Source organism: Sphingomonas sp. Sph1(2015), from assembly GCF_001970915.1.
Lineage (GTDB): Bacteria > Pseudomonadota > Alphaproteobacteria > Sphingomonadales > Sphingomonadaceae > Sphingomonas > Sphingomonas parapaucimobilis.
On sequence record NZ_MQUI01000001.1, the window covers coordinates 1 to 56,444 of the forward strand.

Annotated in this window: 54 protein-coding genes and 1 pseudogene (1 of these 55 running past the window's edge); 21 read left to right on the top strand and 34 right to left on the bottom strand. The window is 66.9% G+C overall.

The features are described from left to right. Window positions 1-238 (top strand): annotated as a pseudogene (locus tag BSZ14_RS19525) (hypothetical protein); the annotation flags it as partial. 363 nt (window positions 239-601) lie between these two features. Here the strand turns inward: BSZ14_RS19525 and BSZ14_RS00010 are convergent. The 3 genes from BSZ14_RS00010 to BSZ14_RS00020 all read right to left on the bottom strand — a co-directional run bounded on the left by BSZ14_RS00010 (window position 602) and on the right by BSZ14_RS00020 (window position 4,274). Further along, a complete protein-coding gene (locus tag BSZ14_RS00010) occupies window positions 602-2,476 on the bottom strand; it encodes a M2 family metallopeptidase (protein WP_076709053.1) in 1,875 nt (624 codons plus the stop codon). A gap of 76 nt (window positions 2,477-2,552) precedes the next feature. After that, entirely contained in the window at window positions 2,553-3,314 is a 762-nt protein-coding gene (locus tag BSZ14_RS00015; protein WP_076709055.1) for an alpha/beta fold hydrolase, read from the bottom strand. Between the two features lie 180 nt (window positions 3,315-3,494). Further along, a complete protein-coding gene (locus BSZ14_RS00020; RefSeq protein WP_076709057.1) occupies window positions 3,495-4,274 on the bottom strand; it encodes a helix-turn-helix domain-containing protein in 780 nt (259 codons plus the stop codon). Between the two features lie 198 nt (window positions 4,275-4,472). Here BSZ14_RS00020 and BSZ14_RS00025 point away from each other — a divergent pair, with 198 nt between their 5' ends. Both BSZ14_RS00025 and BSZ14_RS00030 read left to right on the top strand, forming a co-directional pair. Beyond that, the gene (locus tag BSZ14_RS00025; protein WP_158069146.1) at window positions 4,473-5,006 is read left to right on the top strand and encodes a hypothetical protein; all 534 of its coding nucleotides are present in this window, start codon (window positions 4,473-4,475) and stop codon (window positions 5,004-5,006) included. 105 nt (window positions 5,007-5,111) lie between these two features. Further along, window positions 5,112-5,756, top strand: a complete 645-nt coding sequence (locus BSZ14_RS00030) for a YitT family protein (protein WP_042482970.1) — start codon at window positions 5,112-5,114, stop codon at window positions 5,754-5,756. A 135-nt stretch (window positions 5,757-5,891) separates the two neighbouring features. Here BSZ14_RS00030 and BSZ14_RS00035 read toward each other — a convergent pair whose 3' ends face one another. From BSZ14_RS00035 to BSZ14_RS00065, 8 genes are all read right to left on the bottom strand, one after another. Continuing rightward, a complete protein-coding gene (locus BSZ14_RS00035; protein ID WP_042482973.1) occupies window positions 5,892-6,920 on the bottom strand; it encodes an aspartate-semialdehyde dehydrogenase in 1,029 nt (342 codons plus the stop codon). Window positions 6,921-7,052: 132 nt separating this feature from the next. After that, a complete protein-coding gene (gene lysA / locus BSZ14_RS00040) occupies window positions 7,053-8,339 on the bottom strand; it encodes a diaminopimelate decarboxylase (protein WP_076709059.1) in 1,287 nt (428 codons plus the stop codon). After that, on the bottom strand, window positions 8,336-8,584 hold the full coding sequence (locus BSZ14_RS00045; protein WP_042482980.1) for a hypothetical protein: 249 nt from the start codon (window positions 8,582-8,584) through the stop codon (window positions 8,336-8,338). Before BSZ14_RS00045 ends, lysA begins: the two co-directional genes overlap by 4 nt. Further along, on the bottom strand, window positions 8,581-8,991 hold the full coding sequence (locus BSZ14_RS00050) for a hypothetical protein (protein ID WP_052811364.1): 411 nt from the start codon (window positions 8,989-8,991) through the stop codon (window positions 8,581-8,583). The genes BSZ14_RS00045 and BSZ14_RS00050 overlap by 4 nt, the downstream gene beginning before the upstream one ends. Before the next feature lie 14 nt (window positions 8,992-9,005). Beyond that, on the bottom strand, window positions 9,006-9,269 hold the full coding sequence (locus BSZ14_RS00055; protein ID WP_076709062.1) for a hypothetical protein: 264 nt from the start codon (window positions 9,267-9,269) through the stop codon (window positions 9,006-9,008). A 118-nt stretch (window positions 9,270-9,387) separates the two neighbouring features. After that, a complete protein-coding gene (locus BSZ14_RS19170) occupies window positions 9,388-9,639 on the bottom strand; it encodes a hypothetical protein (RefSeq protein WP_139330236.1) in 252 nt (83 codons plus the stop codon). Window positions 9,640-9,826: 187 nt separating this feature from the next. Next, window positions 9,827-10,543, bottom strand: coding sequence for an MgtC/SapB family protein (locus BSZ14_RS00060; protein ID WP_076709313.1), 717 nt, complete (start codon window positions 10,541-10,543; stop codon window positions 9,827-9,829). Window positions 10,544-10,690: 147 nt separating this feature from the next. After that, window positions 10,691-12,946 (bottom strand): S9 family peptidase, encoded by a 2,256-nt coding sequence (locus BSZ14_RS00065; protein ID WP_076709064.1) that lies wholly within the window; start codon window positions 12,944-12,946, stop codon window positions 10,691-10,693. A 237-nt stretch (window positions 12,947-13,183) separates the two neighbouring features. On the opposite strand from BSZ14_RS00065, the gene BSZ14_RS00070 reads away from it, so the two are divergent. From BSZ14_RS00070 to BSZ14_RS00080, 3 genes are all read left to right on the top strand, one after another. Next, complete coding sequence (locus tag BSZ14_RS00070; protein ID WP_076709067.1) at window positions 13,184-13,834, top strand: DUF6975 family protein; 651 nt, start codon at window positions 13,184-13,186, stop codon at window positions 13,832-13,834. Between the two features lie 123 nt (window positions 13,835-13,957). After that, entirely contained in the window at window positions 13,958-14,494 is a 537-nt protein-coding gene (locus tag BSZ14_RS00075) for a CHAP domain-containing protein (RefSeq protein WP_241823584.1), read from the top strand. A 55-nt stretch (window positions 14,495-14,549) separates the two neighbouring features. Then, the gene (locus tag BSZ14_RS00080; protein ID WP_076709069.1) at window positions 14,550-14,795 is read left to right on the top strand and encodes a hypothetical protein; all 246 of its coding nucleotides are present in this window, start codon (window positions 14,550-14,552) and stop codon (window positions 14,793-14,795) included. 125 nt (window positions 14,796-14,920) lie between these two features. Here BSZ14_RS00080 and BSZ14_RS00085 read toward each other — a convergent pair whose 3' ends face one another. Then, a complete protein-coding gene (locus BSZ14_RS00085; RefSeq protein WP_076709072.1) occupies window positions 14,921-16,015 on the bottom strand; it encodes an anhydro-N-acetylmuramic acid kinase in 1,095 nt (364 codons plus the stop codon). A gap of 118 nt (window positions 16,016-16,133) precedes the next feature. Between BSZ14_RS00085 and rimO the strand changes: the two genes are divergently transcribed. Next, on the top strand, window positions 16,134-17,474 hold the full coding sequence (gene rimO / locus BSZ14_RS00090) for a 30S ribosomal protein S12 methylthiotransferase RimO (RefSeq protein WP_076709075.1): 1,341 nt from the start codon (window positions 16,134-16,136) through the stop codon (window positions 17,472-17,474). Here rimO and BSZ14_RS00095 read toward each other — a convergent pair. Continuing rightward, window positions 17,458-17,847, bottom strand: coding sequence for an MAPEG family protein (locus BSZ14_RS00095; RefSeq protein WP_076709077.1), 390 nt, complete (start codon window positions 17,845-17,847; stop codon window positions 17,458-17,460). The two genes, rimO and BSZ14_RS00095, sit on opposite strands and share 17 nt — an antisense overlap. A gap of 370 nt (window positions 17,848-18,217) precedes the next feature. Here BSZ14_RS00095 and BSZ14_RS00100 point away from each other — a divergent pair, with 370 nt between their 5' ends. Both BSZ14_RS00100 and BSZ14_RS00105 read left to right on the top strand, forming a co-directional pair. After that, complete coding sequence (locus BSZ14_RS00100) at window positions 18,218-19,618, top strand: serine hydrolase domain-containing protein (protein WP_076709080.1); 1,401 nt, start codon at window positions 18,218-18,220, stop codon at window positions 19,616-19,618. Next, complete coding sequence (locus tag BSZ14_RS00105) at window positions 19,615-20,994, top strand: leucyl aminopeptidase family protein (protein ID WP_076709082.1); 1,380 nt, start codon at window positions 19,615-19,617, stop codon at window positions 20,992-20,994. Before BSZ14_RS00100 ends, BSZ14_RS00105 begins: the two co-directional genes overlap by 4 nt. 111 nt (window positions 20,995-21,105) lie before the next feature. Here the strand turns inward: BSZ14_RS00105 and tpiA are convergent, their stop codons facing one another. After that, window positions 21,106-21,852: a triose-phosphate isomerase gene (gene tpiA / locus BSZ14_RS00110; RefSeq protein WP_076709085.1), complete on the bottom strand. Its 747-nt coding sequence runs from the start codon at window positions 21,850-21,852 to the stop codon at window positions 21,106-21,108. 135 nt (window positions 21,853-21,987) lie between these two features. Here tpiA and BSZ14_RS00115 point away from each other — a divergent pair, with 135 nt between their 5' ends. Next, entirely contained in the window at window positions 21,988-23,934 is a 1,947-nt protein-coding gene (locus BSZ14_RS00115; RefSeq protein ID WP_076709086.1) for a peptidylprolyl isomerase, read from the top strand. Continuing rightward, window positions 23,921-25,426, top strand: coding sequence for an anthranilate synthase component I (trpE, locus tag BSZ14_RS00120; RefSeq protein WP_076709089.1), 1,506 nt, complete (start codon window positions 23,921-23,923; stop codon window positions 25,424-25,426). The genes BSZ14_RS00115 and trpE overlap by 14 nt, the downstream gene beginning before the upstream one ends. A 340-nt stretch (window positions 25,427-25,766) precedes the next feature. Here trpE and BSZ14_RS00125 read toward each other — a convergent pair whose 3' ends face one another. Further along, on the bottom strand, window positions 25,767-26,207 hold the full coding sequence (locus BSZ14_RS00125) for a hypothetical protein (RefSeq protein WP_076709091.1): 441 nt from the start codon (window positions 26,205-26,207) through the stop codon (window positions 25,767-25,769). A gap of 209 nt (window positions 26,208-26,416) precedes the next feature. On the opposite strand from BSZ14_RS00125, the gene BSZ14_RS00130 reads away from it, so the two are divergent. From BSZ14_RS00130 to lexA, 6 genes are all read left to right on the top strand, one after another. After that, entirely contained in the window at window positions 26,417-27,031 is a 615-nt protein-coding gene (locus BSZ14_RS00130; protein ID WP_042483123.1) for an anthranilate synthase component II, read from the top strand. Next, on the top strand, window positions 27,028-28,023 hold the full coding sequence (gene trpD, locus BSZ14_RS00135) for an anthranilate phosphoribosyltransferase (RefSeq protein WP_076709094.1): 996 nt from the start codon (window positions 27,028-27,030) through the stop codon (window positions 28,021-28,023). Before BSZ14_RS00130 ends, trpD begins: the two co-directional genes overlap by 4 nt. Next, on the top strand, window positions 28,020-28,796 hold the full coding sequence (gene trpC / locus BSZ14_RS00140) for an indole-3-glycerol phosphate synthase TrpC (protein ID WP_076709096.1): 777 nt from the start codon (window positions 28,020-28,022) through the stop codon (window positions 28,794-28,796). Before trpD ends, trpC begins: the two co-directional genes overlap by 4 nt. Then, a complete protein-coding gene (moaC, locus tag BSZ14_RS00145) occupies window positions 28,793-29,260 on the top strand; it encodes a cyclic pyranopterin monophosphate synthase MoaC (RefSeq protein ID WP_076709099.1) in 468 nt (155 codons plus the stop codon). The genes trpC and moaC overlap by 4 nt, the downstream gene beginning before the upstream one ends. A gap of 63 nt (window positions 29,261-29,323) precedes the next feature. Then, window positions 29,324-30,499, top strand: coding sequence for a molybdopterin molybdotransferase MoeA (locus BSZ14_RS00150; protein ID WP_445190527.1), 1,176 nt, complete (start codon window positions 29,324-29,326; stop codon window positions 30,497-30,499). Window positions 30,500-30,554: 55 nt separating this feature from the next. Next, a complete protein-coding gene (gene lexA / locus BSZ14_RS00155; protein ID WP_042483139.1) occupies window positions 30,555-31,235 on the top strand; it encodes a transcriptional repressor LexA in 681 nt (226 codons plus the stop codon). Window positions 31,236-31,387: 152 nt separating this feature from the next. Here the strand turns inward: lexA and BSZ14_RS00160 are convergent, their stop codons facing one another. After that, complete coding sequence (locus tag BSZ14_RS00160; protein ID WP_198930418.1) at window positions 31,388-33,472, bottom strand: ComEC/Rec2 family competence protein; 2,085 nt, start codon at window positions 33,470-33,472, stop codon at window positions 31,388-31,390. 114 nt (window positions 33,473-33,586) lie between these two features. Between BSZ14_RS00160 and gltX the strand changes: the two genes are divergently transcribed. The 3 genes from gltX to BSZ14_RS00175 are packed head-to-tail and all read left to right on the top strand — an operon-like array spanning window position 33,587 to window position 36,486. Beyond that, entirely contained in the window at window positions 33,587-34,987 is a 1,401-nt protein-coding gene (gltX, locus tag BSZ14_RS00165; RefSeq protein WP_076709104.1) for a glutamate--tRNA ligase, read from the top strand. Window positions 34,988-34,989: 2 nt separating this feature from the next. Next, the gene (locus BSZ14_RS00170; RefSeq protein WP_076709107.1) at window positions 34,990-36,273 is read left to right on the top strand and encodes a citrate synthase; all 1,284 of its coding nucleotides are present in this window, start codon (window positions 34,990-34,992) and stop codon (window positions 36,271-36,273) included. A gap of 3 nt (window positions 36,274-36,276) precedes the next feature. Continuing rightward, complete coding sequence (locus BSZ14_RS00175) at window positions 36,277-36,486, top strand: hypothetical protein (RefSeq protein WP_042483146.1); 210 nt, start codon at window positions 36,277-36,279, stop codon at window positions 36,484-36,486. Window positions 36,487-36,602: 116 nt separating this feature from the next. Here BSZ14_RS00175 and BSZ14_RS00180 read toward each other — a convergent pair whose 3' ends face one another. Genes BSZ14_RS00180 through BSZ14_RS00195 form a run of 4 tightly spaced genes read right to left on the bottom strand, consistent with a single transcriptional unit; the run spans window position 36,603 to window position 40,572 of the window. Further along, window positions 36,603-37,955: a sensor histidine kinase gene (locus BSZ14_RS00180; protein ID WP_338012059.1), complete on the bottom strand. Its 1,353-nt coding sequence runs from the start codon at window positions 37,953-37,955 to the stop codon at window positions 36,603-36,605. Beyond that, window positions 37,952-39,004 (bottom strand): hypothetical protein, encoded by a 1,053-nt coding sequence (locus BSZ14_RS00185; protein WP_076709110.1) that lies wholly within the window; start codon window positions 39,002-39,004, stop codon window positions 37,952-37,954. The genes BSZ14_RS00180 and BSZ14_RS00185 overlap by 4 nt, the downstream gene beginning before the upstream one ends. Before the next feature lie 35 nt (window positions 39,005-39,039). Further along, complete coding sequence (locus BSZ14_RS00190; RefSeq protein ID WP_076709112.1) at window positions 39,040-40,224, bottom strand: hypothetical protein; 1,185 nt, start codon at window positions 40,222-40,224, stop codon at window positions 39,040-39,042. A gap of 54 nt (window positions 40,225-40,278) precedes the next feature. After that, window positions 40,279-40,572, bottom strand: a complete 294-nt coding sequence (locus BSZ14_RS00195) for an Hpt domain-containing protein (protein WP_076709115.1) — start codon at window positions 40,570-40,572, stop codon at window positions 40,279-40,281. A gap of 102 nt (window positions 40,573-40,674) precedes the next feature. On the opposite strand from BSZ14_RS00195, the gene BSZ14_RS00200 reads away from it, so the two are divergent. Further along, complete coding sequence (locus BSZ14_RS00200; protein WP_241823571.1) at window positions 40,675-42,999, top strand: hypothetical protein; 2,325 nt, start codon at window positions 40,675-40,677, stop codon at window positions 42,997-42,999. A 116-nt stretch (window positions 43,000-43,115) separates the two neighbouring features. Here BSZ14_RS00200 and BSZ14_RS00205 read toward each other — a convergent pair whose 3' ends face one another. From BSZ14_RS00205 to nuoG, 14 genes are all read right to left on the bottom strand, one after another. Then, window positions 43,116-43,484: a VOC family protein gene (locus BSZ14_RS00205; protein ID WP_076709117.1), complete on the bottom strand. Its 369-nt coding sequence runs from the start codon at window positions 43,482-43,484 to the stop codon at window positions 43,116-43,118. 32 nt (window positions 43,485-43,516) lie between these two features. Continuing rightward, on the bottom strand, window positions 43,517-44,242 hold the full coding sequence (locus BSZ14_RS00210) for a helix-turn-helix transcriptional regulator (protein ID WP_076709120.1): 726 nt from the start codon (window positions 44,240-44,242) through the stop codon (window positions 43,517-43,519). 1 nt (window position 44,243) lies between these two features. Beyond that, the gene (locus BSZ14_RS00215; protein ID WP_042483165.1) at window positions 44,244-44,519 is read right to left on the bottom strand and encodes a DUF1467 family protein; all 276 of its coding nucleotides are present in this window, start codon (window positions 44,517-44,519) and stop codon (window positions 44,244-44,246) included. 4 nt (window positions 44,520-44,523) lie between these two features. Beyond that, window positions 44,524-46,158 carry a ribonuclease J gene (locus BSZ14_RS00220; RefSeq protein ID WP_076709122.1) on the bottom strand — a complete coding sequence of 545 codons (1,635 nt, stop codon included), beginning with the start codon at window positions 46,156-46,158 and terminating at the stop codon, window positions 44,524-44,526. A 136-nt stretch (window positions 46,159-46,294) separates the two neighbouring features. Continuing rightward, window positions 46,295-47,074, bottom strand: coding sequence for a type III pantothenate kinase (locus tag BSZ14_RS00225; protein ID WP_042483169.1), 780 nt, complete (start codon window positions 47,072-47,074; stop codon window positions 46,295-46,297). A 9-nt stretch (window positions 47,075-47,083) separates the two neighbouring features. Continuing rightward, on the bottom strand, window positions 47,084-47,800 hold the full coding sequence (locus BSZ14_RS00230; RefSeq protein WP_076709125.1) for a biotin--[acetyl-CoA-carboxylase] ligase: 717 nt from the start codon (window positions 47,798-47,800) through the stop codon (window positions 47,084-47,086). Window positions 47,801-47,805: 5 nt separating this feature from the next. After that, window positions 47,806-49,269, bottom strand: coding sequence for an NADH-quinone oxidoreductase subunit NuoN (nuoN, locus tag BSZ14_RS00235; protein WP_076709128.1), 1,464 nt, complete (start codon window positions 49,267-49,269; stop codon window positions 47,806-47,808). Beyond that, on the bottom strand, window positions 49,269-50,819 hold the full coding sequence (locus BSZ14_RS00240; RefSeq protein ID WP_076709130.1) for an NADH-quinone oxidoreductase subunit M: 1,551 nt from the start codon (window positions 50,817-50,819) through the stop codon (window positions 49,269-49,271). Before BSZ14_RS00240 ends, nuoN begins: the two co-directional genes overlap by 1 nt. A 7-nt stretch (window positions 50,820-50,826) precedes the next feature. Continuing rightward, window positions 50,827-52,941: an NADH-quinone oxidoreductase subunit L gene (gene nuoL, locus BSZ14_RS00245; protein WP_089413543.1), complete on the bottom strand. Its 2,115-nt coding sequence runs from the start codon at window positions 52,939-52,941 to the stop codon at window positions 50,827-50,829. After that, window positions 52,941-53,249: an NADH-quinone oxidoreductase subunit NuoK gene (nuoK, locus tag BSZ14_RS00250; protein ID WP_007404079.1), complete on the bottom strand. Its 309-nt coding sequence runs from the start codon at window positions 53,247-53,249 to the stop codon at window positions 52,941-52,943. Before nuoK ends, nuoL begins: the two co-directional genes overlap by 1 nt. Further along, window positions 53,246-53,857, bottom strand: a complete 612-nt coding sequence (locus tag BSZ14_RS00255; RefSeq protein ID WP_007404217.1) for an NADH-quinone oxidoreductase subunit J — start codon at window positions 53,855-53,857, stop codon at window positions 53,246-53,248. The genes nuoK and BSZ14_RS00255 overlap by 4 nt, the downstream gene beginning before the upstream one ends. A 49-nt stretch (window positions 53,858-53,906) precedes the next feature. Then, window positions 53,907-54,392, bottom strand: a complete 486-nt coding sequence (gene nuoI / locus BSZ14_RS00260; RefSeq protein ID WP_042483186.1) for an NADH-quinone oxidoreductase subunit NuoI — start codon at window positions 54,390-54,392, stop codon at window positions 53,907-53,909. Next, window positions 54,389-55,444, bottom strand: coding sequence for an NADH-quinone oxidoreductase subunit NuoH (gene nuoH / locus BSZ14_RS00265; protein ID WP_076709136.1), 1,056 nt, complete (start codon window positions 55,442-55,444; stop codon window positions 54,389-54,391). Before nuoH ends, nuoI begins: the two co-directional genes overlap by 4 nt. Next, window positions 55,441-56,444, bottom strand: partial view of an NADH-quinone oxidoreductase subunit NuoG gene (gene nuoG / locus BSZ14_RS00270; RefSeq protein WP_076709138.1) — the final stretch only. 1,015 nt of this gene lie beyond the right edge of the window; 1,004 of the gene's 2,019 nt are visible here — the last part of the coding sequence; the start codon falls outside the window, past its right edge; its stop codon occupies window positions 55,441-55,443. Before nuoG ends, nuoH begins: the two co-directional genes overlap by 4 nt.

The window sequence follows — 56,444 nt, forward strand, 5'->3', positions numbered from 1 at the left end:
CAAGCCCCGCTCTACCAAGCGCACCGCGCCCCGCAAGGCGCCCCCGCGCAAACCCGCCGCTATCAAGCCTGCCCCCGCGCCTGCCCTGGGCAAGCACGGGTTGGACCGGGTCGGCGGCAAATGGGGCGTGGCCTCGATCCTCGGGAGCCTTGCGGCGGCGGCAGGGCTGACCGCGGCACTGCTGTCGCTCAAGGGGAGCAGCGCAAAGCGGGACGGCGACGAGGACGACCGGGACTGATCCCCGGCTCCGTTCAGCCTGAGCGAAGTCGAAGGCTAAGGGAAAACCTGTCCCCTTGGCCTATGTCCGGGCATGGGCTTCGACTTCGCTCAGCCTGAACGGCGGTTGGGATTTTGGTCCGGCGGGAGAAAGTCCCGAATTCCTCCCCTGCAAGGAGAGGTGGCGGCCCGAAGGGCTGACGGAGGGGTGTCACCGCTGGCGACCCCTGCCCCTCCACCACCGCTGCGCGGCGGTCCCCCTCCCCAAGCAAGCTTGGGGAGGATTTACGAAGGCCCGCCCCATTCCTGCCCATCTCTGATGGGGACGGGGACCGCGCGCGTCAGCGCGTGGTGGAGGGGCAGACAACGTCGGTGCGGAAAACCATCACCAACCCTGCGGCTTGCCCGTGTTCTGCTGGTCCAGCCAGGTCTTCAACGGCGCGAAATACTCGACCAGCGCCTTGCCCGACATCTCGCGGCTGCCGGTGAACACCTGAAGCGCATCAGGCCACGGCTTGGACTGGCCCATCGCCAGCATCGCGTTCAGCTTCTTGCCGACCTCCTTGTTGCCATAGAAGGAACAGCGATGCAGCGGCCCCTTCCATCCGGCCTGCTGGCACGCCGCCTTGTAGAACTGGAACTGCAACACCCGCGCCAGGAAGTAACGCGCATAGGGCACGCCCGCCGGGATGTGGTACTTGGCGCCCGGATCGAACTTCGTCTCGTCGCGCGCGACCGGCGGCACCACGCCCTGATATTTCAGGCGCAGCGCGTCCCATCCCGCCTGATACTGACTGGCCGGGATCTGGCCCGAGAACACGCCCCAGCGCCACTTGTCGATCAGCAGGCCGAAGGGCAGGAACGCCACCTTGTCCATCGCCTGGCGCAGCAACAGGCCGATATCCTTGTCCGCACTCGGCACCTTGGCCGGATCGAGCAGCCCGATCTTCACCAAATAATCGGGCGTGATCGACAGGGCGACAGTGTCGCCGATCGCCTCGTGGAAACCGTCATTCGCGCCGTTCTTGTAGAGAAAGGGCTGCCCCTTGTACGCGCGCTGGTAATAGTTGTGGCCGAGTTCGTGGTGGATCGTCACGAAGTCGTCGGCATTCACCTTCGTGCACATCTTGATCCGGATATCGTCCAGATTGTCGATGTCCCAGGCCGAGGCGTGGCAGATGACCTCGCGGTCGGCGGGCTTCACGATCTGCGAACGCTGCCAGAAACTCTGCGGCAGGGGCGCGAAGCCCAGCGAGGAATAGAAGCCCTCGCCCGCCTTGACCATCTTGATCGGGTCATAGCCCTTGGCCTTGAGCAGATCGCCGGTGTCGAAGCCGACATCGCCGGCACCCTTGGGCGCGACCAGGTCGTAGATATTGCCCCATTCCTGCGCCCACATATTGCCAAGCAGGTCGGCGCGGATCGGGCCGGTCCTGGCCTGCACCGCATCGCCGTATTTTTCGTTCAGCTTCCAACGGACATAGGTGTGCAGCGCCTTGTAGAGCGGCTCCAGCTCGCCCCAGATCTTGTCGGTCAGTTGCGCGAACTGCTCCGGCGACATGTCATAGCCCGAGCGCCACAGCGCGCCCGCATCGGCATAGCCCAGTTCCCTGGCCCCCTGGTTGGCGAGCCCGGTCATCTGCGCATAGTCGGCGCGCATCGGGGCGCCGACATTGTCGTGCCAGCTGACCCACATCTCCTTCAGCTTCGCGGGATCGCGCTCGCTGCCCATAGCGGCCTCGATGTCCGATCCGTTGATCGGCTGGCCGTTCAGCAGCCCCTTGCCCTTGCCATAGGAGGAGGACATGCGCGTCGTCAGCATCGACAGCTGCGCCGAGGCCCCCGGTGTGGTCGGCGCGGGCAAGGTGATCCCGCCGCGCAGCAGGTCCAGCTTGCGCTTGGTGTCATAGGACAGGCCCGGCAGCGCCTGATAGCGCGCCGCGCCCAGGCCGTAGCGGACGGCGAGATCGGTCATCTCCGCGCCCGACGCGGCGGCGAGCGCATCGGTGTCGTCGGTGATATAGGTCGCATTGACCCAGGCGACCTGCTGCGCACCGACCGACTTTTCGGCCAGCGTCTTCTCCGCCTCGGCGACAAAGGCATCCGCCCCGGCGACGGTCGCGGGCGGCTGGGTCGCTGGCGTGGCAGGCGCGGCAGGCGCGGCAGGCGCGGCAGGCGCGGCAGGCGCGGAAGTTTGGGCCTGTGCGGCACCGGCGAACAGGAAGGCGAGTACGGTGCCGGAAACGGCGGAACGGATCATGCTATCCCCCTAACATTCTGAAACGCCCTCGAAACGGGGCGGATGGCGCGCAGTTGCGCGGCTTTGGCCGCCGCCGTCAAGCGGTGAGGAACTGCGCGATCGCCGCGCCCAGCTCGGGCTTTGTCACCGAGGCCATGTGGTTGCCCGGAATCTCGACATAGCGCCCGCGCGGCAAGGCCTCGGCCAGCTCGACCGCTGCGCCGTTGTCGAAATCGTCGACGCCCGCCACGACCAGGGTCGGCAGGTCGAAGACCTCGATTGCCGAGAGAGGCGTGTCGGCAAAGGTCTGGAGGATATGAAGCAGCGCCACCGGATCGCCACCGGTGGTCTTCAGGAACGCCTCGGCCATCCATTCGGGGGTGCCGCGCCGATGCTCGCCCAGCCGGGTCAGGATATTGGTGAAGTGCGCGACCCGGCGGTCGGTGTGGAGCAGCCCCTCCAGCCCCATGCCCGCAAAGATCGCCTTGCCCGGCTCCGCGCCGGTCGCCAGCATCCGGCTGACCGTCCGGGCACCCAGCGAATAGCCGCCCAGATCATAATCGGTCAGCCCCAGATGCTCGACCAGCGCATGGCCGTCGCGGGTCAGCGCGTCCTTGGGATAGGCGGCGGGGTCGTGCGGCTTCCCGCTTTCGCCGTGCGCACGCAGGTCGGGCATGATCACCCGGAAGCCCTTGGCGGCAATGGCGGCGGCATGGCCGTAGCGGATCCAATTGGTATAGGCGTCGGAGAAATAGCCATGGATCAGCACCACGGGCCGCCCCTCCCCCATCTCGCGCCATGCGATCGGGGTGCCGTCGAAGCTGTCGAAGAAGCGGGTTTCGGGGGCGGTGTCGGCCAAGGGTTCGGTCTCCGGCGATGAAGCTGTACGAGGACCTACTAATCTGGTCGGCCGAAATGTGCACGTGGTCATCCAGACGACCGCTCGCACTGAGCGAAGTCGAAGTGCATGTATCGACTTTTTCTCACGCGATCATCGCGTGGCCTTCGACTTCGCTCAGGCTGAACGGTCGATGGAACGTCAGCCGACATAAATCCCGGCGACCCGCCACTCGCCATTCTCCCGCTCCAGCGTCACCGTCTCGACGATCGCCGCCGATGTCCCGAACCGCGTGTTGAACCGCACCATCCGATAACCGGCGGGCGGCGCGGGGATGTCGTCCTGGCTCAGGAAGGTTCGCGACGCCATTTTCCCCAGGGGTGCCCGTGCCTTCTCCGACGTAGTTGCCCAGACCTGTTCGGTATTGAGCGTGCGGAAGCTGGCTGTGGTCAGGCGATAGCTGTCGGCCCAGCGGCCCTGGTCGATCATTTGCACGAAACGCTGCGCCACCTCGACCGCCCCCGGATCGGTCGCAGCGTTCGAAGTTGGGGCCGCCTGGGGCGGGGCGGAGGCCATGTGGGTCAGGCCGCCAAGGGCCAGCAGGCTGAAGGCAAGGGTCATGAGCGTCGCTCCGATGATGATCCGGGCACGGCGGCTGCCGGCCTCCACGCCGACGATCGGCGCCGGTTCGTCATCGGCCACCGAGGCCACAGAATCTTCCCCGATCCTCATGTCCCCCACATATTCGGGGGTGGGCAGCGATGTGTCGCCCTCGACCTCCAGCAGCTTCCGCGCCGCCTCACGGCTGCTCGACACGGCCAGCTTGCGGCGGGCGTCGCGCAGGCGTTCGTTGATGGTGTGGACCGACAGGTTCAGCTCGCGCGCGATCGACTTGGCGTCATGCCCCCGGACGATCAGCCGCAGCGTCTGCTTTTCCCGGTCGGTCAGCGCGCCGATACCCGCTTTGGCCTGCATGGTCATGGCGTCGACTATGCCGGAGCCGGGCCTGCCGACCACCCTCAAAAAATTGTACCTTGACCCTGTCCGTGCGGGCCGAGCGAGCGGCTTGAGTCCCATTCCAAGCGGCCCGTCACAAAATGGCGGGAATCCGCGCTTTTTTATGATTCGCAGCGAGTCGCACTCATGGACAAAAGGGGTACAAGCCGTTAGCCGCCGCCCATGGCAGCATCCCTATTCCTTCTCCTCGCGGTGATCCTGGCGTTCGCCGGTGGAGGAGGCCCGTGGATGCTGATCGCATGCGTAGCGACAGCGACGGCGGCGGGGACGCGGCTGCCCGATCTCGATACCCCGCTCCAGCTCCAGCATCGCAGCGCGCTGGTACACAGCGTCCTGCCCTTCTATGTCGCGACGCTCGACCTGCGGACATGGCCGGTCGCAGCGGGGCTGGGGTTCGGCGTGGGCTTTCACCTGGCGGCGGATCTGTTTCCCGGCACGATGCGCGGCTTTGCGACGATCAAGATCCCGCTGATCGGGTCGATCGGGGCTTTCCCATCCTATTTATGGATCGCGGTCAACGCGGCGGCGAACATGGTCGGCGCGTTCGTCATCCTGGAATGGATCGCCGCCGACCGGGTGGCCGCCTGCGCGCTTGCCGCGACGGGGGTATTGGGGGCCAGCTATCTGCTGCGGACCAAGGGCGGCTTCTATGCACTGGTGGTGATGATCGCGCTGGGCTGGCTGATCCTGGGCTGAGCCAGGCAATTGGCGTTTCGCCGCGATTGCAGTATGGGACGGCTCTCTGCCGCCAAGAAGCAGGCCAATCGGGAGCGGATGCCGGACCCTTGATCCGGACCCTCGATGACCGCAGCGACCGCCTCTTCTGCCGAAACCCTGCCGCCCAGCCCGATCGGGCGGCCGCACAGCCTGCTCGAAGACGCCTATGCGATCTTCATCGGCGTGACGCTGCTCGTCGTCGGGCTGATGTTCCTGAAGGCGGCGGGGCTGGTGACGGGCGGGATCGCGGGCGTCGCGCTGCTGCTGTCCTATCTGCTGCCGCTGCCGGCGGGCGTGCTGTTCACGCTGGTCAACATCCCCTTCTTCCTGTTCGCCCACAAGGTGATGGGCGCGCGGTTCGCGGTGAAGACGGTGCTGGTCAATCTCGGCATCGGCGTCGCCTCGGCGATCACGCGGGTGTCGGTCCATGTCGACGGGGTACATCCGGCCTTTGCCGCGCTGGTCGGCGGCACGGTGATCGGCATGGGCATATTGTCGCTCGCCCGGCATCAGGCCGGGGTCGGCGGAACCGGGGTCATTACCATCTGGCTCTATCGCAAGCGCGGGTGGAACATGGGGCTGACCCAGGTCGCGCTCGACGTTTTCATCCTGGCGATGGCGATCCCGGTGGTCTCGGGGGTGCAGATGATCTGGTCGGCGATCAGCGCGGCCGCGATCAGCCTGATCCTGTTCGCCTGGCACCGTCCGGGATTGTATATGGGGCGGTAACCCCTTTTCCTCCCCTTGCAGGGGAGGTGGCAGGCCGTCAGGCCTGACGGAGGGGTGTCGCCCTCTCGATAGCGGGACACCCCTCCACCAGCTTCGCTGGTCCTCCTCCCCTTGCAGGGGAGGAATTAGATGGGCTCAGTCGCCCTTCTTCAGGTGGCGACGGCCGAGCAGCTCGGCGATCTGCACGGCGTTCAGCGCCGCACCTTTCCGCAGATTGTCCGACACGCACCACAGCGACAGGCCGTTATCGACCGTCGAGTCCTCACGCACGCGGCTGATGAAGGTCGCATAGTCGCCGACGCACTCGACCGGGGTGACGTATCCACCGTCCTCACGCTTGTCGATCAGCATGACGCCGGGGGCCTCGCGCAGGATATCCTGGGCTTCCTGGGCCGAGATCTCGTTCTCGAACTCGATATTCAGCGCCTCGGAATGGCCGACGAACACCGGCACGCGCACACAGGTCGCCGTCACCTTGATCTTGGGATCGAGGATCTTCTTGGTCTCGGCGACCATCTTCCACTCTTCCTTGGTCGAACCGTCGTCCAGGAAGCTGTCGATGTGCGGGATCACGTTGAAGGCGATCTGCTTGGTGAACTTCTTGGGCTCGGCGGGGTCGCCGACGAAGATATTGCGGCTCTGTTCGAACAGCTCGTCCATGCCCGCCTTGCCCGCGCCCGACACCGACTGATAGGTCGCGACGACGACACGCTTGATCGTCGCCTTGTCATGCAGGGGCTTCAGCGCAACGACCATCTGCGCGGTCGAGCAATTGGGGTTGGCGATGATGTTCTTCGCCTTGTAGCCGTCGATCGCGTCGGGGTTCACCTCCGGCACGATCAGCGGAACGTCCGGGTCCATGCGATAGAGCGACGAATTGTCGATCACGACGCAACCGGCGGCCGCGAATTTGGGCGCGTATACCTTGGTCGCGTCCGATCCGATGGCGAACAACGCCATGTCCCAGCCGGTCGGATCGAAATGCTCGATATTCTTGATGGTGAGCATCTTGCCCGTCTCACCATATTCGATCTGGTCGCCCTGGCTGCGCGACGAGGCGACGACCGCCAGCTCGTCGATCGGGAATTCCCGCTCCGCCAGAATGTTGATCATTTCCCGGCCGACATTGCCCGTCGCCCCGGCGACCACCACGCGATAACCCATTATATCCTCCACTCGGAAGCGTGAGCCGGTAGCGTCATTGCGCGGACACGTCCACCAACTTTGCGAAAAGTGCGCGTTTCGCCGGGACAAGCGGGAGTTTAACGCACCCCCGGCCGCCCCTCGGGTCGCCCCTCAGGCCGCATGGCCAAGCCTACGGGCTTCCAGCCAGTCGGGCATGCTCTGAGGACGGATGGCCGCCGCATCGATCCTCGGCGCGATGACGGCAAAGCGATCGCCCTCGACCATGACCTCGGCCGCCAGTGCCCGGCTGTTGTAGCAGGAGGCCATGGAGGCGCCATAGGCTCCGGCGTCGCGCAGGACGGCCAGGTCGCCTTCCCTCACCCGGTCGATCAACCGGCCCTTGGCGAAGCGGTCGCTGCTCTCGCAGACGGGGCCGACGACATGCGCGCGCATCGTCGCGCCGTTCGGGGCGACCGCCGCGAATTCATGCCACGCGTCGTAGAGCGCGGGCCGGGCCAGATCGTTCATGCCCGCATCGATGACGACGAACGGGCATTCCTCGCCCGGCTTGACCCAGAGCACGCGGGTCAGCAGCACCCCGGCATGGGCCGCGATATAGCGCCCCGGCTCGAACATCAGGGTCACGTCCCAATCATGCGTGACCCGCGCGACCATCTCCCCATAAGCGGCGACGTCGCCGTCCGGACCGTCATGATAATCGACGCCCAGGCCACCGCCCAGATCGACATGGGTGATGACATGCCCCCGCGCCCGCAGCGCCGCGACCAGCTCGCCGATCCGACGACAGGCCGTCTCCAGCGGCTTCAGGTCCATGATCTGGCTGCCGATATGGACCGCCACGCCGTGCAGCGTCAGGCCGGGACGCCTGGCCAGTCGGTCGAAGATGCCGATCGCATCCTTGAAGGCGACGCCGAACTTGCTGTCGCCGGTGCCCGTCGTGATCTTGGCATGGGTCCCCCCATCGACATCGGGATTGACCCGCAGCATCGCGGTTGCCTCGACGCCCATCCGAACGGCGGTCGCCGCCAGCACGTCTCCTTCGCGCTCGCTCTCCAGATTGACGTGCCCGACCCCGGCATGCAGCGCCTGGGCGAGTTCCTCCGGGGTCTTGCCCACGCCCGAATAGACGATATCCCCCGCCGCCATGCCCGCCGCCAGCGCGGCGGTCAGCTCGCCCCCCGATACGATATCGGCGCCGAACCCCTCGCCGCGCAGGACCGACAGCACGGCCAGCGACGGATTGGCCTTCACAGCAAAGGCGAGCGACTTGCGCGGGATCGGAGCCAGCGCTTCGCGGAACCGCCGGGCGGCGGCGCGCAAGGCACCCGCCGAATAGACATAGGTCGGCGTGCCCACCGTCTGCGCGATGCGGCCGAGCGCTACGCCCTCGGCATGGAGCGCGCCGCCCCGCAGCACAAAGCCCGTATCCCGGCTCATGACCGCCGCCCCCGACGGATACGCGCGGCATGAATGGCCTCGGCGGTGTAATAATGCCCGCGTCGTTCGGCCCGGAGCGCCTGGATCATATGCTTGCCGTTCAGCATCAGTACCACGCCGCCCAGCGCCACGAAGAACCAGAACAGCGCCAGCAGCGATTCCGATGGTCCGCTCAACGTCGCCGCGACCGCGCCCAGCGTCATCAGACCGCCCAGCGACCGCCATGCCATGTCCCGCCCGCTCATGCCGCCATCTCCCCTACCGGATCGCCGATCACGCAGGCTGCAGCGGCGCGCATCTGCGTGCCGCACCGATGACAGACCAGGATGTCCGCAGGAAAGTCACGCTCCTCGGCCAGCGCGTCGGCCGCATCGCCGGCTTCGAACACCAGCCCCATCGCGGCGTGGCGATGACGCTTCGCCGCCGCCCGCGCGCGTCCGACCATCGCGGGCGAGCCACCAAGGCCGCGTCCTTCGATCGCGGTGAAGCCCATCGTCCGCGCCTGTTCGGCGACCGCGATCAGGAAGCCGCCCGCGCCGCAATCGGCGTCTACGATCCGAACTGCGCAGCGATGCCGCTCGCGCAGGGAACCCAGCGCCGCCTCGATAGCGGGCCAGCGGGGGTCGTGCCGATATTTGCTGTCGATCTGCATGGTCACCCCCTCCCTTACGCCGCACGCGACAGCATGGGGGCGTCGGCCGCCACCGGGTCGAACGACACCAGCGGGGTCAGCGCGGCTTGCGCGACCGCGACGCTGGCATGGTAGATTTCGGCTTCCTCGACCGCATAGCGCATGGCCGCGCCACGCGAGATGAAGCGCCCCTCCAGCTGGCCTGCGCTATCCTGGACCAGCCAGTGACCCGCATGGTCCTGGCCGACATAGATCAGCCGCGCCTGGCGGTCGGGTTCGATAGGGAAATCGGTACACATGGATACTGGAAACCTCTGCCGATCGGGCGTTCGATCGCCCGCCCGGATCAGCTACGCCTCGCCCCATAGGGTTTCGAGGCTGAATTGCCGCTATCGCATAGCGCGCGCATAGTGTCGGTCATATCCGCCGCCAGCGGGCGCTGACCTGCACCTCGTCGAACAGATGCTCGCCCATGATCGCCAGCGCGCTCCCCAGGCTGGCGAAGAGGAACCCAGCGGTCGCCAGCGCATAGCCCGCCAGCCCGGCATGGCCGCCATGCCCCGCCATGGCCATCAGATACACGATCATTCGCCAGGCAAGGACGCAAAGTCCGACGCCCAGCAATCGCAGCGCCAATCCCTGCCGCCAAGTCATGGTCCGACCCGCCATACCGCCTCCTCGATAGGTTCAGCGGCTATTACCGGCGGCCATAGCAATGCGAGAGCGATTCCCCGGTTTCGCATAGTGTCGGCATAGGGGCTGCGATGCGATGGTCCCGGCTGATCGACGTCCGGGACCGCGCGCTTATTCCCAACCGTGGATCGAGAAAGCCCGGATTGGAAAGATCAAGCACGCGTCAGTCGTGCGTGCTGGCGGCCCAGGTGGCATGCGCGATGCCGTGGACGGACTGGAAATGGTCGGTGATCCGGTCGAGCTCGCCCGCCTCGACGATGGTGCTGGTCAGGGTGGCGGCGACGGTCACCTGATCCTCGCCCAATTCCTCGGTATCGAGTTCGGCCACCGGCAGCCCGGCACGCTCCAGATGCTCGACCAGCATGTCGCCGACCGGCCCGGCCTGCGCGGCGCTGGTGGTCAGGCTGACCGAATAGGTCGCCTCGACATGGCGTCCCTCGACCGGAATACGGTTGATCGCGTCGACCAGCGGGCGCAGCGCGGTGTTGGCGAGCAGCACCACGCCGGTCAGCAGCACCGCCTCGGCCACCATGTCGCTGCCCGCGATCGAGCCGACCGCCGCCGAGCACCAGAGGGTCGCCGCGGTGTTCAGCCCGCGGACGTTCATCCCCTCCTTCATGATGACGCCCGCGCCCAGGAAGCCGATGCCGGAGACGACATAGGCGATGATGCGGATCGACTCGACATCGCCGCCCAGCCGCTGACCGAGATCGACGAACGCGGCCGCGCCGATCGCGACCAGGGCGTTGGTGCGCAGTCCCGCCGTGCGCTGGCGATATTGCCGCTCCGCCCCGATCACGGTGCCGAGGACGAAGGCGGTCAGATAGCTGACCAGCGTGTCGAGGAACGGCCAGAGGTGGAAAGTCTTCAGGAATGCCATGTGCATGTCCATAGATCCTCCCCGTTACGGGGAGGTGGCAGCGCGTAAGCGCTGACGGAGGGGGCGTGCCGCGCAGGTCCACCTTTGTGGCACGCCCCCTCCACCATGCTCCGCATGGTCCCCCTCCCCGTGCCGGGGAGGATTGGGTTACTTCGCCTTCTTGTCCTTCACCGTGCGATCCAGGAAGTTCAGGATCGTATGCCACAGATGCTCGGACACGCCCGGCCCGCCGACGCGGTGGGTCTGGCCCGGATAGAGCATCATCTCGAACGGCGTATCGGTCTTCTGCATCTCGGCGGCGAAGGCCGTCGCATTGTCGAGGAAGACGTTGTCGTCCGCCATGCCGTGGATCAGCATCAGCGGATCGCGGATCTTCGCCGCATCGGTGATCGCCTGCGACGTCGCATAGCTTTGCGGATCGGTACGCGGATCGCCCAGGTAGCGCTCGGTGTAATGCGTATCATAGAGCTGCCAGTCGGTGACCGGCGCACCTGATACGGCCGCCGCATAGACGCCCGGCGTCTTCTCGAGCATCTTGATCGACATATAGCCGCCATAAGACCAGCCATAGGTCGCGATCCGGCCTGCATCGACGAAGGGCAGTGTCTTCAGATAATTCGCCCCCGCCAGCTGATCGGCGACCTCGACCGTGCCCATCGCGTGGTAGATGGCGTCCTCGAACGCCTTGCCGCGATTATATGAGCCGCGATTGTCGATCTGGAAGAAGATCCAGCCCTGATCGACCAGATATTGCGGCAGCGCCCCCTGCCAGCCGCGCGTGACCTGCTGGCCGGTGCCGGGGCCGCCATAATGCTGGAAGAAGACGGGGTAGCGCTTGCCCGGCTCCAGCTTGGGGGTGATCATCTCCCAATAGAGCGTCGTGCCGTCATCGGCCTTGATCGTGCCGAACTTGGTCTCGCGATGGCTGGCGAGATAGGGCGCGTAAGGGTGCCCCGCGACGATCGCATTCTCGTTGATCCAGCTCAGCCGCTTGCCGGTCGTGTCGGCCAGATAGACCTGGGTCGGCTGGCTCGGGCTGGAGCGCGAGACGATGAAGCGGCTGGCCGATGAGTCCATCGTCGCGCTGTTGGTATAGCCGCGTTCGGTCAGGCGGGTGATGACGTTCGGATGGGCGATGTCGACGGCATAGAGATGCTGCTCGAGCACATCGTCCTTCAGGCCGGTGAAGTACAACCGTCCCTTCGCTTCGTCGACGCCGACCAGATTGGTGACGACCCACGGCCCCTTGGTCAGTTGCGTCCACTGGCCGTTGGCAAAGCGATAGAGATGGCCATAGCCGTCGCGCTCCGACCGCCAGATCAGGCTGCCGTCCTTCATCGGGCGATAGGCGTCGGACAGGTTCAGCCAGCTGCGATCACCCGAACGCTCGGTGAAGAGGACCGTCGACTTTCCCGTCCGGGGATCGACACGCAGCATGTCGAGCGTCTTCTGGTCGCGGCTCTCGCGCTGGACCAGCATCGCCGAGCCGTCCGGGGTCCAGTCGACCCGCGCGAGATAGATGTCCGGGTTGCTGCCCAGGTCCACCTTTACCCGGCCCGATCCGTCGGCCTTCATGACATACAGGTCGACCAACGCATTGGGCGTGCCCGCCGCCGGATAGCGCTGTTCATAGACCTTGGTGCCCGCCGCGCCGATGGCGGCACGAACCGCGACCTTGACCGGCGCGTCGTCGAACCGCTCGACCGCGATATAGCGTTCGTCGGGGCTCCACCAATAGCCGGTGAAGCGGTGCATTTCCTCCTGCGCGACGAATTCCGCCTCGCCGAAATGGACGGTGCCGCCGCCCTCCGTGGTCAAGGCGCGCGCCTCGCCGCCACCCAGGGGCATGGCCCACAAATTCTGGTCTCGCACGAAGCTGACATACCCCCCCTTGGGGCTGACGATCGGGTTCAGCTCGCCGCCCGGCGTGTTGGTCAGGCGACGGACCGTGCCGTCCAGCCCCGCAAGATACAGGTCGCCGTCCAGCGGCACCAGGATCGACTTGCCGTCGGGTGCCCAGTCATAGGCGACGATCCCCTTCGACCCGCCGATCCGCGCCCGCTCGCGCTGCATCTTCTCGGCCTCGGACAGTTCGGCGCCCGAGCCGACCTTCTTGGAATCGACCAGCATCCGCTCTTCGCCGGTGCGGGTGTCGCGCGCCCAGAGGTCGAGCCGCTCCCGCTCGTCGGCGCGCGGGCGCAGCGAGGTCAGCAGCGTGCCGTCGGGCGACAGGCGCAGCCCGCGCGGCTGCGATCCCGACAGGTCCGGGCTGCCGAAGACGCGGTCGAGAGTCAGTTCGCCCTGCTTGGCGGGCACGTCAGCGGCCATCGCCGGCGCCCCCGACCCCATGGCGATCGACGCCCCTACCGACGCCAGCGCCAGACCCAGCACCCATTTGCGCATTCATACCACTCCACACCTTGTCGTTGCCGGGTCCCGGCCCGGCCATGGCGGGCGTTATCGCGAGGGCGCCGCCATCCCGCAAGCGCGATCCCGCGAACGGCGACTCCCGAACCTTTTTCCGTAACCAAACCAACGACTAAACCCGTAACGCAGGCTTTGCGGATTTCGTAAACCCGGCATTAACGAAATCTGGTTAGGGCAAGTCGCTTGGGCGCCCGGCCCTGTATCGGAACGGACATGGCGACGAGTACCGCTTTGGAATTTCAGAATGATCGTCGCGGCGACATCCGCGCGATCCTGGCGCAATCGGGCAGCGCCGGGCATCCGCACGTCCAGGCATTGCTGATGCCGCAGGTCCTGCTGCACGACCTGACCGATGCGGTTCATGCGGTCTGTGCGGTCCATGGCAACCATCCCTGCATGATCGATTATGCCATGGCGCGCGGGATCCAGCTCGAAACGCTCCCCTGGCTGATCCGGTCGTCCGACGCCTTTGCCTTTGAGCGCGCCTTTCTCGCCAACCTGACCTCGGCGGCGGGTCCACTGCCCTCCACCCCCGGCCAGGCGCAGACCGATGCCGCGCTGACCCAGCTTCGCCACACGCTGGAAATGCTCGCCAATTCGGACCGGCGGGGCTGTGCGACCGGCGCGGTGTCCGCGCTGATCCTCGACTGGCGCTCGATCCGGCAGGTGCTGGACCACGCGGCGCGGCGCTTCGGCCTGTTGCCCGCCCCCGGCCAGATGCCCGAACCGCTATGTGACGTGGAAGATGACGAAGCGAGCATCGGCCTGGCCCGTGCGCGCGGATTCGGGGCGACCCAGCTGCTCGTCCAGCATCGCGGCCTGTGGGACCTGCTGGAGGCGCGGGCGAGCGCGCGGCGCGGCTGATGCGCTCCCCGGGGTCTTCGACTGGTCGCGCGCCCGCCTCCGTCGATCTCCCTAGCGACATGTTAACCATCTTGAACAGTTGGGTATTCACGCAAATCCGATAGCTTGATCGGCATGAGAGGCATGGTGTCCAAAGCTATAGCATCGCTCTGCGCCCTGACGGTGATCCCGGCGGCCGATGCGCATTCGCTGCTCGACTATGTCGGGCAATGCGTTCCCTTCGCACGCCAAGCCTCCGGCATCGCGATCTATGGCGACGCCTGGACCTGGTGGTCCAAGGCCGAGGGCAAATATCCGCGCGGACGCACCCCGCGCGTCGGCGCGGTCGTCGTGTTCGAGAAGACCAGCCGCCTGCCGCTCGGCCATGTCGCGGTGGTCAGCCGCGTGGTCGAGGACCGGGTACTGATGCTGACCCACGCCAACTGGTCGCTCCAGAACGGCCAGCGTGGCCATGCCGAACAGGACGTGACCCTGTTCGACGTATCGCCGGGCAATGACTGGAGCCAGGTCAAGGTCTGGTTCCGCGACTCGGACGGCCTGGGCAGCTCGACCTATCCCATTTACGGCTTCATCTATGGCAAGGGCCATGCCGCGCCCGAGCTGACCAGCGACAAGCCGGATTATGTCGGCGCGCTGATCGACGCCTATGTCGCGCGCTGATGGACAGATGCCGCACCGCTGACATAGACTGATCGCCTGTCACGGGAGACGATCGATGATGTTGCTCGCGCTGTTGATGCTGTCCGCCGATCCGGCTACGCCGCCTTCGACCATGCCCGGCATCGGACAGGCCCAAGAACACTGTGTGCAGAAGGAAACGCGGGTGAGCCAGTCCGAGGCCTTCGCCGGTCCCCGCAAGCTGAACGAAATGCCGAACGCCGAGGCGCAGTTCGCCGTGGTTCGCCAGATGGACGGCTGCCCGGTCGCCGCCGTGGTGCCAACGAAAGCTAAGCGGCACTGATGTATTCCTCCCCTGCAAGGGGAGGTGGCGGTCCGAAAGGACTGACGGAGGGGTGTCACGGCCAGCGGTGACACCCCTCCACCATGCTTCGCATGGTCCCCCTCCCCTTGCAGGAGAGGAAAGTATCAGCCCGCCGAAGGCCGATGAACCACGCCGCCGGTCATCGCCTCCGGTACGCCGGTCGTGCCCGGAAAGCTGATCGCCCGCTCGCCCAAGCGCCGTACCGCCATATAGGCGAAGCCCTGCGCCTCCAGCGCGTCACCGTCCCAGCCCAGCGCATCGCTCGGCTCCGGCGTCAGCCCTGTCGTGGCCGCGATCATCGCCAGCATCGTGGCATTGTGCCGCCCACCGCCCGCGACCAGCAATCGCCGGGGCCGCTCGGGCAGGTGACCGAACGCCCGCGCCACGGTCTGCGCGGTAAAGGCGGTCAGCGTGGCCGCCCCATCCGCCGCCGACAGGCCCCGCGCGGGCTGAATGGTGAAGTCGTTGCGGTCGAGCGACTTGGGCGGCGCGAGGTCGAACCAGCCATTGTCCATCATCGTGTCGAGCACGGTCGGCTCGACCCGCCCGCTCGCCGCCATCTGGCCATTCGCATCATAGCGCTGGCCGGCTTCGGCCTCCATCCAGCTGTCGATCAGGCCGTTGGCGGGTCCGGTATCGAACGCGACCAGCGCGCCGTCACGGCCGATCCAGGTGATATTGGCGACACCGCCCAGATTGAGAAGCGCGACCGGTTTCTCCAGATCGGCGGCAAGTGCGGCGTGATAGATGGGGATCAGCGGCGCCCCCTGCCCGCCCGCCGCGACATCGGCCGAGCGGAAGTCGGACACGGTGACGATCCCGGTCGCATCCGCCAGCGCCTGTCCGTCGCCGATCTGCCAGGTCCAGCCGCGATCGGGGCGATGCGCGACCGTCTGGCCGTGAAAGCCGATGACATCGACCGCCGCCGCCTCGACGCCCGCATCGCGCAGCAGCTTCTGCACGACCATCGCATGGGTGCGCACGATCAGCTCGCCCGCCGCGACAATGGGCGGGCTGGCGCGCGGCCGGTCGAAGGTCAGGGCGAGCGCGGTCGCCTCGGCCAGTTCGGCGCGGGCGGAGTCCGAATAAGGTTCGGTGCGAAAGGCGATGGGCCGGACCAGCGCCTCGCCATCGGTTTCGATCAGCGCCGCGTCCACGCCGTCCAGCGACGTTCCCGACATCAATCCGATCGCCAGCATCGCGCCCCATCCTCTCGCTTCCGCGCCCATCCATGCCGGGATCGCACGCGCCTGTCGACCGGACTTCGCGCGCCATCTGGAAAAGCGGCTCGTTTTGGCTTATGGGCGCGGGCATCCCATGGCAACCAAACTCCCTACTCCGCCGCGTGTCGGCATGGTCTCGCTCGGCTGTCCCAAGAATCTGGTCGACAGCGAACGCATCCTGACGCAGCTCCGCGCCGACGGCTATCAGATGTCGCCCGACTATGCCGGGGCCGATGTCGTGCTGGTCAACACCTGCGGCTTTCTCGACTCCGCCAAGGAGGAAAGCTTGGAGGCGATTGGCGAGGCGATCAAGGAAAATGGCCGCGTCATCGTGACCGGCTGCATGGGCAAGGAAGCCGAGGCGATCCGCACCCGCTTCCCCGACGTGCTCGCGATCACCGGCGCGCATGAATATGAGCAGGTGGTGGAGGCCGTCCACGCCGCCGCGCCCGCGAACCTGTCGCCCTATATCGACCTGATCCCCGATGCCGGCCTGAAACTGACCCCGCGTCACTACAGCTATCTGAAGATTTCGGAGGGCTGCAACCACCGGTGCAGCTTCTGCATCATCCCGTCCTTACGCGGCGATCTGGTCAGCCGCCGCCCCGACGCGATCCTGCGCGAGGCGGAAAAGCTGGTCGCGGCGGGCACGCGCGAACTGCTGGTCATCAGCCAGGACACTTCCGCCTATGGCATCGACATTCGCAAGGAACCGCGGATGTGGAAGGGGCAGGAGGTCGTGCCGCACATGACCGATCTCGCCCGCGAACTGGGCAAGATCGCGCCATGGGTACGCCTGCACTATGTCTATCCCTATCCGCATGTGGATCAGGTGATCCCGCTGATGGCGGAAGGGCTGGTACTGCCTTATCTGGACATTCCGTTCCAGCACGCCGCGCCGTCCGTCCTCAAGCGGATGAAGCGCCCCGGCAACGACGCCAAGGTGTTGCAGCGCATCCACCAGTGGCGCGACATCTGCCCCGATATCGCGATCCGCTCGACCTTCGTCGTCGGCTTCCCCGGCGAGACGGAGGAGGATTTCGAATATCTGCTCGACTGGCTGGATGAAGCCCAGCTCGACCGGGTCGGCGCCTTCCGCTTCGAGCCGGTCGAGGGCGCCGCCGCCAATGCCCTGCCCGACCACGTCCCCGAGGAGGTGAAGGAAGAGCGTTACGCGCGGATCATGGAAAAGACCGCCGCCATCTCCGCCGCCAAGCTCGCCGCGAAGGTGGGCCGCACCCTGCCCGTCATCATCGACGCGGTGGACGAGGAAGGTGGTGCGACCGGACGGTCCCAGGCCGACGCCCCCGAGATCGACGGCGAAGTCTTCCTGCGTGATGCCGGGCATCTGTCGGTCGGCGATATTGTGCCCGTCGCCATCGAGGATGCCGACGAGCATGACCTGTACGGCGTGCCCGTCACAGGAAACGAATGAGCATCATCACGATCCCGGCCATCGACACCAGATAGGCCAGCGACCGCACATAGCGGACGCCGAAGATATATAGCGGCACATAGGCGACCCGCGCGAGGAACCACACCCACGCGCCGGTCGCCGCCACCCCGCCGCTTTGCCCGGTGACAGCGAGGCCCAAAGCGAGCGCCACGAAGACCGGCCAGGTCTCGCGAAAATTGGTCGAGGCGCGCTCGGCCCGACCCGCATAGCGCCCCAATGGCGCAGGCGTCCCGTCGCGCGGGCCTGCATTCCAGCCTATGCCCCGGTCCAGCGTCGCCAGCTGCGATTGCAGCGCGATATGAATGAACAGCAAGATGATCGACCAGCCAAGGATGGTCAGTTCGGTGGTCATTCCGTGCCTCCCACTACTACCCCGGCGAAGGCCGGAGCCTAGATGCCATGCCGCCGAGGGTGCGCCATGGCTGCTCCAACGCAAGGTATCGCAACTGGACCCCGGCCTTCGCCGGGGTGAAGCGGAAAAACCGTACCCACCCTCCGTTCAGCCTGAGCGTCGTCGAAGGCCAAGGGAATCCCTCTCCACGCGACCACCGATCAAGCGTGGCGAATGTGGAAGCGTGGCCTTCGACTTCGCTCAGGCTGAACGGAGGGGGGAAAAGCCTATCTCCCCAAAGCTGTTCAGGCCGCGCGAAGTCGAAGCCCACGCTTCCACGCCCCCAACCACCCCGTTGCGCCCTCCCCGCAAACCTGCTTCCTTGGGCACCATGAGATACCCCATACTGCTGGCGGCGATCGCGTTCATCGCCCCTGCCCCGCTGCTCGCCCAGGCCCTGACCCCGGCGGAAACCCAAAAGATCGATGCGCTGGTGACGAAGACGCTGGCCGACACCGGCGTCCCCTCCGCCTCGATCGCGGTGGTGCGCGGCGGCAGGATCGTACTTGCCAAGGCGTACGGCAAACAGTTCGAGGGCCAGACCGGCCCCGCCGACCCGAAACTCCCCTATCAGATCGCCTCGGTGTCCAAGCAGTTCACCGCCGCCGCGATCCTGTTGCTGGCGGACGAGGGCAAGCTGTCGCTCGACGACACCGTGTCGAAATACGTCCCCGGCGTCACCGACGGTGACAAGATCACCATCCGCCAGTTGCTCAGCCACACCTCGGGCCTGCGCGACTATTGGCCGCAGGATTACAGCTTCAAGGCCATGGCAACCCCGACCACGCCGCAGGGTATCGTCGACCGCTGGGCCAAGGCCCCGCTCGACTTCAAGCCCGGCACGCAATGGCAATATTCCAACACCGGCTATGTCGTGGCGGGCATGATCGTCGAGAAGGTGTCGGGCCAGCCGCTGCTCCAGTTCCTTCAGACCCATGTCTTCCAGCCGCTCGGCATTCGCGCGCTGGATCAGGACAAGGCCATCGGCCCAGGCTTCCCGCAGGGCTATCTCCGCCACGCGCTCGGCCCGGTTCGGGTCGAGAAGCCCGCCGCGCCCGGCTGGCTCTACGCGGCAGGCGAACTGTCCATGTCGGCCGAAGACCTGGCCAAATGGGATATCGCGCGGATGAACCGCACGCTGCTTCCGCCAAAGGACTGGGCCGAGCAGGAAACGCCGGTCAACCTGACCGATGGCTCCAACACCGGCTATGGCCTGGGCGTAGGGATCGCGGTCGCCGACGGGCACCGCATGATCGAGCATAGTGGCGAGGCGGTCGGCTTCCTCACCGAGAATATCGTGTATCCCGAAGACAAGGCCGCGATCGTGGTCGAGGTCAATGCCTGGTTCGCCGATGCTCAGAACCGGATCGCCAAGGGTATCACCGACATCATCCTGCCTCCGTCCAAGACGGGTGATGCAGACGCGAGCGCGCTCGATCGGACCAAGGCCGTCTATGCGCAGTTGCAGGCGGGCCATCTCGACCGCGCGCTGCTGACCGAGGATGCCGCCTATTATTTCACGCCGACGACGCTGGCCGACTACCGGACCAGCCTGTCGCCCCTGGGCGCGCCGACCAAGATCGAACAGGCGGGTCGCACGCGCCTGCGCGGCGGGTTCGTCAACCGCTCCTACCGCGTGACCTATCCGGGTCGCACGCTTCGGATCAGCACCTATGCCGAGCCCGGCACCAACGGAAAGATCGAACAATTCCTCGTGAGCCCCGCCGAATGATGGACTTCGCCCCCCTGCTCCAGCCCGATCGCGGACAGCCCGCCCGGACGATCACGCTGCTGACCGCCGATGGGTTCGCCGAATGGCTGTCGCGTCAGTCCGCCGCCACCCGCGCGCTGGCAACGGCGCAGCGTTTCGCGGCCAAGCCCGACACGCATCTGCTGCTACCCCAGGACGGCGACGTCGCGGTTGTGGCGGGCGTCGCCAAGGCCGCCAGCCCCTGGTCGCTCGCCAAGCTGGCCGAGGCGTTGCCGGAGGGCCAATATCGGCTCAACGGGACCGAGGTCGGCGCCAATGCGCTGGGCTGGCTGCTCGGCCAGTATCGCTTCACCCGCTATCGCAAGGGTGACGACATCGGACCGCGCATGCTGCTGACCCGCGACGTCGCGCATCGCGACGAAATGATTCGCCTCGCCGCCGCAACCGCGCAGGTTCGCGATCTGGTCAATACCGGCGCGGGCGACCTCGGCCCGGCCGAACTGGAGGCGGAGGCCGAAGCGCTGGCCCGCACCCATCACGCCCAGCTTATGGTGACGAGCGGCGATGCGCTGGCCCGCGACTATCCGATGATCCATGCGGTCGGCCAGGCCGCCACCCGCGAACGCGCACCCCGGCTGATCGAACTGCACTGGGGCGATCCCGCCCATCCGCGCATCGCGATCGTCGGCAAGGGCGTGTGTTTCGACACCGGCGGGCTGGATATCAAGCCCTCGGCCGGAATGCGGCTGATGAAAAAGGACATGGGCGGCGCGGCCCACGCGCTGGCGCTGGCGAGCCTGGTCATGGCGGCGCGCCTGCCGGTCCGGCTCCACCTGCTGATCCCGGCGGTCGAGAATGCGGTGTCGGCGGCGTCCTTCCGCCCCGGCGACGTACTCAAGACCCGCAAGGGCGTGACGGTCGAGAACACGAATACCGATGCCGAGGGCCGGTTGATCCTGGGCGACGCGCTGACCCGTGCGGGCGAGGAAAAGCCCGATCTGATCCTCGACTTCGCGACGCTGACCGGCGCGGCGCGCGTGGCGCTCGGCCCCGACCTGCCGCCGCTGTTCACCGATGACGAGCCGCTGGCGGCGGACCTGCTCGCAGCGGCGGCGAGCGAGGACGATCCCGTATGGCGGATGCCGCTTTGGGATGGGTATGACGACATGCTGAAGTCCGACATCGCCGACATGGTCAATGCGCCCGATGGCGGCTTTGCGGGGGCGATCACGGCGGCGCTGTTCCTGCGGCGCTTTGTGCCGAAGGATACGGCCTGGGCGCATCTCGATGTCTTTGCCTGGCGGCCTTCGGGCAAGCCGGGGCGGCCCAAGGGGGGCGATGCCTATGCCCTGCGTGCGGCGTATCGGATGTTGAAGGAGCGGTATTCGGGGGCTTGAGGCAAGGTTCCAGCGTGGCCTTCGACTACGCTCAGGCTGAACGGCGGTTGGGAATTGCCCCCCACAGCCGTTCACGCTGAGCGAAGTCGAAGCGTACGCCCTGCCGCGCCCTTACAACCCCGCCGCCGCCTCGATGATCGGCACGAACTTCGCCGCGGTCAGGCTCGCCCCGCCGACCAGCGCGCCGTCGACATTCTCGACCGCCAGCAGCACGGCGGCGTTCTCGCCCGTCACCGATCCGCCGTACAGGATCCGCACCCCGTCCGCCGCATCGCCGATCAGCATCCGCAGCTTGGCGCGCGCGATGGCATGGATGCTGGCGATCTCGTCCACGGTCGGCGTCCGCCCCGTCCCGATCGCCCAGCGCGGTTCATAGGCGAGCGTGAACCAGCTGCCATCCGCATTGTCGGGCACGGACTTCTCGATCTGCGCCTGCACGACGCGTTCGGCGCGGCCCGCATTGCGCTCCGCCTCGGTCTCGCCGCAGCACAGGATGACGTTCAGCCCCTGGCGATGCGCCGCCGCCGCCTTGGCCCAGGCGTCCTGGCTGGTTTCACCCTGGTCGGCGCGGCGTTCCGAATGGCCGACGATGGTGAAGCGCGCGCCCGCTTCCTGGACCATCGCCGCCGACACGCAGCCTGTATGCGCCCCCGAATCGGCCTCATGCACGTCCTCCGCCCCGATCGCCAGACCGGGTGCCCGATCGGCGGCGGGGGCGATCAGGGTGAAGGGCACCGCAACCGCCACATCGACGTTCGGCGCGGCCTCGGCAGCGCTCGCGATGGCATCCAGCTCGGCCAGTGCCGCGCGCGAGCCGTTCATCTTCCAGTTGCCCGCCACCAGTTTGCGCCGTGCCATTTGAGGCTCCCCGATTGAGTCGCATGTTATACGTGTTCAACACCGATAGCGGATCGTGCATTTCGCACAAGCTTGATGCCGAGCGACCTCGCCCCTAAAGCGGGACACGTTTTTGTCTTTGCCGATCGGTCGTCCATGCTCAGCTTCTTCCGCCGGATCATCAATTCCAAGGCCGGCGTCGTCGTGACCTTCATCGTGCTGGGCGTGATCGCGATCGCGTTCGCGGCCGGTGACGTCACCAACATCGCAGGCATGGCGGGCGGCCTGAACGGCTCCGACGTCGCCAAGGTCGGCAGCGCGAAGGTCACCGCCAACGACCTGCGCACCGCCGCGCAGAACGAGGTCGCGGCCTATCGCCAGGAACAGCCGGGCCTCGACATGGCGCAATTCGTCGCGGCCGGCGGGTTCGAGGGCGTGCTCCAGCGCGAGATCACCGGCCTGGCGCTCGAACAGTTCGGCAAGCAGCAGGGCATGGTCGTCTCGCGCCGCCTGGTCGACGGCCAGATCGCCTCGATCCCGGCGTTTCGCGGCCCTAACGGCCAGTTCGACCCGGCGCTCTACCAGCAGCTCCTGGCCCAGCGGAAGATGACCGATGCGCAGGTCCGCACCGATATCGAGCGGTCGACCTTCGCGCAGCAGCTGACCATCCCGACCATCGGCGCGACGCAGTTCGCGACGCAGATGGCGCTGCCCTATGCTTCGCTCCTGCTCGAAAAGCGGCAGGGCGAGGTCGGCTATATCCCGACCCGCCTGGTTCCCGCCGGGGCCGCGCCGAGCGACGCCGATATCCAGACTTTCTATAATCGCAATGTCCAGCGCTACACGCTGCCGGAGCGTCGCGCGGTCCGCTATGCGGTCGTCAGCCCCGCCGCCGTCGCCGCCAAGGCGACGCCCAGCGATGCAGAGATCGCCCGCTATTACCAGACCAACCAGTCGCGCTATGCCGCGACCCAGAAGCGGGACGTGACCCAGGTCATCGTCGCCGATCAGGCGGGCGCCAATGCGCTGGCCGCCAAGGCGAAAGGCGGCACGTCGCTGGCCGAGGCCGCGCGCGCCGCCGGGCTGGAGGCCTCGGTGCAGAAGGGCGTCGACAAGGCCGCCTATACCACCCAGGCCTCGGCCGCCGTCGCCGATGCCGTGTTCGGCGCGCCGCAGGGCGGCGTGATCGGCCCGGTGCGCGGGACGCTCGGCTTCGTCGTCGCCAAGGTCGATGCGATCACCCAGGTGCCCGGCAAGTCGCTGGCCCAGGCGCGCCCCGAAATCGTCACGGAATTGACCAAGCAGAAGCAGGCCGCCGCGCTGGGTGAGATGCGCAATGCGATCGAGGACGCGCTGTCGGGCAACGCCACGTTCGACGAGGTGGTCGCCGACCGCAAGCTGCAGGCACAGGCCACGCCCGCCGTCACCGCACAGGGCGCCGCACCCGACGCACCTGCCTTCCAGCCCACGCCCGAACAGCGCGCGATGATCACCGCGGCCTTCACCGCCGAACAGGGCGACGCGCCGCAGATCGTGCCGATCGGCCAGGACGGCGGCTTCGCGGTCGTCGGCGTCGGCCAGATCCAGCGCTCCGCCCCGCGTCCGCTGGCGCAGGTGCGTAGTCAGGTGCTTGCCGACCTGACCGCCGACCGCGCGCGTACCGCCGCCCGTGCGCTCGCCAATGCCGTGCTCGCCAAGGTGAACAAGGGCATGCCGATGGCGCAGGCGCTGAAGGAAACCGGGCTGGCGGTGCCGCCGGTTCGTCCGATCACCGCCTCGCGCCGCGATCTGGCCGCCGCGCAGAACTCGCCCGCCGCCGCCCCGCTCGCGCTGCTGTTCTCGATGCCGCAGAACAAGGCCCGCACGCTGGCCGCGCCGCAGAATGAAGGCTGGTACATCATCCGCGTGACCAAGATCGAACCGGGCAACGCGACCGGCAACGACGCCGCGATCCGCGCCGCGCGCGGCGATATCGGTCGCCTGATCGGCCGCGAATATGTCTCGCAGTTCGCCCGCGCCGTTCGCGACACGGTCGTCGTCAAGACCGATCCCAAGGCGATCGCCAAGACCCGCTCGGAGCTGCTGAACAATGGGAGCAACTGAGCGCAGCGCGGCTGAACGGCTGGCCGATGGTCAGCCACAGCTGATCTGGCGTCGGCAGATCGCCGACACCGAAACGCCGGTCGCCGCCGCGCTGAAGCTGATCGAGCCGGGGCGCGGCGACTTCCTGCTCGAATCGGTCGAGGGCGGCGCGACGCGCGGGCGGTACAGCCTGATCGGCCTCGCCCCCGACCTCGTCTTCCGCGCCGATGGTCATGCCGCCGCGATCAACCGCCACTGGGCGACGAACCGCGATGCGTTCGCGCCGTGCGATGCACCGACGCTCGCGGCGCTTCGCACCTTGGTCGCCGAATGCCGCGCCGAAATGCCCGAGGGGCTACCTTCGGTCCTCGCCTGTCTGGTCGGTTATTTCGGCTATGAGACGGTGGGGCTGGTCGAGGCGCTGCCCCAGCCCGAGGCCGATCCGCTCGGCCTGCCCGACATGATCTTCGTGCGGCCGACGGTCATTCTCGTCTTCGACCGGCTGGCCGACGCGCTGTATCTGGTCGCCCCCGTCTGGCCGGATGCGGCGCGCGATGCCGCCCGGATGATCGCGGACGCGGAGGAGCGGCTGGACGCCACCGCCGCGCGCCTGGCGACCGCCACCCTGCCCGCCCCGGTTCGCGCCGAGCTGCCCGAACCCGCCTACGAACCGGCGCTTCCGCCCGGGCGCTACGCCGAGATGGTCGCGCGGGCGAAGGACTATATCGTCGCGGGCGATATCTTTCAGGTGGTGCTGGCGCAGCGTTTCTCCGCGCCCTTCACGCTGCCGCCGTTCGAGCTGTACCGCAGCCTGCGGCGGATCAACCCCTCGCCCTTCCTCTACCACCTCGACCTGCCGGGCTTTTCGCTGATCGGGTCGAGCCCGGAAATCCTGGTCCGCGTCCGCAATGACGAAGTGACGATCCGCCCGATCGCGGGCACCCGCCCCCGTGGCAAGACCCGGGCGGAGGATGCCGCCAATCGCGACAGCCTGCTCGCCGACCCCAAGGAACGCGCCGAGCATCTGATGCTGCTGGACCTGGGCCGCAACGATGTCGGCCGTGCGTCGTCGGCGGGCAGCGTACGCGTGACGGACAGCTATACGGTCGAGTTCTACAGCCACGTCATGCACATCGTGTCGAACGTCGTCGGGCATCTGGCCGATGACAAGGACGCACTCGACGCGCTGTTCGCGGGCTTCCCGGCGGGCACGGTCAGCGGCGCGCCCAAGGTCCGTGCCTGCCAGATCATCGCCGAGCTGGAGCCGGAGCGGCGCGGTCCTTATGCGGGCGGCGTCGGCTATTTCTCGCCCGACGGCTCGATGGATTCGTGCATCGTGCTGCGCACGGCGGTGGTGAAGGATGGCACCATCCATGTCCAGGCGGGCGCTGGCATCGTCGCCGACAGCGACCCGGCCTATGAGCAGCGCGAATGCGAGGCCAAGGCGGGCGCCATGCTCGCCGCCGCGCGCGACGCGGTCGCGCGGGCCGGTGAAGGCGGTTTCGGGCAGTAGAACGAGGCTCATCGGCCGCCACCGCCCTTACAACAACCGTTTCCTCCATTCAGCCTGAGCGAAGTCGAAGGCCACGCTCAGGCTAAAGCTGAAAGCGATCAGCATTACACGGTTTTAGCCCCTCCCCTTCAGGGGAGGGGTTGGGGTATCGCCATGGGCGTTTCGCTTGCGGAAGCGCCCCACCCCCGGCCCCTCCCCTGAAGGGGAGGGGTGAGCAGAGTTGATCGTTTTCGACTCTGGGCGTGGCCTTCGACTTCGCTCAGGCTGAACGGAGGTGAGGGCCAGGGATGATTTCAGACGCACGTTTTGCGATCAAGGATTGCGGGCAGGCAATTCGCCCTTATTCCCCGTCGCCCGCAGGCGGCGTCGCCTCGGCGCGGCGCGCACGGCGGTCGGCCTGATATTGCTGGTTCCACAGGATGCTGCATCCGCTCTGGCCGCCCGTGCCCACCGGCGAGCAGGTGTCCGGGATACCGCCCGCGACGCGACCGACCTGATCCATGGTCGCGGCGCGGTTGACCCAGCTCTGGTTCTGCGCCGGGATCGGCTTGTCGTCACGCAGGGCCTTGGGAATCCGATAGGGTTCGTCGTCCCGGCCGCAGACCACGACCTCCTCCGCCGTGCTCTCGGGGCATTTCTGGTCGCCGGTCAGCGTGACGTTGCGCACCCGCTTGGGCGGCTGCCCGGTGCTGGCCTGCGCCTGGTCCGAGGTCGCCGCTTGCTGGGCAAAAGCCGTCGCCGGGGTCAGCAACAGGGCGGCAATCAGGGCGGCTCGAACCATGGTGACGAAAACTCCTTATCGCCTGATAACGTCGGACGCCCTTCATGGCTCCATGCTGAACGAAGCCCGGTAAAGGCCGATTTCCGGCGGAATTGCGGCGTTATGTCGCATGATCGGACATTGCGCCACCGTCGCGGCGATCGCACCGCCTGGCATGGGCGATGTGAACGGGGCGTTGCACCGCCCGCGCGATCGGCTATGGCGGTGCCATGATCCTGGTCGTCGACAATTACGACAGCTTCACCTGGAACCTCGTCCATTATCTTCAGGAATTGGGCAGCGAGGTAGAGGTGGTCCGCAACGACGCGATCTCGGCGGGCCAAGCGCTCTCGTCGGGGGCGCAAGCCTTTCTCATCTCCCCCGGCCCCTGCACGCCGACCGAGGCGGGCGTCAGCCTGGACCTGGTCGCCGCCGCCGCCGACGCGGGCCGCCCGTTGCTGGGCGTGTGCCTGGGCCATCAGGCGATCGGCCAGCATTTCGGCGGCCTGGTCGAGCGTGGCGGCCTGATGCACGGCAAGACCTCGCCGGTGCTGCATGACGGCACCGGGTTGTTCCGGGGCCTGCCCTCGCCGTTCACCGCGACGCGCTATCATTCGCTGATCGTCAACGATGTGCCCGACAGCCTGGTCGTCAATGCGCGCGCCGAGGACGGGACGGTGATGGGCTTCCGCCATGCGACGCTGCCCATCCACGGCGTCCAGTTCCACCCCGAGAGCATCGCCACCGAATATGGCCATGCCATGCTCGCCAATTTCCTGCGCGAAGCGGGCGTGGCGCATGAACTGCCCGAGCGGCTGCGCCCGCCGGTCGAGAACGCCGCGTGACGACTGTCGCGCTTCTGCCAGATGCCGCCAGCCCGCTGTCGCGCGAGACGGCGGCCGCGGCATTTGCCGACATATTGGACGGTCGCGCCGAGGATGCGGCGATCGCCGCCTTCCTGATCAGCCTGACCGAGCGCGGTGAAACCTCGATCGAAATCGCCGAGGCCGCCCGGGCGATGCGTCAGCGGTTGATCCCGATCGAAGCACCCAAGGGGACCGTCGATGTCTGCGGGACCGGGGGCGATGGCCATCATACCCTCAACGTCTCCACCGCCGTGTCGCTGGTCGTGGCGGCGCTGGGCGTGCCGGTCGCCAAGCATGGCAACCGCGCCGCTTCGTCCAAGGCGGGTGCGGCCGATACGCTGGAAGTGCTCGGCCTCGACATGGAACGCGCTGGGGCGGTGGCGCAGGCCAGTCTCAACGATATCGGCATCGCCTTCCTGTTCGCCGCCAACCATCATCCGGCCATGGCGCGGATCACCCCGATCCGGCGTGCGATCGGGCGGCGGACGATCTTCAACCTGATGGGTCCGCTCGCCAATCCGGCGCATGTCGGGCGCCAGCTGATCGGCATCGCGCGGCCCGACTATGCGACCGTCTATGCCGAGGCGCTGGAGCAGCTGGGGGCCGAGACTGCGCTGGTCGTCTCGGGCGAGGAAGGGCTGGACGAGCTGTCCGGCGCAGGCCCCAGCATCGCGGTTTCGGTCGGCGACATTGCCGCGCCCGCCACCATCACGCCTGAGGATGCGGGCCTGCCCCGCCATCCCATCACCGCCATTCGTGGCGGCGACGCGCGGCACAATGCCGAGGCGCTTCGCCGCCTTCTCGCCGGCGAGCCGGGCGCGTATCGCGACGCGGTTCTCCTCAACGCCGCCGCCGCGCTGCTGGTCGCCGGGCATAGCACCGACCTTCGCCAAGGCGCGGTCGCCGCCGCCCGCGCCATCGATACCGGCGAGGCCGCGGCGCTTCTCGATCGATGGATTGCTTACCGATGACGATGCTCGACCGCATCCTGGAAACCAAGCGCGCCGATGTCGCCGCGCGCAAGGCGACCATGTCCCATGCCGACCTCGACGCCAAGATCGCGACCGTCTCTGCGCCGCGCGGGTTCCGTGCCGCGCTGGACGCCAAGACCGGCCATGCGCTGATCGCCGAGGTGAAGAAGGCCAGCCCCTCCAAGGGGCTGATCCGCGCCGATTTCGATCCCCCCGCCCATGCCCGCGCCTATGAAGCGGGGGGCGCGGCCTGCCTGTCGGTGCTGACCGACGAGCGATGGTTCCAGGGGGCCGATGTGTTCCTGGAACAGGCCCGCGCAGCCGTGTCGATCCCGGTTCTGCGCAAGGATTTCATGGTCGATCCCTGGCAGGTACATGAATCGCGCGCGCTGGGAGCAGACGCGATCCTCATCATCGTAGCGGCCCTGGACGACACCCAGATGCAGGAGATCGAGGCCGCGGCGATCGAGTGCGGCATGGACGCGCTGGTCGAGGTCCACGACGCCGCCGAGATGGAGCGGGCAGCCCGGCTGAAATCCCGGCTGATCGGGGTGAACAACCGCGATCTCAGGGATTTCACCGTCGATTTTCAGCGCACCTATGAGCTGGTCGCCCATGCCCCCGCCGGCAGCACCTTCGTGGCCGAGAGCGGCCTGACCAGCCGTGAGGATCTGGACGCGATGGCCGCGCACGGCATCCGCTGCTTCCTCGTCGGCGAAGCGCTGATGCGCCAGCAGGATGTCGAGGCGGCGACCCGCGCGCTGATCGGATGAGCGGCCTCACCCATCTCGACGAAGAGGGTTCGGCCCGCATGGTCGATGTCGGGGCCAAGATGGTCACGGCGCGCCAGGCGGTGGCGCAAGGTCGCATCACCATGAGCCGCGACGCCGCCGCCGCGATCCGCGCGGGCAGTGTCCAGAAGGGCGATGTGCTGGCGGTCGCGCGGGTGGCGGGCATCATGGCCGCCAAGAAGACCAGCGACCTCATCCCGCTTTGCCACCCCCTGCCGCTGAGCAAGGTGGAGATCGACCTGGCGCTGGACGAAGCAGGCGTGACCGCCACCGCCACCGCCGCCACGGCGGGCCAGACCGGCGTCGAGATGGAGGCGCTGACCGCCGTATCGGTGACGCTGCTGACCGTCTATGACATGGCAAAGGCACTCGATAAGCGCATGGTGATCGGTGATATTCGCCTGATCGCCAAGACGGGCGGCAAGTCGGGCGACTGGCACGCCTGACGCTTCCGATACGCGGAACGGACGCTGCCCGAAAGCGTCCTAGGGCCAAAAGGAGCGACCGTCATTCTTCTCCCCGTCCTAGAAGCCCAGGCCCGGCTGCTCGCCCTGGGCAGCACGCGCCCCGTCGTCGAACTGCCCTTGCGCGAAGCCGCCGGGCGCTGGGCCGCCCGAGACGTGACCGCACGGCGGACCCAGCCAGCGCACGACCTGTCGGCGATGGACGGCTATGCGATCCGTTTCGAGGATATGCCGGGGCCGTGGACGGTCATCGGCGAAAGCGCGGCGGGGCGGCCCTTTGCCGGTTCGGTAGACTGCGGACAGGCGACGCGCATCTTTACCGGGGCGGCCCTGCCGGACGGTGCCGACACCGTTCTCGTCCAGGAGGAAGCGACACGTGACGGCGCAACCCTGACGCTGGCAGGTGAAGGCCCCGCCCATCAGGGTCGCAATGTCCGGCGGCGCGGATTGGACTTTTCCGAAGGTGCCACGCTGGTCGCCGCCGGGCAGCGATTGACCCCTGCGCGGATCGCGGTGGCCGCGACCGGCGGTCACGCCACCCTGCCAGTCCGACCGGCCGTCCGGGTCGCGATTGCCGCGACCGGCGACGAACTGGTCCCGCCCGGCAGCACTGATCCCACCGCCCTGCCCGAATCCAACGGCGTGATGCTGGCGGCGATGCTTGCCGACCTGCCGGTCGAGATCATCGACCTGGGCATCCTGCCCGACAATCTCGAACGCCTGCGCGACGCCTTTGCCTCGGTCGAGGCCGATCTGCTGGTCACGACCGGCGGCGCCTCGGTCGGCGATCATGACCTGGTACAGCCCGCACTGAAGGCGGCCGGGGGCAGCGTCGATTTCTGGCGCATCGCGCTTCGCCCCGGCAAGCCGATGATGGCCGGGCGACTGGGCGATACGGTGGTGCTCAGCCTGCCGGGCAATCCCGTCTCGGCCTTCGTCACCGCGACGCTGTTCGTCCGGCCGCTGATTTCGCATCTGGCGGGCGCCGCCGATCCCCTGCCCAAGCCCATTCCCGCCGTGCTGGGCGAGGATTTGCCCGCCAATGGTCCGCGCATCGACTATCTGCGCGCCGCGATGCTCGACGGGCGGGTCCATGCGGCGGCCATTCAGGACAGCTCGATGCTGCTGACCCTGGCGCGGTCGACCTGCCTGATCATCCGCCCGCCCCATGCCCCCGCCGCCGCCATGGGCGACTCGGCGGAAATCCTGATGCTCGCTTGACGCAAGCCAAAACGTTCCATATAAGTTCCGCGTCTGTTCTGGACGGAGGATCGCGATGCTCACCGCAAAGCAGCATGAGCTTGTCTGCTTCATCAACGACCGTTTGAAGGAAACCGGCGTCTCGCCGTCCTTTGAGGAGATGAAGGAGGCGCTGGACCTCAAGTCCAAATCGGGTGTCCACCGCCTGATCTCCGCGCTGGAGGAACGCCACTTCATTCGCCGCCTGCCCAATCGCGCCCGTGCGCTGGAGGTGCTGCGGATGCCCGACCGGCCCGAGAAGCCTGCCGCGGCGGAACCCGCGTCTGGCAACATTCGCACGCCTGCCGCGCGTCCGGCGATCGAACCCGCCAATGACGTGGTCGAAATCCCGCTGCACGGCCGGATCGCCGCCGGTTTGCCGATCGAAGCGTTCGAAGACAGCGCAATGCTGGCCGTGCCCGCCGCGCTGCTGGGCTCGGGCGAGCATTATGCGCTGGAAGTATCCGGCGATTCGATGGTCGAGGCGGGTATCCTGGACGGCGACTATGCGCTGATCCGCCGCACCGATGTCGCGCGCGACGGACAGATCGTGGTCGCGCTGATCGATGATAGCGAAGCGACGCTGAAATATTTCCGGCGGGAGGGCTCGATGGTCCGCCTCGACCCCGCCAACCGGGCCTATGATCCGCAGCGTTACGCGCCCGCGCAGGTCCGGGTGCAGGGTAAGTTATCGGGCATCTTGCGCCGCTACGAATAAGGGCAGCGGAAAACCCTGCCGGACCGCTCGGCCATGGCAAATGGGGCCGGTCGGCGTCGGGCGCCCTTATCCGGTTCCGGACAGCGAACGCCTCCGCCCGCGAAGACGGTTTGAACGCTGTCCAGTACATCGCACCTGGTTGACGAAGAGGCCTATAGCCCTCCGCCTTGTCCGGCGATCGACCATGGATGTCGATCGCCGGGTTGGCGCACCACCCCCACCATGGGGGGATCGAGCCGGATGGATATCCCGCCAGTCCGCTTGAAGACAGTGCTGTCCAGTTTCAACCAGCGCGGCCGGCACGCATCGGGCAGGCGACGGTCGGCGATGATGATGTCCATCTGGCCACAAAGCGCGACCAGTTCTGTCCATGGCACCGGATAGCCACTGCGCGTCGCGGCGATCCGCCAGCGCCGTCCGCCCTGCTCCAGAACGGTCACGCACATATCCCGCCCGCAACGCGCCGCCGGTTGATCGGCCAGCGCCATCGGCTGGGCATCGGTGCCGCTCAGTTCGGACAGGGTGGTCCGCATATAATCCCCCGCCCGGTCACGCAGCAGCGCCATGCCCTGCCCCATCGCGATCCCGGCATGGCGCCCGTCACCGGTCACGATGAGGTCGGGCGCAGGGGCGGCGAGCATGACCGATAGCCCGGCCATCAATGCGGGCGTCCCGAGCCATCGCCACCGGGTCCGCCAAAGAGCGATCCATAGTCCCCCCACGACCGCCAGCCCGAACGCCCATCCCGACGCCACGGGCAAGGCGACCACCGATCCCGGGATGGCGGACACGGCATGAGCCAGCTTCAGCAACAGACCCAGGGCCTGTCCCAGCAACCACCAGACAGGACCACCCAACCCCATGGGCTCCAGCAACAAGGCGACCATCTCCAGCGGCATGGCGATGAAGGTCGTCCAGGGAATGGCGACGATATTGGCCAGCGCGCCGTAAAGCCCCGCCTTGTGGAAATGATGGATGGCGATCGGCATCAGCGCCGCCTCGACCACCAATCCGGTCAGCAGCAACGCGCCCAGATGTCGCAGGGCCGCCCAGCGCCAATCGGGATGCGGCCCCAGCCCGCGGCGGATCGCGGAATGCTCGTGCAGCGCGACAATGGCGGTGATCGCCGCGAAGGACAGTTGGAAACTGGCACCCACCAACGCCTCGGGCCGGAAGATCAGCACGATCAGCGCCCCCGCCGCAACGAGGCGCAACGTCATCGCCTCCCGCCCCATGGCCAGGGCGGCAAGGACCAGCATCGCCGCGACACAGGACCGTATCGTCGGAACCTCCGATCCGGTCAGCCACGTATATCCGACGGCGGCAACCGCCCCCGCCGCCGCGCCGATCAGCGGCAGTCGGACCCGCAACGCCAGCCATGGCCAGAGCGCCAGCAATCTGATCGTCAGCACCATCACGATCCCGACGACCGCCGTGATGTGAAGGCCGCTGACCGACAGCAGATGCGCCAGCCCCGCGCGCCGCATCGCCTCCGCATCGTCCTGCGCGATCGCGCCGACATCGCCCGTCGCCAGCGCCGCCGCGATCCCGCCCGCGCTGCCCGGAACCTGCGCCGTGATCCGCTGCGACAGGCGCTGGCGCAAACCGGGGCCTTGATCGGCCAAACGCAGCATCCGCACCGGCGCAAAACCGCGTCCCGTGGCGCCGATCCCCTGAAACCAAGCCGCGCGCGCGAAATCATAGCCTCCGGGCGCGACCGGCCCGGCGGGGGGCATCAGCCGCGCCCGCAACCGGACTTGTGCGCCCTGCCCCAATCCGACCGGCGCGTCCTCCTGCGGCAACGATATTCGAAGCCGCGGCGGCAGCCTTAGACGCCGCCCGCGCCCATCCTGCGCCTGTACAGGCCGCAGCATCAGCCGGACGATCTGCCGCGCCGCCAAAGGTTCGGCCGCCTCCACCTCGGCGACCATATCCGCCATCACCGGCCGCGCGAGGACAGGCGCACGAACGGACTCGGCGCGTGCCCAGGCCAGCAGCATTCCCGCCATGACCAGCATCGCCGCCACACCAATGGCGCGCATCACCCGCCCGCCATCGGACAGGGTCACCGCCGCCAGTCCGACGCCCCCGGCCGCCAGCACCACTGCCGCCCAGGCTCGCGGATCGGGCAGCACGAACCACGCCGCAATCCCGGCCCCCAGCATCACCGGCGTCCATAACGGAATCTGGTTCCGCTCGGCCTCGGCCCATTGCTCCACCACGCGAAGGCGCGGCATTTGGCGGCGCGGACGCTTGATGCTAGGGGCTGCGGCGGCTGACTGGGCCATCGAATCTTATGCTGGGAGTATGCGCGGTTGAGCGCAACACATGATATCGCCACCGGATCGACCATGAGCGGAGTCGTGACCCGTTTCGCGCCCTCGCCGACCGGATTCCTTCACATCGGCGGCGCGCGCACCGCGCTGTTCAACTGGCTGTTCGCGCGGGCGAATGGCGGCAAGTTCCTGCTGCGGATCGAGGATACCGATCGCGCCCGCTCGACCCAGCCCGCGATCGACGCGATCCTGGACGGCATGCGCTGGCTGGGCCTGGACTGGGACGGCGACGCCGTGTTCCAGTTCGCCCGCGCCGACCGCCATGCCGAGGTCGCCCGCGAGATGATGGCCAAGGGCCATGCCTATCGCTGCTACATGACGCAGGAAGAGATCGCCGCCCAGCGCGAAGCGGCACAGGCCGCCAAGCAGCCGCTGCGCATCCGTTCGCCCTGGCGCGACGCCGATCCCGCCACCGCGCCGGAGGGCCAGCCCTTCGTCGTCCGCCTGCGCGCCCCGCGCGACGGGGCGGTCACGATCGAGGATCGGGTCCAGGGCAGCGTCACCGTGCAGAATGCCGAGTTGGACGACTTGGTCCTGCTGCGTTCGGACGGCACGCCGACCTATATGCTGGCCGTGGTGGTCGACGACCATGACATGGGCGTGACCCATGTCATCCGCGGCGATGATCACCTGAACAACGCCTTTCGCCAGCTGCCCATCTACAAGGCGATGGGCTGGGCCGAGCCGATCTATGCGCATATCCCGCTGATCCATGGATCGGACGGCGCGAAGCTGTCGAAGCGGCACGGCGCGGTCGGGATCGAGGCGTATCGCGACGAGATGGGCATCCTGCCCGAAGCGCTCGACAATTACCTGCTCCGCCTGGGCTGGGGTCACGGCGATGCCGAGATCATCGCGCGGGACGAGGCGGTGAAGTGGTTCGACCTCGCCGCCGTCGGCAAGGCGCCATCGCGTTTCGACCTGAAGAAGCTCGAAAATCTCAACGGCCATTATATTCGCGAAGCCGATGATGCACGTCTGGCCGAGCTGACCGCCAAGCGGATGGGTGTCGAAGACGTCGCGCTGCTGACCGCCGCCATGCCCGCGCTGAAGCCGCGCGCCGCCAATTTGAACGAATTGGCCGACGGCGCGCGCTTCCTTTTCGCGACCCGTCCGTTGAGCCTGGACGACGCCGCCACCGGCTTGCTCGACGAAAAGGCACGGGGCATTCTCTTTTCCGTTCACACCGCGCTTGACGCGGTGCACAACTGGGATACGGAGCTTTTGGAAGACGCGGTACGCAAAGTGGCCGAAGCCGAGGGCGTGAAGCTCGGTCAGGTCGCCCAGCCGCTCCGCGCTGCCTTGACCGGACGCAAGACGTCTCCGGGAATCTTCGACGTGCTCGTTTTGCTGGGCCGCGAGGAAAGCCTGGGGCGGATTGCGGACCAGATGACCGCAGATAGGAAGGATCACTGAGTATGAGCGACACCGCGAAATTCGACATCGGCGGCAAGGGCTTTGACTATCCGGTCATGTCCGGCTCGATCGGCCCGGACGTGGTCGACATCCGCAAGCTCTATGCGCAGACGGGTGCCTTCACCTATGATCCCGGCTTCACCTCGACCGCGTCGTGCCGGTCGGAGCTGACCTATATCGACGGTGACGAAGGCGTTCTGCTGCACCGCGGCTATCCGATCGGCGAACTGGCCGAGAATAGCAGCTTCATGGAGGTCGCGTACCTCCTGCTGAACGGCGAGCTGCCCAACCACGGCGAGCTGTCCGAGTTCACCACGACCATCACGCGCCACACCATGGTGCATGAGCAGCTGGCGGCATTCTTCCGTGGTTTCCGCCGCGATGCGCACCCGATGGCGATCATGTGCGGCGTCGTCGGCGCGCTGTCGGCCTTTTATCACGATTCGACCGACATCCATGACCCGGTGCAGCGCACCATCGCGTCGCACCGCCTGATCGCCAAGATCCCGACGATCGCGGCGATGGCGTACAAGTACAGCGTGGGCCAGCCCTTCCTGTATCCGGACAACTCGCTGTCCTACACCGGCAACTTCCTGCGCATGACCTTCGGCGTTCCGGCCGAGCCGTATGAGGTGAACCCGGCCGTCGAAAAGGCGATGGACCGCATCTTCATCCTGCACGCCGATCACGAGCAGAACGCGTCGACCTCGACCGTCCGTCTGGCCGGTTCGTCGGGCGCCAATCCGTTCGCCTGCATCGCGGCGGGCATCGCCTGCCTCTGGGGTCCGGCGCATGGCGGCGCGAACGAAGCCGCGCTCAACATGCTCCGCGAGATCGGCACGCCCGATCGCATCCCCGAGTTCATCGCGCGCGCCAAGGACAAGAACGATCCGTTCCGCCTGATGGGCTTCGGTCACCGCGTCTACAAGAACTACGACCCGCGCGCGACCGTGATGCAGAAGACCGTGCGCGAAGTGTTCGACGCGCTGAAGGTCAATGATCCGCTGTTCGAGACGGCGCTGCGCCTTGAAGAGATCGCGCTGAACGACGAATATTTCGTCGAGAAGAAGCTGTTCCCGAACGTCGACTTCTATTCGGGCGTCATCCTGTCGGCGATCGGCTTCCCGACCGAGATGTTCACCGTGCTGTTCGCGCTCGCCCGCACCGTCGGCTGGGTCGCGCAGTGGAACGAGATGATCACCGATCCCGACCAGAAGATCGGCCGCCCGCGTCAGCTGTACACCGGCCCGACGCAGCGTTCGTACGTTCCGGTCGAGAAGCGCTAAGCCATGAACCGGGTCCGGCCGATCCTGATCGCCATCGGCGTCATGCTGGCGCTGACGGGGGGATTATGGATCGGTCAGGGCCTGGGCTATATCCATTGGCCCGAACAGAGCTTCATGCTCGGCCGGAGCGAATGGGCGGATCGCGGCGCCTTTGTCGCAGTTGCGGGACTGGCGCTGATCCTGGTCGCTCGGCGGATGCCCCGGCGGCGCTGAGCGGTCCACCAGGACGGCAGTGGAAAGGGCTCCTTCGGGAGCCCTTTTTGCTGGTCGAACAGGATCTGTCGAAAACGACTTCAGCCCCGCCCCAAAGGGGGGGCCATCACCAATATTCAGCGCGCCCGAAGGCGAAGGTGGAAGGTCGCCCCCTCGCCCGGCACGCTTTCCACCGACAAATCCCCGCCCATCGCCCGTGCCAGACGGCGCGCGATATAGAGACCCAGGCCGTTACCACCGGGCTCGCCGGGGTCGACCCGCTCGAACTTTTCGAAAATGCGGGTCTGGTCCTCTGGCGCGATGCCCTTGCCATGATCGACGACGCTGACCACCGCCCAGTCCCCGTCGCGCTCGGCGGTGACGACCACCTCGCCGCCGCGCGGGGTGTAACGGATCGCATTGCCGATCAGGTTGAGCAGGATCTGGAGACACCGGCCGAAATCGCCAATGGCGGGCATCGCCTCGTCCGCTGCAGGACGACCGATCGTCACGCTGGCGGCATCGGCGCGTACGCCCAGCAAGCCGGAAGCGCGGCGGGCGACATCCGCCAGATCGATCGGCATGGCCGCCAGCCGGAAGTCGGGCTGCTCGATCGCCTGCAATTCGACCAGATTGTCGACCAGCCCGATCAGATGCCGCCCGGCATGCGCGATGTCATTGGCATATTCGGCATATTCGGCGGCAATCGGCCCGTCGCTGCGCGCCGCGATACTGTCCGCATTGGCGACGATCCGCGCCAGCGGCGTGCGCAGGGCGCGGTCGAGTCCGGCCGTAAAGGTCTCGGTCAACGGCAACGCGCCGGGATGCAGCAAGGCGTCATCCGTGCCCTCCCCCGGCTCATCGATCAGATAGGTCGCGCCGACCAGCCCGGCGATGCCCCCCATCGCATCATGACGGATCGCCGCCGACAACCGCACCGGCGCATCGGTCGGCCGCAACCGGGCACCCCGCCCGTCGAGCGGCGCGCCTTCGTCCAGCAGCGCCGTGCCCGAGTCGAACGCGAAGAGCGCCGCCAATGGCCGCCCCAGCATCGCCTGCGCATCGAAGCCATGGCGCATCCCGGCGCGTGGCGACACGAAGGTCAGACGAAGCGCCGCGTCGGTTTCCCAGCGGAAGTCCGCCCCCATCGCCGCATGATCGGGTGGCAGCGCGCCCGGCTTCCACGCGTCCCGATCACGCCAGCCGCTGACGCTCAGGCGGATCTGCCCGGTTTCGGGACGAGCCTGCACCCACAGATCGAGATCGCCCTCGTCATCGGCGACCATCACCTGCCGCGACACCGTGATGCCCAGCCGTCGCGCCAGCCGGGCGACCCGGGCGATGGGTGCCACTGCCAGGCAGTCGCTGACGCTGCCGCCCGCGCGCATATGGAGCAGCTCGATGGGCGGATCGGCCGACAGGATGTGATCGCTCGCATCCAGAATGGCACGTGCGACCATCGACTCGCCGGGGCTATCCATCGAGCTCATCGGCGATCGGAGCCTTCCAGCCGCTCGATCGCCTCTCGAAACGGCGCGGGCAGGTTTAACGATGCGATGGCCCGGCGGGCCTCTTCGGCGGGAATGGCCATGATCGCGTCCAGCGCCTCGGCAAAGCCATCGACATCGCGCCGCGCGTCCGCCTCGCACAGCGACAGACCGATCCGCGCGATCACCGGCCGATCCTGGTCCAGCGACCGCAGCGCGAGCCAGAGCCGGTCGCCTTCGGGTTCCAGCACGATCTCGCGGACCATGTCATGCTCGATGCCCAGCGCATGGCTGAGGAGGGCGACGAACAAACCCAATTGCCGGTCGGACAGGCTTTCGAGCAGCAGGTCGGGCAGTTCGCCCGGCCGCGCGTCGATCGCCCCGGCCAGCCGCATCGCGGGCAGGCCCGACCGTTCACCGTCATCGCGCGCCGCCAGGACACGCTCGACCGCCTGCGCCAGTGCCCGGTCCCAGGCCGGATCGTCGCCATCGCGCAGGGCCGCCGCCACGGTCCAGACCAGTCGTTCGTGCAGTCGGGTCGGCAGGCCCGCCGCTTCATCGACCTCGCGCGCACGCCCCTCGGCCAGCAGCACCGCACGCGCGGCCGCGGCGACGATCCGGTCGGGGGCTTCGGTCAGGCGGACCAGCAAGCTTGGCGCATCACCGGCCATGTTCTCGATGGGCAGCGCACGGGCGATCAGGCCCTGCCGCACCTGCGCCACCAGTTCGTCGACCAGTGCCGGGTCGGTCAGCGCATCCGCACGATAAAGGCGCCGCAAGACCTCTTCCGGCTGGGGGTGTTGCGCGCCCTCCGGCATGAGCCGATCGGCCTGTTGCAGCAGATCGCGGGCGATCGCCTCGACCAAATGATGCAACCGCCCCGTCACCTCGAACCGGACCTGATCGCTCAGGCGCGATTCGGCATCCAGCCGCAGGTCGAGCACTGCGCCCCGTCGCCGTCCCGCCGCGCGCGCGCGCGCCGCCGCGACGCGGTCGGACAGTCGCGTGGCTTGCCATGGAGAGGCGTGATGTGGGTCCGGTTCGACCGCCATGGGGCACCGCTAACCCCTTTGATGTTAAAGCGACACTAAACTTGGGCGCGCAATGTCTCGATTGCGGACGTTAAAGTGACGATCGCATAGATACTCGCCAGCGCGAGGCCCCAGGGCGCGATGCCGACCAGCGCGGCGGGGAAAAGCACCAGCAGATAGGCGGGCGGGCTGGCCCACCAGCGGCGCCGAAAGCGATACAGCCCGGCCCGCTCCGCCAGGATACCGAGAATGATCAGCATCAAGGCCAGCACCGGCGCGATATCCTCGCCCGACAGACGGAAATCCTGCCACCCGAGCGCCGCCACGGCGAGCCCGGACAGCGCCGCGATCGCCGCCGCCCCCGCGCGCGCCGCGCCCTGTTCGTCGCGCAATCCCGCCAGCGTCTCGCCAAGGCCCAGCCCCAGCGTTCCCGCAATGGCGATCAGCAGGCCAAAAGCCGGAAGGCCGGACAGGATCAGAACCAGTCCGAGCAGCCCCAGCCCGGCCCCGACCCCGCCCGCGACATGCGCGGGGACCGAGCGCTCGACCAGCCGCGGCAGCGCGAGGCGTGCGATGGGTGCCAGGATATAACGATCGAACCAGCTCCGCCGCCCCGACACCAGCCGCGCGACGACCGCCCGCCCGCGCGCCTCCAGCGCCTCGGCGCGGTGAACGATGCCATGCCCGGCCTTTTCCGCATCGGCGGGCAGCAGGATATGCGTCGCCCGCGCCTGTGCCGCGAGGCGCAACAGCGTCGATTGCAGGTCATAATCGCGGGGCAGTGCCGCCACTTCGGCGACGCGGCGCGGATCGAGCCGCGCGACGCCCGCCCAAGCCATCTGGCCGCCGACCCGCTCCAGCCCGGCTTCGGCCCCCGCCTCGGGCAACACGATCAGCGCGTCATGCCCGGCATCGCGCAGGACCAGCGCGATCGTATCCTCGGTGGTGATCAGGCCATCGGCCAGCACGAGCAATCGCGACAGGGGGTGGAGTTTCTCCGACGCCTCCACCGCGCTGCGCACCGTGTCGACCACCACCCCGCGCTGGGCGATTCGGGCGATCGCGCCGAGCAGTTCCGGGGTCAGGCGCGCAACGACGATGATGATCTGCGCGGCACCCGCGGCGATCAGCAGGCGCGCCTGATACTCGATCAGGGTGACACCCGCGAACGGCAGGGTGGCCGTCAGCCGACCGGGGCGGTCGTCGGCATCGTCAATCGCAAAGAGAAGACCGGAAAGCATCGCCTGCTGTTAGGCGCTAGAGGCGCGCCATGCCAGCCCCGACCCCGCGAAGTGTCAAAGGCGCGCGACCTGATCCCCGATCCGGTCGAGCAACTGCACGTCCGGGCTTTCCAGTTCCGCGGCCTGGGCCGCCAGGGTCATCAATGGCAGGGCATTGACGCTGGCCGCCAGCCCCTTCAGCCGCAACGCCGCCTCGCGCCATTCGCCGGCGTCCTCGGCCATATGCATGGCTTCCATCGCACGGGTCACACCCTCGACAAAGGCGTGGCGCAACTCCTGGATCACGGCCGGTTCGTCACCCGCCACCGCCGCCAGGGTAGAATCGATCGTTCCGTGCTCATAGGTCATCGTCTTCGCTTAAACCCGAACCGGGGTTGCACGGAATAGCGCAATTCGCTTTCTGCCATCGGCAAACGTGATAAACCGGCCCATTGTGACACGGGGGCCAAGATGATCGTCGACATGCGCGCAGAGCGTCAGGACAGGTCGGACATGCCGAACGCGGAGGCGGATATGCCGGACTATGCCGCCCAGCCCCCGGCCGGAGAAGCACCTGCCGCCGATCCCCCGCCCTTCGGCGTCTGGCTGGACGAAGGCACCGCGCTGGCCGGAGATGAGGAACCTTCGCCTGCGCGCTGGCCGCTGATCGCCGCGATCCTGGTGTCGGTCCTGTGGGCGGCGGCCATTCTGTTCTGGGGCATCTCGGCCAGTCCGGTGCTCTCGCCCACGACGATGGCACCGCTGGGCACGCTCGCGATCGCCGGGCCGATGCTGATCGCAGTCCTGTGGCTGGTCGGCCAGCGGAGCAGCCGCGCCGAGCAACGCCGCTTCGCCCTGACCGCGCGCGACATGCGCGAGGAAGCGGCGGCGCTGGAGCGCGCGGTCGGCGCGATCGGACAGGCCCTGTCCGCCAACCGCTTCGAATTGTCGGCCCAGGCGATCGCGCTGTCCGAAATGGCGCAGGCCGCCGAGACGCGCTTCAGGACGATCGCCCGTGATCTGACCGACGATATCCAGATGGTCGAGGCGCATGGCCGCACGCTCGCCGATATCGCCATGACCAGCCAGTCGAGCATGACCCAGCTGCTCGACGCCCTGCCCCGCGCGGCGGAGGAGATCGGCGAGGCGTCCGACCGGATGGCGGAGGCGGCACGCTCGGCGCATACCCATGCGATGGAACTCGACGCCCAGTTCGTCGCGCTGGGTCGGCGCGGGCAGGATGCGGATACCATCGCCAGCGGCGCCGCACTCCGGCTGGCCACGCATATCGAGCAGATGGAGGAAACCAGTCGCGTCGCCGGCGCGCATCTGGAAACCGTCACGGGCACGCTGGCCACCACGATCGACGTGCTGCTCGACCGGACGGCCCAGGCCATGGACCAGTCGCGCCTGGGCATCGCCGCCCAGGGCGAGGAGATGCTGGCGATGGTCGCGGCGAACCAGGCCGCGCTCGACAGCGCCGCGCGTGACAGCGCCGACGCGCTCGCCGAGCGCCTGACCCATGTGGACGGCGCCGTAGCCCGCCTGACCGCCGAACTGGAGGCGCAGCGGATCGCCGGCGAGACGATGATCGACAGGCTCGACACCGAATTGGAGCGGGTCGAGACGCGCATCGCGGTGCTGCACAGCCAGGGCACCGAAAAGTCGCAGATGCTCGCCGCCTCGATCAGTGCCTTGGGCGGCTCGGCCGATGCGATGACCGGCGCGCTGGAGGCGGGCGAAACCATGGCCAACCGCGTCATCGGCACGACCGAGACGCTGCTGATCGCACTCGATGCCGCCGCGCGCGAGATCGACGAGACGCTGCCCGAGGCGCTGGAACGGCTCGACCAGCGGATGCACGCCAGCCATCAGGTCGTCGTCGAGACGAAGCCCGAATTGTTGGCACTGGTTGCCGCAGCCGAAAGCACGCATGAGGCGATCGAAGCGATCGCCGACGTCATCGCCGAGCAGCGCCAGACGCTGGAGACGCTGTCGGGCTCGCTGCTCGAGACCCTGTCGACCGGCCGGGCCAAGGCCGATGCGCTGGGCATGATGGTCGAGGAGACGATCGAACGCTCGCACCAATTCGCCGATGAGGCGGCGCCGAAGCTGGTCGATGCCTTGCTGCGCGTCCGCGAAACCGCCGCCACGGCGGCCGAAAAGGCGCGCGAGACGCTGGCCGATGTCATTCCCCAGGCCGCCAGCGCGCTGGAAATCGCCAGTGCCGAGGCGATGCGACGCGCGACCGGCGACACCGTCGAGCGGCAGGTTCATGCCATCGTCGACGCCACCCAGAACGCGGTGGAAGCCGCCACGCGCGCGACCGAGCGGCTGGCGCGGCAGGCCGACTTGATCATCGAGAAGACGACCATCGTCGAATCGCGGATCGAGGAGGCGCGGACGGAGCGCGAGGAAGCCGATCGCGACAATTTCGCGCGCCGCGCCTCGCTGCTGGTCGAATCGCTGAATTCGGCATCGATCGACATCACCAAAATCTATGCCCCCGAAGTCACCGACAGCGCCTGGGCCGCCTATCTGAAGGGGGATCGCGGCGTCTTTACCCGGCGTGCGGTGCGTATCCTCGACTCGCATCAGGCGCGCGGCATCGCCGATCTGTATGACGAGGATCCCAAGTTCCGCGATCATGTGAACCGCTATATCCATGACTTCGAGGCGATGCTGCGCGGGGTGTTGGCGCAGCGTGACGGGTCGCCGCTGGGCGTCACGCTGCTGTCGTCGGATATGGGCAAGCTCTATGTCGCACTGGCCCAGGCGATCGAGCGGTTGCGGTAACCTGGGGCCGCCCCTTGCGCTTCGACTTCGCTCAGTGCGAACGGAGGGTGGAAAAGTGGCGGTCGAACCTCGCCCCTGCCGCCGTTCAGCCTGAGCGAAGTCGAAGGCCACGCCCCTTACCCGTTCAGCGCATAGACCCGCAACCGATGCCCATCGGGATCCAGCGCGACGAAGCTCCGCCCGAACGGGCGATCCGTGGGCGGCATCAGCATCGCCACGCCCTTGCCCAGCCAGTCCGCATGACACGCATCCACGCCGTCATGGTTCCGCCAGAATCCCAATTCGATGGCGCCCGACTCCCCGTCGGCCACCGGCTCGATCACATCGCGCCGCCACAGACCCAGCGTCGTGCCTGAGTCGAGGGCGAACAGGGTAAAGGCATCGCCCGCGTCGACGGGATCGCGGCCCAATATCCCGCGATAAAAGTCGGTGCTGACGCCCATATCGGCGATGTGCAGCAGGATGGTGGTCGTCGGGCAGGTCATGGCAAAGCTCCTTCGTTCGAGAGGAGCACCGCCTATCCGACGCCTGCGTCAGTTTCCGTCAGCAGGAAACGCTCCTGCGGAATGCCCTCCGCCTCACGCCATTCGCGGAGCATGACCGCGCGACGACGCGGATAGCGCTCGGGCATGGTCCGGGCGGTGACGATCCGATCGATGCGGAACGTGCGATAGGCGCTGCGCAACTCGCACCAACCCAGCAGCACATCGGCGCGGTCGAACAGCGCGATCGCCATCGGCCAGATCATCCGCTCCGACGTCTCGCCCGTGGCATCGCGATACACCAGCAAAAGACGGCGCTCCGCCCGGATTGCGGCCCGCAGCGGTGCGGGGTCGACCTCCGCCTCATAAGTCTCGGAACATGAGCCGATGAATAGAGCGGTATCGCGCATCGCATCGGCTTGCTCCGCCGTCATCGCACGCATGATCCGCGCCGCGGCACTGCGCGCCGCCTGCCTCATCCCCGGGTCCGCCCGCTCCGCGACCCAGCGCGCGCCCAGGACCAACGCCTCGACCTCCTCGACGGGAAAGCTCATCGGCGGCAGCATGAAGCCGGGCTTCAGGCGATAACCGACCCCCGCCCCGCCCTCGACATCCGCGCCCATCGCCTGGAGCGTGGCGATATCGCGGTACAATGTACGAAGCGAAATGCCGAGTTCCCCGGCCAGATGCCGCCCGGACACGACGCCGCTCTGGCGGTGGAGCAGATGCAGCAGGTCGAACAGGCGGGACGCACGCGCCATGTCAGACGCCCCGGCTCACCCCGCTCCAGTCGAGCATGTCTGCGGTGATCCAGCCATAGACATAGTTGAGGTAGAACAGGACGAACATCACCGTCGCCACGATCGTCGTGCGCAGGAAAAAGCGCCCGATCAGGAAGACATGCGGCGCGCTCTCGGCCGTGCCGGGAATATGCTCGCCCCCCGCCTCATGCGTGGTCCTGACCCCGAAGGGCAGGACCAGGAACACGGCGAGGAACCAGAACAGGACGTAGATCGCGAGCGCCGACGTCCAGTGCATGGTCTTAGCCCTCGATCAACAGGACGTCGACGATCGGCTTCTTGCCGGTCCACCGCGTCGCGACCTTGCGCACCGACAGGCGAATGTCTTCGCGCAGCTTGTCGGTCGCACGGCGCGGGCCGTCCACCGCCTTGGCCGCAGCCGCCACCGCCTCGGCGATGAAGGCGTCGCGTTCATCCTCGACGGGTACGCCCTGCACGCGGATCTGCGGGCTGCCGACCAGCCGCCCCTTGGCGACCGCAACGCCGACCGAGATCTGGCCGTTGATCGCCAGCTTGCGCCGCTCGTTCATCGTCGAGCCGTCCGACGGCAGGATGACGTCGCCGTCCAGCACCAGCCGTCCGACCGGCACATTGCCGATCTTGGTGGCGTTGCCGGGCAGCAGGCGGACCATGTCGCCGTCCGACTGGACCAGGGTCTGCGGCACGCCCTGCGTCGTCGCGAAGCGGGCATGTTCCATCATGTGGCGCATCTCGCCATGAACCGGCATCAGCGTGCGGGGGCGCAGCCACTTGTACATCTGGGCCAGTTCAGGCTGACCGGGGTGGCCCGAGACATGGACATGCGCCTGACGCTCGGTGACCATGCGGACGCCCTTGCCCGCCAGGATGTTCTGGATACGGCCGACCGCCGTCTCGTTGCCCGGAATCTGGCGCGCCGAGAAGATCACGGTATCGCCGGTGTCGAGCCGGATCGTATGGCTGCCCTCGGCGATGCGCGACAGCGCCGCACGCGGTTCGCCCTGTCCGCCGGTGGCGACGATCAGGACGCGGTCCTTGGGCAGGCGCATCGCGGTCTCGGGATCCACCGTCTCCGGGAAACCCTTGAAGTACCCACAGGCCTTGCCGACCTTCAGGATCCGGTCGAGCGAACGGCCGGTGACGCACAGCTTGCGCCCCGTCTCCTTGGCCACCTCGCCCAGCGTCACCAGACGCGCGGCGTTGGAGGCGAAGGTGGTGACGACGACGCGGCCCTTGGCCTTGGCGACCGTCTCGGCGATGCCGGGACGAACGCTCGCTTCCGAACCCGACGCCTCAGTATTGAAGGCGTTGGTAGAGTCGCAGACCAGCACGTCGACGCCCATGTCGCCGATCGACGCCAGTTGCGCTGGGGTGGCGGGCTTGCCGATGACCGGCGTCTGGTCGAGCTTCCAGTCGCCGGTGTGGAAGACCCGGCCCACAGCCGTTTCGATCAGCAGCGCGTTGGCCTCGGGGATCGAGTGCGACAGCGGCACGAAGGTGAAGTCGAACGGGCCGACCTCGAACGTCTTGCCCGTCTCCATCACGCGCAGCTTGACGCGGTTGGCGCTGCCCTCTTCCTCCAGCTTGCCACGAACGAGGCCCGCAGTGAAGGCGGTGGCATAGATTGGCACGCCCAAGTCTTCGGCGAGATAGGGCAGCGCACCGATATGGTCTTCGTGACCATGGGTCAGCACGATGCCGACCAGATCGTCCAGCCGGTCCTCGATAAAGCTCAGGTCGGGCAGGATCACATCGATGCCCGGATAGGCCGGATCGGCGAAGGTGATGCCGCAATCGACCATCACCCACTTACCTTCGGTGCCGTACAGGTTCACGTTCATGCCGATTTCGCCCGATCCACCGAGCGCGCAGAACAGCAATTCTTTCTTGGGAGTCATTCACTTCCTGACAATGGACGCCCACCCCGCTGAAAGCGGGTTCGGGGCGATAGGGATGCGCCGGTCAGGGCGCGGTCATTTCTTCGCGGACCTTCGCGCCCAGCGGTATCTCGCGGGCTGCATGGTCCGAAACTCATCACCTGATATGGGCGCGTTCCCACAGGATCGCCAGCCCCTGAATGGTCAGATCGGGTTCGATATGATCGAAAACATCGGTATGGGGGGCCAAAAGCGCGGCCAGCCCGCCGGTCGCCAGCACCTTGACCGGCCGCCCGACCTCGGCCTTCAACCGCGCGACCAGCCCCTCGATCATCGCGACATAGCCCCAGAAGATGCCGATATGCATCTGGTCGACCGTGTTGCGGCCGATCACGCTGCGGCTCTCCGGCGCCTCGATGGCGATGCGCGGCAGCTTGGCGGCGGCAGTCACCAGCGCGTCGAGCGACAGGTTGATGCCCGGCGCAATGATCCCACCCTTATACGCGCCTTGATAGTCGCTGATGTCGAACGTCGTCGCAGTGCCGAAGTCGATGGTGATCAGGTCACCGGGATAGAGTTCATGCGCCGCGATCGTGTTGACCGCCCGGTCCGCGCCCAGCGAGGCGGGTTCGTCGACGTCGATCGCGATACCCCACTCGACCGGCGCGCGACCCGCAATCAAGGGATCGACCTTGAAATATTTCTGCGCCAGCACCTGAAGATTGTGCAGCGCGCGCGGCACGACGGTGGCGATGATGACCCCGGTCACATCCTCACGCGCATAGCCCTCCAGCGCCAGCAGCTGGCTGAGCCAGACCGCATATTCGTCACCGGTGCGGCGCGGATCGGTGGCGATCCGCCAGCGGCCTTTGATCGTCCGGCCTTCGAGCAGCGCAAAGACCACGTTCGTGTTCCCGGCATCGATCGCAAGCAGCATGGGCGTCCTTCAGATCAGGAAAATATCGCCGGCATGGATGACATGGCAAGAGCCGTCCGCCAAGCCGAGCCTGAGAGCGCCGTCGCTCGCCAAGCCGTCAAAGGCGCCGGTCAGCGCCTGCCCGTCCGGCAGTCTGGCGGTCAGCACGGTGCCGCGCGGATGCGCCCGGGCCTCCCAGCGCGTGATGATCGCCGACAGCCCCTGCTCCCTCCAGATCGCGAGCCAACGGGTCATCGCATCGGCGAGCAGCGCCTGCATCGTCTGGGGCGAGACAGTGACGCCATGATCGCCAAGCGCGGTCGTGGCGCGGTCGGATAGGTCCGGGGCCGACGCCAGGTTGATCCCCATGCCGATGACGACCGCATCACCCGTACGCTCCAACAAGATGCCCGACAATTTGGCGCCGTCGATCAACAGATCGTTCGGCCATTTCAGCACAAGACGCGTGCCGATATCGGGAAGACAGGCCCGAACCGCGTCCTCGATCGCCACGGCGGCGACCAGCGCCAGCGTGGCCGCCATCGGATCACCGGGGCGCAGGCGGACCAGCGTCGATCCGTAATAATTTCCGGGGGGCGAGGACCATTCCCGCCCCTGGCGTCCGCGCCCCGCCCTCTGGCGGTCGGCGCGGAGCCAGAGGCCGTCCCAATGACCGTCTACGCCACCCGCCTCGGCAAGCTGGCGAAGATCGGCATTGGTCGATCCCGTTTCCGGGACGTGCAGCAATCGGCTCAGAACAGCGCCCGTGCGGCCGCCAGCGACCAGGCGCCCAGCAGCGGGATCGCCAGATAGCCGACCGGCGAGACGAACAGCGCCGACAGCGCGATCAGCCCGCTCTCCACCGGCTCCATCTCGGCATTGGCCCAGGCACCGGCGGGTTCATCGAAGAACATCGTCTTGATGATGCGCAGGTAATAATAGGCACCGATCACCGAAGCGACGACACCGATCACCGCCAGCGGGAACAGCCCCGCCGCGACCGCCGCATTGAACACCGCGAACTTGGCGTAGAAGCCGAGCAGCGGCGGGATACCCGCGACCGAGAACATGAAGAAGGCCATCGCCCAGGCCAGCGCCGGACGCGTACGCGACAGGCCCGACAGGCTGGCGATCGACTCCAGCGGATTGCCGTTCTCGTCGCGCATGCGGATGACGATCAGGAACGCACCCAGCGTCATGATGACATAGATGGTCAGATAGGTCAGCACCGCGGCGACACCCTGCGCCGTCCCCGCCGCCAGACCGATCAGGGCAAAGCCGACATTGTTGATCGACGAGTAAGCGAGCAGCCGCTTGATGTTGGTCTGGCCGATGGCCGCGACCGCACCCAGGATGATCGACGCGAGGGCCGCGAAGGTCACGATCTGCTGCCACTGCTGCGCGGCCGAGCCCATCGCCTCGACCGCGACCCGCACCGCCAGCGCCATCGCCGCGACCTTGGGGGCCGAGGCGAAGAAGGCCGTCACCGGGGTCGGCGCGCCTTCATAGACGTCCGGGGTCCACATGTGGAACGGCACCGCCGACATCTTGAACGCCAGGCCAGCGAAGACGAACACCAGGCCGAACATCAGGCCCAGCGAACGCGTGCCCGCGGCCGCATCGCGACCATAGGCCAAGGCGATCTGGGCGAAGTCGGTCGAACCCGAGAAGCCATAGACCAGCGAGATGCCATAGAGCAGGATGCCCGAGGCCAGCGCGCCGAGGACGAAATACTTCAGACCTGCCTCGGCGGAGCGACCGTCGCGACGCATGAAGCTGGCCAGCACATAAGCGGACAGGCTCTGCAGTTCGAGACCGACATAGAGCGTCAGCAGGTCGCCCGCCGACACCATCATGCCCATGCCGACGGCCGAGAGCAGCATCAGGATCGGATATTCGGGCCGCAGATCCTCGCCCGGCGAGCGGGCGAAGAAACGCGGCGCCATGATGATCGCCACCGCGGTCGCCAGATAGATCAGGACCTTGGCGAAACCGGCAAAGGCATCAGCGCGGTACAGGCCACCAAAGGCGAGCCCGCCGGTGGTCGACGGACCGGCGAGTGCGACCATCGCCCCCGCCAGCACGAACACCGCCGCGATCGAGATGCCACGCGTGGCGTTCGTCCCGCCCCAGGCGGCGACGAGCATCAGCGCGATCGCGCCGAGGGTCAGCACCAGCTCGGGCAGAACCATCAAAAGGTTGAACGAATAGCTCATCAGTGCGCCTCCCCGTGCGCAGCTTGGTGCTCAGGGGCAGGGGTTGCGGCCAGCGCAGGGTTCCCGGCGGTGGGACGGCTGTCCGAACCCGGGTCGGCACGATCGATCCGCTGGAGCAGGATCGCCACGTCCTTGCGCATCGGTGCGAGGAAGCTTTCCGGGTACACGCCCATCCACAGCGTCACCGCCGCGATCGGCGCGAGCAGCCACAGCTCACGGCTCGACAGGTCGGGCATTGCCGCGACCTCGTCCGACTTGATCTCGCCATAGGCGACCCGCCGGTAGAGATAGAGCATATAGGCCGCGCCCAGGATGATGCCCGTGGTGCAGAGCAACGCCGTCCAGGTCGATACCTGATAGGTGCCCATCAGCGACAGGAACTCGGCGACAAAGCCGCTGGTGCCCGGCAGACCGATCGACGCCATGGTGAAGAACAGGAACAACACGGCATATTTCGGCATGTTGATCGACAATCCGCCGTAGCGCGCGATCTCGCGGGTGTGCAGACGGTCATAGATGACGCCGACGCACAGGAAGAGCGCGCCCGACACCAGGCCGTGGCTGAGCATCATGATCATCGCGCCTTCGATGCCCTGCTGGTTAAAGGCATAGAGGCCGATGGTCACGATCGCCATGTGCGCGACCGACGAATAGGCGATCAGCTTCTTCATGTCGGACTGCACCAGCGCGACCAGCGAGGCATAGATCACCGCCACCGCCGAGAGCGCGAAGATCAGCCAGGTCAGCTGTCCGCTCGCCTCCGGGAACATCGGCAGCAGGAAGCGCAGGAAGCCATAGCCACCGAGCTTCAGCAGCACGCCCGCCAGGATGACCGAACCCGCCGTCGGCGCCTGTACGTGCGCGTCGGGAAGCCAGGTGTGGACCGGCCACATCGGCATCTTGACCGCAAACGAGGCGAAGAAGGCGATCCACAGCCAGGTCTGCACCGAGGCCGGGAAGTCATACGCCAGCAGCGCCGGGATCGAGGTCGTGCCCGCCGTGCGCGCCATATACAGCATCGCGACGAACATCAGCAGCGAGCCGAGCAGCGTGTACAGGAAGAACTTGTACGACGCGTAGATGCGGTTCGCCCCGCCCCAGATACCGATGATCAGGTACATCGGGATCAGGCCGGCTTCGAAGAAGACGTAGAAGAGGAACAGGTCCTGCGCCGCGAAGGTGCCGATCATCAGCACCTCGGTGAACAGGAACAGGCCCATATATTCCGGGACCCGCTTGTCGATCGCACGCCAGCTGGCGCCGATGCAGATCGGCATCAGGAACACGCTGAGCATGATCAGCAGCAGCGCGAAGCCGTCGATGCCGAGCGACCAGCCGAACGGGCCGAAGATGCCGGGGGCATGTTCGACGAACTGCCACTGGGCGCCGCCCACATCGAACTGCGTCCAGAGCACGATGCCCAAGGCGAAGTCGATCAGCGTGGCGGCGAGCGCCAGCAGGCGTGCCCCCTGGGCGGTGAGGAAAAGGCAGGCGATCGCGGCAACAGCCGGGACCGCCAGCATGACGGAGAGGATCGGGAAGCCCTGCATCACGCGATCAACCCAAAATGGCCCAGGTGACGGCCGCGGTCAGGCCGATCAACATGACGAAGGCATAGCTGTAGAGGTATCCCGTCTGGAAGCGCGCCGCACCCTTGCTGCCCTGCTGGATAATCCAGGCGACACCATTGGGGCCGAAGCGGTCGATCGTCTTCTCGTCGCCACGGTGCCACAGGAACCGGCCGATCGCGAAGGCGGGGCGCACGAAGAGGAAATGGTAGATCTCGTCGAAATACCATTTGTTGAGGAGGAAGCGGTACAGGATGCGGAACTGGTCCGCGAACTTGGCCGGGAACTCCGGGGCGCGGATATAGGTCAGATACGCGGTCAGCAGACCGAGCAGCATCACCACCGTCGCCGACAGCTTCACCCACACCGGCACGCCGTGCATCGAGTGCATGAGGTGCTCGTTGAAGGCAATCGCGCCCTTCCAATAGCTCTCGCCCGACTCCGGCTCGATGAACCAGCCGTGGAAGACGAAGCCCGCCGCGATCGCGCCGATCGACAGGACGATCAGCGGGATCAGCATGACCAGCGGGCTTTCATGCGGATGATAGCCGCCGGTGCCTTCCGGCACATCGTCGTGACCTGCGCCATGGACATGCGGCTCGTGACCGGCATCTTCCGAATGCGCGTCATTGTGATGCGCATCGTGAGCGTGGCCGTGCGCATGATCGTCATGACCATGGCCATGCGCGTCATGGATCGCGTGCTGGATATGCTCCGACCCGGTCCAGCGCGGCTTGCCCCAGAAGGTCAGGAACATCAGGCGCCACGAATAGAAGCTGGTCAGCAGCGCGGCGATCACGCCCGCCCAAAAGGCAAAGCCCGAACCACCCGCATAGGCCACTTCGATGATCGCGTCCTTCGAGTGGAAGCCCGCGAAACCGAACGCCATCGGATTGCCGAACAGAGCCGGGATCCCGACGCCGGTGATCGCCAGCGTACCCATCATCATCGCCCAGAAGGTGAGCGGGATGTGGCGACGCAGGCCGCCATAATAGCGCATGTCCTGCTCATGGTGCATCGCATGGATGACCGAGCCCGCACCGAGGAACAGCAGCGCCTTGAAGAAGGCGTGCGTGAACAGGTGGAACATCGCCGCGCCATACGCGCCGACGCCCGCCGCGAAGAACATATAGCCGAGCTGCGAACAGGTCGAATAGGCGATGACGCGCTTGATGTCGGTCTGCACCGTACCGATCGTCGCGGCGAAGAAGCAGGTGCACGCACCCACCACTGTCACCACGCCCAGAGCGGTCGGCGAGGTCTCGAACATCGGCGACAGGCGACACACCATAAACACGCCCGCGGTCACCATGGTCGCCGCGTGGATCAGCGCCGACACCGGGGTCGGGCCTTCCATCGCGTCCGGCAGCCAGGTGTGAAGACCCAGCTGCGCCGACTTGCCCATCGCACCGACGAACAGCAGCAGGCAGAGCACGGTCATCGTGTCGAAACGGTATCCGAGGAAGCCAATGGTCGACCCCGCCATGCCGGGGGCCGCCGCCAGGATCGCCGGGATCGAGACGGTGCCGAACACCAGGAAGGTGCCGAAGATACCGAGCATGAAGCCGAGATCGCCGACGCGGTTGACCACGAACGCCTTGATCGCGGCCGCATTGGCCGAGGGCTTACGGAACCAGAAGCCGATCAGCAGGTAGGACGCGAGACCCACGCCTTCCCAGCCGAAGAACATCTGGACCAGATTGTCCGCCGTCACGAGCATCAGCATCGCGAAGGTGAAGAGGCAGAGATAGGCGAAGAAGCGCGGCTGGTCCGGCTCCTCGCTCATATAGCCCCAGCTATACAGGTGAACGAGCGCCGAGACGCTGGTGATAACCACCAGCATGATCGCAGTCAGCGAGTCGACGCGCAGCGCCCAGTCGACCGACATGGTGCCGCTGGTGATCCAGTGGAGCACCGGCGTCACCGTCGCGACGTTATGCCCCGACAGATAGCCGATGAAGATCAGCCATGAGAGGGCACAGGAAATGAACAGCGCGCCGGTCGTGACGACCTTGGCGGGCACGTTCCCGATGGCCTTGTTGCCGAACCCCGCAATGGCGGCGGCCAGCAACGGCAGGAAGACGATAGCGAGGATCAACCCGATTACCCCTTCATCCGGTTGACGTCGTCGACCGCGATGGTGCCGCGGCCACGGAAATAGATGACCAGGATCGCCAGACCGATCGCCGATTCACCGGCGGCCACGGTCAGCACGAACATGGCGAAGACCTGACCCACCAGATCCTGAAGCGCGGCCGAGAAGGCGACGAGGTTCAGGTTCACGGCGAGCAGAATGAGTTCGATCGCCATGAGGATGACGATCAGGTTCTTCCGATTGAGGAAGATACCCAGCACCCCCATGGTGAACAGGATCGCCGCGACGACCAGATAATGGACGAGACCGATCGTCACAGTTCCACCCCCTGCCCGATGGGCTGATTGATGTTGCGGATCGCCTCATGCGGCTGTCGCGCATTCTGCTTGGCGATGTTCTGCGGACGGACACCGCCACGCTTGCGATGCGTGAGCACGATCGCGCCGATCATCGCGACGAGCAGGACGAGCCCTGCCCCCTCGAAGATAAACAGATAGCGCGTGTACAACAGGTTGCCGATCGCCTGGATGTTGGACACCTCGGGCGCGATCGGGGCCGCGCGGGCCGCCAGCTGCACGCCGCCGACGCTCCAAGCCTGGAACGCGATGATGACCTCGGCCAGCAGCGCCACCGCGAGCGCGAGGCCTAGCGGAAGATAGCGCGCGAAACCCGCCCGCATCGCCGCGACCTCGATATCGAGCATCATGACGACGAAGAGGAACAGCACCGCGACCGCGCCCACATACACGATGACCAGCAGCATCGCGATGAACTCGGCCCCGCACAGCACCATGAGGCCCGCGGCGTTGAAGAACGCCAGGATCAGCCACATGACCGAGTGCACCGGATTGCGCGACGCGATCGTGAGCCCTGCGGACACGATCACCACGGTCGCGAAAATATAGAAGGCGATAGCCTGTATCACTGCCTGTCAGGCCCCTTTTCTGTCCGCCCCGAACCGTTGGTCGCGGGCTTTAACGGTACGGCGCATCGGCGGCAAGGTTCGCCGCGATCGCGCTTTCCCAGCGGTCACCGTTATCGAGCAACTTCGACTTGTCGTAGATCAGCTCTTCGCGGGTCTCGGTCGAAAATTCGAAGTTCGGCCCCTCGACGATCGCATCGACCGGGCAGGCCTCCTGGCACAGCCCGCAATAGATGCACTTGGTCATGTCGATGTCATAGCGTGTCGTGCGGCGGCTGCCGTCGTCACGGGGTTCCGCCTCGATCGTGATCGCCTGTGCGGGGCAGATCGCCTCGCACAGCTTGCACGCGATGCACCGCTCCTCGCCATTGGGATAGCGACGCAGCGCGTGCTCGCCCCGGAAGCGCGGAGAGATGGGGTTCTTCTCGAACGGATAGTTGATCGTCGCCTTCGGCTTGAAGAAGTAGCGAAGGGTCAGCGCATGGCCCTTCACGAACTCCCACAGCGTAAAAGCCTTGACGTACTGAGCGACGCTCATGCCGGAACTCCCACGCGCGCAACCATCAGCACGCCAGACACCAAGAACACCCAGAACAGCGACACCGGCAGGAACACCTTCCAGCCCAGCCGCATGAGCTGGTCGTACCGATAGCGCGGTACGGTCGCCTTCACCCAGGAGAAGACGAAAAAGAAGAAGCACATCTTCAGCAGCAGCCAGACGATACCCGGCACGGCATAAAGCGGCGCCCAGTCGAGCGGCGGCAGATAGCCACCCCAGAACAGGATCGCGTTCAGCGCGCACATCAGGATGACGTTGGCATATTCGCCCAGCCAGAACAGCGCGAATGACATCGAGCTATATTCGGTCTGGTAACCCGCGACCAGTTCCGACTCCGCCTCGGTCAGGTCGAACGGCGCACGCTGCGTCTCGGCCAGGGCTGAGATGAAGAACATGATCGCCATCGGGAACAGCAGCGGGTTCAGGAAGAAGCCGTTGATCGGCGTGTTCAGCACGCCCTTCTGCGCCTCGACGATGCTCGTCAGGTTGAAGCTGCCCGACCACATCACGACCGAAATCAGGATGAAGCCGATCGCCACTTCATAGGACACCATCTGCGCGGCGGCACGAAGCGCCGAGTAGAACGGATATTTCGAGTTCGACGCCCAGCCCGACAGGATCACGCCATATACGCCCAGCGACGAGGCGGCGAGAACATAGAGCAGGCCGACATTGATGTCGGCGACGACCACGCCCGGCTGGAACGGCACCACCGCCCAGACGATCAGCGCGACCGTGAAGGTGATGATCGGCGCCAGCAGGAACAGCCCGCGATTGGCGGCGGCCGGAACGATGGTCTCCTGAAGGAAGACCTTCAGACCATCCGCGAAGGACTGGAGCAGACCGAAGGGGCCGACCACGTTCGGCCCCCGGCGCAGCGCCATCGCCGCCCAGATCTTGCGGTCGACGTAAATGACCATCGCGACCGCCAGCATCAGCGGCAGCGCGATCGCCAGAATCCCGACCAGCGTCGCGATCGTCCAGGCCCAGCCATAAGGAAGGCCAAGCGTCGTGTTGAAAAACGCGGTCACTCCGCTGCCTCCGCATAGCTTTCACCATGGACCAGTTCGGCCGAGCAGCGCTGCATCGTCGGGCTGGCGCGGCAGATCGCGTTGGTGAGGTAGAAGTCCTTGATCGGATAGCCCTCCAGCGTGCCGGTCGCGGTCGCGTCGAGCGACGGCGCGGCCCAGTCGAAGGTCACCAGGTCGAGCTTGCCCAGCGCCGGAACCTCGGCGGCCATCGCGGCGCGCAGAGCCTCCAGCGTGTCGAAGTTCAGCGTCTGACCCAGCACTTCCGACAGCGCGCGGAAGATCGTCCAGTCGTCGCGCGCGTCGCCCGGTGCGAACACCGCCCGCTCGCCGCGCTGCACCCGGCCTTCGAGGTTGACCCAGGTGCCCGACTTCTCGGCATAGGTCGCGCCCGGCAGGATGACATCGGCGTGATGCGCACCCTTGTCGCCATGATGGCCGACGAACACCTTGAAGCTGCCCGAGAATTTGGCGAAGTCCACCTCGTCCGCGCCCAGGAAGAAGGCCAGCTTCGGCGCGGCGGCAACCACGTCGGCGATGCCGCCCTTCTGCGCATAGCCGAGCATCAGCCCGCCCATGCGCGCGGCCGCCATGTGGACGACGTTATAGCCGTTCCAGGCCGAACCATCCTCCAGCGTGCGGACCAGGTTGAACTGGTCGACCAGCTTCAGGCTCGCGCCATGCGCGCCCTTCAGCGCACCGCCACCGACGACGACCATCGGGCGCGCGGCCTTGCCGAACAGCTCGGTCACCGCCTCGGGCAGGTTGCCTAGCACCGACAGGTCGGCACCCAGCCACTCGACCTTGTAGGTCAGGTCGGTCTCGGGGCCGATCGCGAAGACCTTCGCGCCCTTCTTGATCGCCTTGCGGATACGGGTGTTCACCAGCGGCGCTTCCCAGCGCAGGTTGGTGCCGATCAGCAGGATCGCATCGGCCTTCTCGACACCCGCAATGGTCGTGTTGAAGTTGACCGCGGCCAGGCTGGACACGTCATAATCCATAC

Coding starts and splice junctions, on each gene's coding strand:
- BSZ14_RS00195 (WP_076709115.1), bottom strand. CDS start 40,572: ATGACCTATGAGCACGGAACGATCGATTCTACCCTGGCGGCGGTGGCG.
- nuoN (WP_076709128.1), bottom strand. CDS start 49,269: ATGAGCTATTCGTTCAACCTTTTGATGGTTCTGCCCGAGCTGGTGCTG.
- trpE (WP_076709089.1), top strand. CDS start 23,921: ATGGGAGCAACTGAGCGCAGCGCGGCTGAACGGCTGGCCGATGGTCAG.
- moaC (WP_076709099.1), top strand. CDS start 28,793: ATGAGCGGCCTCACCCATCTCGACGAAGAGGGTTCGGCCCGCATGGTC.
- BSZ14_RS00115 (WP_076709086.1), top strand. CDS start 21,988: ATGCTCAGCTTCTTCCGCCGGATCATCAATTCCAAGGCCGGCGTCGTC.
- BSZ14_RS00225 (WP_042483169.1), bottom strand. CDS start 47,074: ATGCTGCTTGCGATCGATGCCGGGAACACGAACGTGGTCTTTGCGCTG.
- BSZ14_RS00075 (WP_241823584.1), top strand. CDS start 13,958: ATGGTGTCCAAAGCTATAGCATCGCTCTGCGCCCTGACGGTGATCCCG.
- BSZ14_RS00020 (WP_076709057.1), bottom strand. CDS start 4,274: ATGACCATGCAGGCCAAAGCGGGTATCGGCGCGCTGACCGACCGGGAA.
- BSZ14_RS00200 (WP_241823571.1), top strand. CDS start 40,675: ATGATCGTCGACATGCGCGCAGAGCGTCAGGACAGGTCGGACATGCCG.
- BSZ14_RS00170 (WP_076709107.1), top strand. CDS start 34,990: ATGAGCGACACCGCGAAATTCGACATCGGCGGCAAGGGCTTTGACTAT.
- BSZ14_RS00100 (WP_076709080.1), top strand. CDS start 18,218: ATGAGATACCCCATACTGCTGGCGGCGATCGCGTTCATCGCCCCTGCC.
- BSZ14_RS00055 (WP_076709062.1), bottom strand. CDS start 9,269: ATGTGTACCGATTTCCCTATCGAACCCGACCGCCAGGCGCGGCTGATC.
- BSZ14_RS00185 (WP_076709110.1), bottom strand. CDS start 39,004: ATGGCGGTCGAACCGGACCCACATCACGCCTCTCCATGGCAAGCCACG.
- BSZ14_RS00085 (WP_076709072.1), bottom strand. CDS start 16,015: ATGCTGGCGATCGGATTGATGTCGGGAACGTCGCTGGACGGCGTGGAC.
- gltX (WP_076709104.1), top strand. CDS start 33,587: ATGAGCGGAGTCGTGACCCGTTTCGCGCCCTCGCCGACCGGATTCCTT.
- BSZ14_RS19170 (WP_139330236.1), bottom strand. CDS start 9,639: ATGGCGGGTCGGACCATGACTTGGCGGCAGGGATTGGCGCTGCGATTG.
- BSZ14_RS00125 (WP_076709091.1), bottom strand. CDS start 26,207: ATGGTTCGAGCCGCCCTGATTGCCGCCCTGTTGCTGACCCCGGCGACG.
- tpiA (WP_076709085.1), bottom strand. CDS start 21,852: ATGGCACGGCGCAAACTGGTGGCGGGCAACTGGAAGATGAACGGCTCG.
- BSZ14_RS00160 (WP_198930418.1), bottom strand. CDS start 33,472: ATGCCGCGCCTTCGCGTGGTGGAGCAATGGGCCGAGGCCGAGCGGAAC.
- trpC (WP_076709096.1), top strand. CDS start 28,020: ATGACGATGCTCGACCGCATCCTGGAAACCAAGCGCGCCGATGTCGCC.
- BSZ14_RS00105 (WP_076709082.1), top strand. CDS start 19,615: ATGATGGACTTCGCCCCCCTGCTCCAGCCCGATCGCGGACAGCCCGCC.
- BSZ14_RS00130 (WP_042483123.1), top strand. CDS start 26,417: ATGATCCTGGTCGTCGACAATTACGACAGCTTCACCTGGAACCTCGTC.
- BSZ14_RS00210 (WP_076709120.1), bottom strand. CDS start 44,242: ATGGCGCGTGCGTCCCGCCTGTTCGACCTGCTGCATCTGCTCCACCGC.
- BSZ14_RS00010 (WP_076709053.1), bottom strand. CDS start 2,476: ATGATCCGTTCCGCCGTTTCCGGCACCGTACTCGCCTTCCTGTTCGCC.
- lysA (WP_076709059.1), bottom strand. CDS start 8,339: ATGAGCCGGGATACGGGCTTTGTGCTGCGGGGCGGCGCGCTCCATGCC.
- BSZ14_RS00220 (WP_076709122.1), bottom strand. CDS start 46,158: ATGACTCCCAAGAAAGAATTGCTGTTCTGCGCGCTCGGTGGATCGGGC.
- lexA (WP_042483139.1), top strand. CDS start 30,555: ATGCTCACCGCAAAGCAGCATGAGCTTGTCTGCTTCATCAACGACCGT.
- BSZ14_RS00050 (WP_052811364.1), bottom strand. CDS start 8,991: ATGCAGATCGACAGCAAATATCGGCACGACCCCCGCTGGCCCGCTATC.
- BSZ14_RS00060 (WP_076709313.1), bottom strand. CDS start 10,543: ATGGCATTCCTGAAGACTTTCCACCTCTGGCCGTTCCTCGACACGCTG.
- BSZ14_RS00065 (WP_076709064.1), bottom strand. CDS start 12,946: ATGCGCAAATGGGTGCTGGGTCTGGCGCTGGCGTCGGTAGGGGCGTCG.
- BSZ14_RS00080 (WP_076709069.1), top strand. CDS start 14,550: ATGATGTTGCTCGCGCTGTTGATGCTGTCCGCCGATCCGGCTACGCCG.
- nuoI (WP_042483186.1), bottom strand. CDS start 54,392: ATGAGCGTCGCTCAGTACGTCAAGGCTTTTACGCTGTGGGAGTTCGTG.
- BSZ14_RS00025 (WP_158069146.1), top strand. CDS start 4,473: ATGGCAGCATCCCTATTCCTTCTCCTCGCGGTGATCCTGGCGTTCGCC.
- BSZ14_RS00205 (WP_076709117.1), bottom strand. CDS start 43,484: ATGACCTGCCCGACGACCACCATCCTGCTGCACATCGCCGATATGGGC.
- BSZ14_RS00180 (WP_338012059.1), bottom strand. CDS start 37,955: ATGAGCTCGATGGATAGCCCCGGCGAGTCGATGGTCGCACGTGCCATT.
- BSZ14_RS00240 (WP_076709130.1), bottom strand. CDS start 50,819: ATGCAGGGCTTCCCGATCCTCTCCGTCATGCTGGCGGTCCCGGCTGTT.
- BSZ14_RS00035 (WP_042482973.1), bottom strand. CDS start 6,920: ATGGGTTATCGCGTGGTGGTCGCCGGGGCGACGGGCAATGTCGGCCGG.
- rimO (WP_076709075.1), top strand. CDS start 16,134: ATGGCAACCAAACTCCCTACTCCGCCGCGTGTCGGCATGGTCTCGCTC.
- BSZ14_RS00095 (WP_076709077.1), bottom strand. CDS start 17,847: ATGACCACCGAACTGACCATCCTTGGCTGGTCGATCATCTTGCTGTTC.
- BSZ14_RS00215 (WP_042483165.1), bottom strand. CDS start 44,519: ATGCACTGGACGTCGGCGCTCGCGATCTACGTCCTGTTCTGGTTCCTC.
- BSZ14_RS00030 (WP_042482970.1), top strand. CDS start 5,112: ATGACCGCAGCGACCGCCTCTTCTGCCGAAACCCTGCCGCCCAGCCCG.
- BSZ14_RS00045 (WP_042482980.1), bottom strand. CDS start 8,584: ATGAGCGGGCGGGACATGGCATGGCGGTCGCTGGGCGGTCTGATGACG.
- BSZ14_RS00175 (WP_042483146.1), top strand. CDS start 36,277: ATGAACCGGGTCCGGCCGATCCTGATCGCCATCGGCGTCATGCTGGCG.
- BSZ14_RS00070 (WP_076709067.1), top strand. CDS start 13,184: ATGGCGACGAGTACCGCTTTGGAATTTCAGAATGATCGTCGCGGCGAC.
- BSZ14_RS00190 (WP_076709112.1), bottom strand. CDS start 40,224: ATGCTTTCCGGTCTTCTCTTTGCGATTGACGATGCCGACGACCGCCCC.